At 72.8% G+C, this 57268-nt stretch carries 52 protein-coding genes (1 of these 52 running past the window's edge); 45 read left to right on the forward strand and 7 right to left on the reverse strand.

Annotated elements, in window-relative coordinates; translation table 11 throughout:
• Positions 1-1107, forward strand: a 1107-nt coding sequence (locus ACFF45_RS09975; protein ID WP_512701184.1) for a fatty acid kinase subunit FakA-related protein, incomplete at its 5' end; no start/stop codon positions are given.
• A gap of 79 nt (positions 1108-1186) precedes the next feature.
• Here ACFF45_RS09975 and ACFF45_RS09980 read toward each other — a convergent pair.
• Both ACFF45_RS09980 and ACFF45_RS09985 read right to left on the reverse strand, forming a co-directional pair.
• On the reverse strand, positions 1187-4141 hold the full coding sequence (locus ACFF45_RS09980) for a tetratricopeptide repeat protein (RefSeq protein ID WP_381344755.1): 2955 nt from the start codon (positions 4139-4141) through the stop codon (positions 1187-1189).
• Entirely contained in the window at positions 4138-5982 is a 1845-nt protein-coding gene (locus ACFF45_RS09985; protein WP_381344757.1) for an HSP90 family protein, read from the reverse strand. Before ACFF45_RS09985 ends, ACFF45_RS09980 begins: the two co-directional genes overlap by 4 nt.
• A 189-nt stretch (positions 5983-6171) precedes the next feature.
• On the opposite strand from ACFF45_RS09985, the gene recG reads away from it, so the two are divergent.
• The 8 genes from recG to mutM all read left to right on the forward strand — a co-directional run bounded on the left by recG (position 6172) and on the right by mutM (position 13619).
• Complete coding sequence (recG, locus tag ACFF45_RS09990) at positions 6172-8376, forward strand: ATP-dependent DNA helicase RecG (RefSeq protein ID WP_381344760.1); 2205 nt, start codon at positions 6172-6174, stop codon at positions 8374-8376.
• A gap of 133 nt (positions 8377-8509) precedes the next feature.
• Positions 8510-9097 (forward strand): 16S rRNA (guanine(966)-N(2))-methyltransferase RsmD, encoded by a 588-nt coding sequence (gene rsmD, locus ACFF45_RS09995; protein ID WP_381344762.1) that lies wholly within the window; start codon positions 8510-8512, stop codon positions 9095-9097.
• A 26-nt stretch (positions 9098-9123) separates the two neighbouring features.
• The gene (gene coaD / locus ACFF45_RS10000) at positions 9124-9621 is read left to right on the forward strand and encodes a pantetheine-phosphate adenylyltransferase (protein WP_381344765.1); all 498 of its coding nucleotides are present in this window, start codon (positions 9124-9126) and stop codon (positions 9619-9621) included.
• Positions 9622-9712: 91 nt separating this feature from the next.
• A complete protein-coding gene (locus tag ACFF45_RS10005; protein ID WP_381344768.1) occupies positions 9713-10747 on the forward strand; it encodes a F0F1 ATP synthase subunit B in 1035 nt (344 codons plus the stop codon).
• Between the two features lie 126 nt (positions 10748-10873).
• Positions 10874-11527, forward strand: a complete 654-nt coding sequence (locus ACFF45_RS10010; protein ID WP_381344770.1) for a YceD family protein — start codon at positions 10874-10876, stop codon at positions 11525-11527.
• A 2-nt stretch (positions 11528-11529) separates the two neighbouring features.
• Positions 11530-11703, forward strand: a complete 174-nt coding sequence (gene rpmF / locus ACFF45_RS10015; protein ID WP_003951102.1) for a 50S ribosomal protein L32 — start codon at positions 11530-11532, stop codon at positions 11701-11703.
• Between the two features lie 7 nt (positions 11704-11710).
• Entirely contained in the window at positions 11711-12649 is a 939-nt protein-coding gene (rnc, locus tag ACFF45_RS10020) for a ribonuclease III (protein WP_381344772.1), read from the forward strand.
• A gap of 109 nt (positions 12650-12758) precedes the next feature.
• Entirely contained in the window at positions 12759-13619 is an 861-nt protein-coding gene (mutM, locus tag ACFF45_RS10025; RefSeq protein ID WP_381344775.1) for a bifunctional DNA-formamidopyrimidine glycosylase/DNA-(apurinic or apyrimidinic site) lyase, read from the forward strand.
• On the opposite strand, the gene ACFF45_RS10030 is transcribed toward mutM, so the two are convergent.
• On the reverse strand, positions 13592-13987 hold the full coding sequence (locus ACFF45_RS10030; RefSeq protein WP_381344778.1) for a winged helix-turn-helix transcriptional regulator: 396 nt from the start codon (positions 13985-13987) through the stop codon (positions 13592-13594). The two genes, mutM and ACFF45_RS10030, sit on opposite strands and share 28 nt — an antisense overlap.
• A gap of 704 nt (positions 13988-14691) precedes the next feature.
• The gene (locus ACFF45_RS10035; RefSeq protein ID WP_381344781.1) at positions 14692-15918 is read right to left on the reverse strand and encodes a CAP domain-containing protein; all 1227 of its coding nucleotides are present in this window, start codon (positions 15916-15918) and stop codon (positions 14692-14694) included.
• A 160-nt stretch (positions 15919-16078) separates the two neighbouring features.
• Here ACFF45_RS10035 and ACFF45_RS10040 point away from each other — a divergent pair, with 160 nt between their 5' ends.
• The 5 genes from ACFF45_RS10040 (at position 16079) to ftsY (ending at position 23832) form a co-directional block, all read left to right on the forward strand.
• Positions 16079-16360 carry an acylphosphatase gene (locus ACFF45_RS10040; RefSeq protein ID WP_381344783.1) on the forward strand — a complete coding sequence of 94 codons (282 nt, stop codon included), beginning with the start codon at positions 16079-16081 and terminating at the stop codon, positions 16358-16360.
• Between the two features lie 378 nt (positions 16361-16738).
• Entirely contained in the window at positions 16739-16945 is a 207-nt protein-coding gene (locus ACFF45_RS10045) for a hypothetical protein (RefSeq protein WP_189700833.1), read from the forward strand.
• A 224-nt stretch (positions 16946-17169) separates the two neighbouring features.
• Positions 17170-20769 carry a chromosome segregation protein SMC gene (gene smc / locus ACFF45_RS10050; RefSeq protein ID WP_381344786.1) on the forward strand — a complete coding sequence of 1200 codons (3600 nt, stop codon included), beginning with the start codon at positions 17170-17172 and terminating at the stop codon, positions 20767-20769.
• A gap of 226 nt (positions 20770-20995) precedes the next feature.
• Complete coding sequence (locus ACFF45_RS10055; RefSeq protein ID WP_381344788.1) at positions 20996-22414, forward strand: sugar porter family MFS transporter; 1419 nt, start codon at positions 20996-20998, stop codon at positions 22412-22414.
• Positions 22415-22626: 212 nt separating this feature from the next.
• Complete coding sequence (ftsY, locus tag ACFF45_RS10060) at positions 22627-23832, forward strand: signal recognition particle-docking protein FtsY (RefSeq protein ID WP_381344791.1); 1206 nt, start codon at positions 22627-22629, stop codon at positions 23830-23832.
• Between the two features lie 311 nt (positions 23833-24143).
• Here ftsY and ACFF45_RS10065 read toward each other — a convergent pair whose 3' ends face one another.
• Positions 24144-24806, reverse strand: a complete 663-nt coding sequence (locus ACFF45_RS10065) for a bifunctional DNA primase/polymerase (protein WP_381344794.1) — start codon at positions 24804-24806, stop codon at positions 24144-24146.
• A 444-nt stretch (positions 24807-25250) separates the two neighbouring features.
• On the opposite strand from ACFF45_RS10065, the gene nsdA reads away from it, so the two are divergent.
• The 6 genes from nsdA to ftsH all read left to right on the forward strand — a co-directional run bounded on the left by nsdA (position 25251) and on the right by ftsH (position 34925).
• On the forward strand, positions 25251-26726 hold the full coding sequence (nsdA, locus tag ACFF45_RS10070; RefSeq protein WP_381344797.1) for a transcriptional repressor NsdA: 1476 nt from the start codon (positions 25251-25253) through the stop codon (positions 26724-26726).
• Positions 26727-27088: 362 nt separating this feature from the next.
• Complete coding sequence (locus ACFF45_RS10075) at positions 27089-28429, forward strand: ammonium transporter (protein ID WP_381344800.1); 1341 nt, start codon at positions 27089-27091, stop codon at positions 28427-28429.
• Positions 28426-28764 (forward strand): P-II family nitrogen regulator, encoded by a 339-nt coding sequence (locus ACFF45_RS10080; RefSeq protein ID WP_003997576.1) that lies wholly within the window; start codon positions 28426-28428, stop codon positions 28762-28764. The genes ACFF45_RS10075 and ACFF45_RS10080 overlap by 4 nt, the downstream gene beginning before the upstream one ends.
• A gap of 25 nt (positions 28765-28789) precedes the next feature.
• Entirely contained in the window at positions 28790-31234 is a 2445-nt protein-coding gene (locus ACFF45_RS10085; protein WP_381344803.1) for a [protein-PII] uridylyltransferase, read from the forward strand.
• An 82-nt stretch (positions 31235-31316) separates the two neighbouring features.
• Entirely contained in the window at positions 31317-32867 is a 1551-nt protein-coding gene (ffh, locus tag ACFF45_RS10090; RefSeq protein ID WP_381344806.1) for a signal recognition particle protein, read from the forward strand.
• Between the two features lie 96 nt (positions 32868-32963).
• The gene (gene ftsH / locus ACFF45_RS10095; RefSeq protein WP_381344809.1) at positions 32964-34925 is read left to right on the forward strand and encodes an ATP-dependent zinc metalloprotease FtsH; all 1962 of its coding nucleotides are present in this window, start codon (positions 32964-32966) and stop codon (positions 34923-34925) included.
• A gap of 66 nt (positions 34926-34991) precedes the next feature.
• On the opposite strand, the gene ACFF45_RS10100 is transcribed toward ftsH, so the two are convergent.
• Entirely contained in the window at positions 34992-35873 is an 882-nt protein-coding gene (locus tag ACFF45_RS10100) for an SAM-dependent methyltransferase (protein ID WP_381344812.1), read from the reverse strand.
• A gap of 604 nt (positions 35874-36477) precedes the next feature.
• Between ACFF45_RS10100 and ACFF45_RS10105 the strand changes: the two genes are divergently transcribed.
• From ACFF45_RS10105 to ACFF45_RS10185, 17 genes are all read left to right on the forward strand, one after another.
• Positions 36478-37074 (forward strand): hypothetical protein, encoded by a 597-nt coding sequence (locus ACFF45_RS10105; RefSeq protein WP_381344815.1) that lies wholly within the window; start codon positions 36478-36480, stop codon positions 37072-37074.
• Between the two features lie 276 nt (positions 37075-37350).
• Positions 37351-37776 carry a 30S ribosomal protein S16 gene (gene rpsP / locus ACFF45_RS10110; protein ID WP_381344817.1) on the forward strand — a complete coding sequence of 142 codons (426 nt, stop codon included), beginning with the start codon at positions 37351-37353 and terminating at the stop codon, positions 37774-37776.
• A gap of 2 nt (positions 37777-37778) precedes the next feature.
• Positions 37779-38018, forward strand: a complete 240-nt coding sequence (locus ACFF45_RS10115; RefSeq protein WP_381344820.1) for an RNA-binding protein — start codon at positions 37779-37781, stop codon at positions 38016-38018.
• Between the two features lie 84 nt (positions 38019-38102).
• Positions 38103-38645, forward strand: coding sequence for a ribosome maturation factor RimM (rimM, locus tag ACFF45_RS10120; RefSeq protein WP_381344823.1), 543 nt, complete (start codon positions 38103-38105; stop codon positions 38643-38645).
• Positions 38645-39478, forward strand: a complete 834-nt coding sequence (gene trmD, locus ACFF45_RS10125; protein WP_381344825.1) for a tRNA (guanosine(37)-N1)-methyltransferase TrmD — start codon at positions 38645-38647, stop codon at positions 39476-39478. Before rimM ends, trmD begins: the two co-directional genes overlap by 1 nt.
• A gap of 136 nt (positions 39479-39614) precedes the next feature.
• A complete protein-coding gene (gene rplS / locus ACFF45_RS10130; protein ID WP_345583563.1) occupies positions 39615-39965 on the forward strand; it encodes a 50S ribosomal protein L19 in 351 nt (116 codons plus the stop codon).
• A gap of 45 nt (positions 39966-40010) precedes the next feature.
• Positions 40011-40727 (forward strand): signal peptidase I, encoded by a 717-nt coding sequence (lepB, locus tag ACFF45_RS10135; protein WP_381344828.1) that lies wholly within the window; start codon positions 40011-40013, stop codon positions 40725-40727.
• On the forward strand, positions 40720-41814 hold the full coding sequence (lepB, locus tag ACFF45_RS10140) for a signal peptidase I (RefSeq protein WP_381344830.1): 1095 nt from the start codon (positions 40720-40722) through the stop codon (positions 41812-41814). Before lepB (ACFF45_RS10135) ends, lepB (ACFF45_RS10140) begins: the two co-directional genes overlap by 8 nt.
• Entirely contained in the window at positions 41702-42673 is a 972-nt protein-coding gene (gene lepB / locus ACFF45_RS10145) for a signal peptidase I (RefSeq protein ID WP_381344833.1), read from the forward strand. Before lepB (ACFF45_RS10140) ends, lepB (ACFF45_RS10145) begins: the two co-directional genes overlap by 113 nt.
• A gap of 106 nt (positions 42674-42779) precedes the next feature.
• Positions 42780-43547, forward strand: coding sequence for a signal peptidase I (gene lepB / locus ACFF45_RS10150; RefSeq protein WP_381344835.1), 768 nt, complete (start codon positions 42780-42782; stop codon positions 43545-43547).
• Positions 43537-44058, forward strand: a complete 522-nt coding sequence (locus ACFF45_RS10155) for an NUDIX hydrolase (protein ID WP_381344838.1) — start codon at positions 43537-43539, stop codon at positions 44056-44058. The genes lepB (ACFF45_RS10150) and ACFF45_RS10155 overlap by 11 nt, the downstream gene beginning before the upstream one ends.
• Positions 44059-44114: 56 nt before the next feature.
• Positions 44115-44423: a DUF2469 domain-containing protein gene (locus tag ACFF45_RS10160; RefSeq protein WP_003993268.1), complete on the forward strand. Its 309-nt coding sequence runs from the start codon at positions 44115-44117 to the stop codon at positions 44421-44423.
• A gap of 148 nt (positions 44424-44571) precedes the next feature.
• On the forward strand, positions 44572-44934 hold the full coding sequence (locus ACFF45_RS10165) for a YraN family protein (RefSeq protein WP_381344841.1): 363 nt from the start codon (positions 44572-44574) through the stop codon (positions 44932-44934).
• A gap of 1 nt (position 44935) precedes the next feature.
• Positions 44936-46561: a YifB family Mg chelatase-like AAA ATPase gene (locus ACFF45_RS10170; RefSeq protein WP_381344844.1), complete on the forward strand. Its 1626-nt coding sequence runs from the start codon at positions 44936-44938 to the stop codon at positions 46559-46561.
• 143 nt (positions 46562-46704) lie between these two features.
• Positions 46705-47940: a DNA-processing protein DprA gene (dprA, locus tag ACFF45_RS10175; protein ID WP_381344905.1), complete on the forward strand. Its 1236-nt coding sequence runs from the start codon at positions 46705-46707 to the stop codon at positions 47938-47940.
• Positions 47941-48210: 270 nt separating this feature from the next.
• Entirely contained in the window at positions 48211-49053 is an 843-nt protein-coding gene (gene whiG / locus ACFF45_RS10180) for an RNA polymerase sigma factor WhiG (RefSeq protein WP_381344846.1), read from the forward strand.
• Between the two features lie 94 nt (positions 49054-49147).
• Complete coding sequence (locus ACFF45_RS10185; protein ID WP_381344908.1) at positions 49148-49702, forward strand: TetR/AcrR family transcriptional regulator; 555 nt, start codon at positions 49148-49150, stop codon at positions 49700-49702.
• A gap of 205 nt (positions 49703-49907) precedes the next feature.
• Here ACFF45_RS10185 and ACFF45_RS10190 read toward each other — a convergent pair whose 3' ends face one another.
• Complete coding sequence (locus ACFF45_RS10190; RefSeq protein ID WP_381344848.1) at positions 49908-50504, reverse strand: M23 family metallopeptidase; 597 nt, start codon at positions 50502-50504, stop codon at positions 49908-49910.
• Positions 50505-50776: 272 nt separating this feature from the next.
• Here ACFF45_RS10190 and rpsB point away from each other — a divergent pair, with 272 nt between their 5' ends.
• From rpsB to ACFF45_RS10230, 8 genes are all read left to right on the forward strand, one after another.
• Entirely contained in the window at positions 50777-51673 is an 897-nt protein-coding gene (rpsB, locus tag ACFF45_RS10195) for a 30S ribosomal protein S2 (protein ID WP_381344851.1), read from the forward strand.
• Positions 51674-51831: 158 nt separating this feature from the next.
• The gene (gene tsf / locus ACFF45_RS10200) at positions 51832-52668 is read left to right on the forward strand and encodes a translation elongation factor Ts (RefSeq protein ID WP_381344854.1); all 837 of its coding nucleotides are present in this window, start codon (positions 51832-51834) and stop codon (positions 52666-52668) included.
• 212 nt (positions 52669-52880) lie between these two features.
• Complete coding sequence (gene pyrH, locus ACFF45_RS10205) at positions 52881-53639, forward strand: UMP kinase (RefSeq protein ID WP_381344856.1); 759 nt, start codon at positions 52881-52883, stop codon at positions 53637-53639.
• Positions 53640-53822: 183 nt separating this feature from the next.
• Positions 53823-54380, forward strand: a complete 558-nt coding sequence (frr, locus tag ACFF45_RS10210) for a ribosome recycling factor (RefSeq protein ID WP_044388432.1) — start codon at positions 53823-53825, stop codon at positions 54378-54380.
• Positions 54380-55513 carry a phosphatidate cytidylyltransferase gene (locus ACFF45_RS10215; RefSeq protein WP_381344858.1) on the forward strand — a complete coding sequence of 378 codons (1134 nt, stop codon included), beginning with the start codon at positions 54380-54382 and terminating at the stop codon, positions 55511-55513. The genes frr and ACFF45_RS10215 overlap by 1 nt, the downstream gene beginning before the upstream one ends.
• Before the next feature lie 628 nt (positions 55514-56141).
• Positions 56142-56405: a hypothetical protein gene (locus ACFF45_RS10220; protein ID WP_381344861.1), complete on the forward strand. Its 264-nt coding sequence runs from the start codon at positions 56142-56144 to the stop codon at positions 56403-56405.
• 76 nt (positions 56406-56481) lie between these two features.
• Complete coding sequence (locus tag ACFF45_RS10225; RefSeq protein WP_381344864.1) at positions 56482-56823, forward strand: hypothetical protein; 342 nt, start codon at positions 56482-56484, stop codon at positions 56821-56823.
• 170 nt (positions 56824-56993) lie between these two features.
• Positions 56994-57268, forward strand: partial view of a hypothetical protein gene (locus ACFF45_RS10230; RefSeq protein ID WP_381344867.1) — the 5' portion only. It continues 22 nt past the right edge of the window; 275 of the gene's 297 nt are visible here — the first part of the coding sequence; the start codon lies at positions 56994-56996; its stop codon lies off the right edge, out of view.

Here is a 57268-nt window from a genome sequence, read left to right on the forward strand (position 1 = left end):
GACGGCGGCCGGGACGGCGGGGGCCGAGCGACGGGGGGTGCGGACGGCGGCCGGGACGGCGGGGGCCGAGCGACGGGGGGTGCGGACGGCGGCCGGGACGGCGGCGGCCGAGCGGCCCGGGGCGAGGGCGTCGGCGAGAGCGCCGGCGGCGTGACCGAGTGCGCGGACGGTGCCGGCGAGCGGGGGCCGGCGTACGAGGTGATCTACCTCCTGGAGGCCGGCGACGCCGCCGTGGACCGGCTGCGGGAGCGGCTCGACGCCCTGGGCGACTCGCTGGTGGTGGTCGGCGGCGACGGCCTGTGGAACGTCCACGTGCACGTGGACGACGCGGGCGCCGCCGTGGAGGCGGGCGTGGAGGCCGGGCGCCCGCACCGGATCAGGATCACGCACTTCGGCGCCGGCGACGCGCACACGGTACGGGCCGAAGGGCGCCCTCGGGAGCGCGTGCAGCGGGCCGTGGTGGCCGTCGTGCCCGGCGAGGGCCTGGCCGGGCTGTACGCCGAGGCGGGGGCCACGACCGTACTGGCGCGTCCCGGGGAGCCGCCCGCCAGCGGCGAGCTCGTGGAGGCCCTGCGGCGGGCCCACGCGCGCGAGGTCGTGCTGCTGCCCAACGACCCGGAGCTGCGCCACACCGCCGCCGCGGCGGTCGAGCAGGTCCGGGCGGAGGGCGTCCGCGTGTCCCTCATCCCCACCCGCTCCGCGGTGCAGGGCATCGCGGCGCTCGCGGTGCACGAGCCGGAGCGCCGCTTCGACGAGGACGTGGTGTCCATGACCTCGGCGGCGGGCGCCACCCGCCACGGCGAGGTCGTCGTGGCGGAGCGGCAGGCCTGGACCATGGCGGGCATCTGCCAGGCCGGCGACGTCCTGGGGCTCGTCGACGGGGACGTGGCCGTGATCGGGGCGGACGTCGCGACCGTCGCCGGGACCGTGCTGGACCGGATGCTCGCGGCCGGCGGGGAACTGGTCACCCTGGTGCTCGGCGACGAGGCCCCGCAGTCCGTCGCCGAGCACCTGCGGGCCCGGGTGCGGGAGGCCTACCTCGCCGTGGACACGGTGGTGTACCGGGGCGGGCGGCAGGGGGCGCTGCTGCTGATCGGGGTGGAGTGAGCAAGCGGGGAGCGGTTGTTCGACGATCCTCCCCGTCCTTCCCCTCTCGTGCCGGTCACCGGCGCCCGATCGCGCGCCCCTACTCCTCCCGCACCTCCGGTACCTCCAGCACCACCCGCAGCATCTGCTCCGCCTCCGCCCGCCGCTCCCGCGCCGCCTCGTCGTCCTCGGCCGCGTCGGCGTAGGCCTCCAGCACCGCATGCGCGCGTGCGGCGGCCTCGGTGCCGCGGCCCAGGTCGGCCGCCAGCCACCCCGCGGCGAGTTCCGCGCCGGTGCGGGCGTGCCGGGCGTCGGCCCCGAGGGCGGCGAACACCGAGACGGCCTCCTCCATCTCGGTCAGGGCCTCCTCGAACGCGGCCTGGATCGAGCCGTCCTCGGCGTCCTCGGCGGACGAGCGGGCGAGCAGGTCGCCGAACTGGCGGTGGGTGTGCCCGAGTTCGCCGGTGAGCCGCTGCCGCGACTCCTCGTCGGCCGCGGTGGACAGCGCGCTCTCGCACTCGTGGACGGCGGCCGCCATCAACTCCCGTGCGGCCTCGGTGCCGTCGTCCGTGCGCAGCGCCAGCCACGCGCGGGCGCGCAGGGAGCGGACGAGGCCGTGGACGTTGTCCAGCGAGCGCCACAGCTCGCCCGCACGCGCGTAGGCCCGGTCCGCCTCGGCGGGCAGCCCGGCATGGCCCAGGGACTCGGCGGCGAGGTGGGCCAGGGTGGCGTGGTCGTGCTGCTCGGGCCAGTGCCGGGCGATCTCGGCGGCCTGCAGGCGGCGCTCGGCGGCCGCCCGGTGCTCGCCGAGTTCGCTGAGGCAGTCACCGAGCCACCACTGCGTCTGGACGATCGCGCCGTCGCCGTGCGTCTCGGCGCTCAGGTCGGGCAGCGCCGACTCCAGCACCTCCGCGGCCTCGGCCCACCGCTCCTGGCGCAGCAGGAACCCGCCCAGCAGATGCCGCGCCCAGACGCCGAAGGTGGGCCCCTCGCCCGCCTCGTCGGCCCAGTGTGCCGCCTCCAGGGCGTGTTCGGCGGCCTCCGCGGACCGCCCCCGGCCGCCGAGGACCTCGGCCAGCTGGAGGTGCAGCTGGGCCCGTCCGGTGGCCTCCAGGTGCGGTCCGCCGTGCGCCAGGGCCGCCCTCAGCGCCCGCTCGGCCTCCGCGGTGTCCCCGAGGTGCTGGGCGAGACCGGCCAGCCGGGCCTCGTACTCCACCGCGAACCACGGCAGCCCCGCGCCGACGTACGCCGCGGCGGCCCCCGCGAACAGCTCGGCGGCCTGCTCGACGTCCCCGTGGTGCACGGCCAGCTCGGCGAGCATCGCCCGTGCCTCGGCCGCCCGGGAGGCGAGCCGGACGTCGTCCCCGGTGCGGCCCCCGACGAGCGCCTGCACCTCCCGCACGGCCGCCTCGGCCTCCGCCAGGACGGTCTCGCGCGCGACGGGGCCGTCGCCCTCGTGCACCCGCCGCATCATGATCCGGGCCCGTCCCATCAGCACGGACGCGGTCTGCCGTACGCCGGTGCCGTCCTCGGCGTACAGGGCGAGAACCTCGTCGTAGGGGGCGGCGACCGCCGCGACGGCCTCGTCGACGTGACCGGTGAGCGCGCGGACGTACGCCGCACGCGCGCGTGCCGCCAGGGCCTCGCCGGGGTCGCCCGCCTCGGCGTACAGCTCGGCGGCGCGCTCGAAGAGCGCCGCGCCCTCGGGGCCCCGTTCCATCGCCTCGTGGTCGGCGATCTCCGCCCGGTCCCGGGCGTCCAGACCGGTTCCCCGCGCGGCCCGCGCGACCGCGGCCCAGGCCTCGACGGCGTTCGGCTGCAAGGTGTCCGACAGCCGCCGCGCCTCGGCCAGCAGCGCGGCCAGGTCCGGCTCGGCTCCGGTCGCGGCGGCCGCCGGCGGCCCGGCGGCCGGGGCGGCCGGGCGCACCGGGTGTGCCAGCCGCTCCGAACGCAGCCCGAGGGCGAGCCGCTCCACCAGCGGACGCCGGTCCATCCGCGCGCGGACCCGCTCGCCGACGGCCGGGGTGCCGTTGCGCCGGTCGAACCGGTCGGCCAGCGCGAGTGCCTCCCCACGCGCGTGGGCGGCGAGTTCGCGCGCGGTCCACGCCCGGCCCGCCGGGCCCGGCACCCGCTGGTCGCCGAGGCCCAGCCCGGTCAGCCGGTCCATGAGCAGCACCACCACGCTCAGGAAGTCCATCAGGCTGCGCGGGTGCCCGGTGTCGGTGAAGTACGCCGGCCGCTCCGCCAGCAGCTCCAGGCCGCGCGCCTCGTTGCCGGTCAGCGCGCAGAACTCCACGTGGTCCGCGTAGGCGCCGCGCATGCTCTCCATGCCCCGCACCAGCCGGAAGCCCCGCAGGTGGTGGGCGCGGGCCTCGTCGAGGCGGCCCAGCCGCAGCAGGGGCGCCAGCGAGGACGCCAGGACGGTGTGCGGCTCGTGGGCGCAGGTGAACTCGCCGTCCAGCACCGGCGCCCACAGCCGCAGGGCCTCGGCGTCCCGGCCGCGCTGCGCCTGCCACGCGCCCTGCCCGTGCAGCTCGCACGCGTGGCAGTCGGCCATGGCGTCCCGGTCCGCGGCCAGCCACGCCGCGTACGCCCGCTCCGCCCGGTCCAGGTCCCCGACGTGCGCGGCGACGCTGAACTCCGCGCTGCGCACGGCCCGCTCCGAGTGCCCGGCCAGCCGGTAGCGGTGCTCCATCTCGCCGAGCCACTTCTCGACGGAGGCCAGCGGGACGTGCGGCTGGCCGAGCATCCCGGCCGACATCCACTTGAAGACCCAGTGCAGCGAGTGGGTCTCGTACTCGTCGAAGTCCTCGGGGCGCTCGTCCCACATGCGCAGCAGACGCGCGAACGGGACGAACATCTTGTCCTTCTCGGAGCTGTAGTTGTAGACCTTCAGCTGGTGTCCGAGCGCCTCGATCACGGCGAGCGGGACGTTCAGCCGCTCGGCCTCGGCGAGCAGCTGCTCCGCGCGCGCGTTGCGTGCGGGGCCCTCCGGCTGCTCGGAGTTCTCCGCCATCGCCCGGCGCAGCGCGTCGAAGTCCGTGATCTCACTCATCGGTGACCGTCCCCCGGGGAGTCGCTGTCGCTGTGGGTGGCCCACTCCAGCAGGCCGATGAACGCCCGGTTGAGCAGCGCGGAGTCGGCGGGCCGCAGCGGGCGCTGCGCCATCAGCAGGGCCTGGCCGTACAGCGACTCGGTGGCGGTGCCGACGAGTTCCGGATCGTTCAGTGAACCGATCCTGCGGATCAACGGATTGCGGTGGTTCATCACCAGCCGCGCGCGGGGGGCGCTGCCGCGCAGCGAGCCCAGGATGCCCGCCCACAGGCCGTCGGCCTGCTCCTCGGCCGCCGCCCGGGCGTGCTCGTGCCGGGCCGCCCGGTCGTCCAGGTGCAGCGCGGGCACGGAGAGCGGGTGGAAGGCGCGCAGGACCACGTCGCAGCCCAGCGGGTCCAGCGTGGCCCGCGCGGCCGCCAGGAAGCCCGCCAGGGCCAGCTCCTCGGCCGGATCGACGGCGTCCAGGTGGGCGGTCACGGTGTCCGCGTCCAGTTCGGCGACGACCGTGCCCGGCCGCACCGACGGCAGCGCCTCGACCAGCTCGCTGTCGTAGGTGTAGCCGCCGTTGACGACCCCGACGCCCTGCGCGGACGCGATCGGGGCGACCTGCCGGTACTCCTCGACCGTGCGCGTGAAGTGCACCACCGGGTGGCGCAGCGCGAACTCCTCCAGCGACAGCTGCCCGTCCGTGGTCTCGAACGGCAGCCACGGCAGCATCGTGCGCAGCATCTCCTTGTCGTGCCGCGCCAGGGACTTCACGCCCAGGTGGTGCACCGAGAGGAAGGCCGCCAGGCGCTCCGGGTCACCGGCCGCCAGACCGGTCAGCCAGGACCGTATCCTGCCGCCCAGCGCCTCCCGCACGGCGGCCAGGGTCTCGTCCTCGTACAGCGACTCGCGCGACGCCGTGGGCCGCAGGCTGTCGGTGTCGAGCACGCAGCGCACGAAGAACGCCCAGTCGGGCAGCAGCTGCTCGGCCCGCTCGGTGAGCAGCATGCCCTTGAGGTGGACGCGGTGCCGCGCGCGCTGGGCCGGGCTGACCGCGGAGGGCAGCACGTACGCCACCCCGCGGATCCCCGCGAGCGGCACGGTCAGCTCGATCGCGTCCAGCGGCGTGAAGCCGAACAGCTCGTGGCAGTGCCGGGCCAGCGCCACCCGCCGGTTGGCGGGGGAGGGGTAGGGCCGGTCCCAGGGCGCCGGCAGGTCGGTGACCCCCTCGTCGCCCACCCGCACGTCGTACGGGAGCAGTGAGCCGAAGTCCCGTGCCAGCGCCAGCACCCGCTCCTCGGCGAGCCATTCCCCGGCTCCGGCCCGCGCCTCCAGGTACACGGTGGTGCCGGGCTCGGGCCGCGCCGCGTCCGGCAGGGTCCGTACGGTGTACGAGCCGTCGTCCGTCGCCGTCCACTCCACGGGGCGGGCGTCCGGCGTACGGGCGCTGCGGCTGACGACCCGGATCCGCTCGGCCACCACGAAGCAGGCCAGCAGGCCGATGCCGAACTGGCCGAGGAACTCGGAGCGGGCCTCCTGGATTCCCTCGGGCCGCTTCGAGCTGCGCCCGATGGTGGCCAGCAGGCCGTGCACGTCGGACTCGGTGAGCCCGACGCCGGAGTCCTCCACCCGCAGGCCGCCGTCCACGGCGTGCAGCCGCACCCGCGCCGGGGCGTCGGGCTGCTCGGCGCGGCGGGCGGTGATGGCGTCGACCGCGTTCTGCAGCAGCTCGCGCAGGTAGACCTTGGGACTGGAGTAGAGGTGATGGGAGAGCAGGTCCACCAGGCCGCGCAGGTCGACCTGGAAGGTATGGGGTGAGGAGGGTGCCTGTGATGCCGGTGAGGTCTGGGAGTCCATCGTCACAGCGCCGGTGGGGGGAGCGCGTCGGCGCGGGGTCGGGCGGTCCCGGTGAGGCGGTGACCGCGGAAAGGATGGCCGGAGCGCGTCATCCTAGAGCCCGAGCGAGCCGCCTGACCAGGGGTTTCCCGAGACGTAAACGGAGCTTCGGCCGGGACGCCCGCGCCGTTGTCAGTGCCGTGGTGTGGAATGGATCTCGTGCCCGCACTGGACGAACCACTCAAGAAGGTGCTCGGCCCCGCCACCGCCAAGGTGATGGCCGAGCACCTCGGCCTGCACACCGTCGGCGACCTCCTGCACCACTACCCGCGCCGCTACGAGGAGCGCGGCCGGCTCACCCACCTGGCCGACCTCCCCATGGACGAGCACGTCACGGTGGTCGCCCAGGTCGCCGACGCCCGCCTGCACGCCTTCGCCTCCGCCAAGGCGCCCCGCGGCAAGGGCCAGCGCCTGGAGGTGACGATCACCGACGGCAGTGGCCGGCTCCAACTGGTCTTCTTCGGCAACGGCGTGCACAAGCCCCACAAGGAACTGCTGCCGGGCACCCGCGCGATGTTCGCCGGCAAGGTCTCCCTCTTCAACCGCCGGCTGCAACTGGCCCACCCGGCCTACGAGTTGCTGAGGGGTGAGACCGAAGAGGCGGTCGACACCTGGGCGGGCGCGCTCATCCCGATCTACCCGGCCACCGCCAAGCTGGAGTCCTGGAAGATCGGCAAGGCGGTCCAGACGGTCCTGCCCAGCGCCGGGGAAGCCGTCGACCCGCTCCCGGACCCGCTCCGCGAGGGCCGCGGCATGGTCTCCCTGCCCGAGGCCCTGCTGAAGATCCACCGCCCGCAGACCAAGGCGGACGTCGCCGACGCCCGCGACCGGCTGAAGTGGGACGAGGCCTTCGTCCTCCAGGTCGCCCTCGCCCGCCGCCGGCACGCCGACGCCCAGCTCCCGGCGGTGCCCCGCAGGCCCGCCCCGGACGGCCTGCTCGCCGCCTTCGACGACCGGCTGCCCTTCACCCTCACCGAGGGCCAGCGCAAGGTCTCCCGGGAGATCTTCGACGACCTGGCCACCGACCACCCGATGCACCGGCTGCTCCAGGGCGAGGTCGGCTCGGGAAAGACGATGGTGGCCCTGCGCGCCATGCTCGCCGTGGTCGACGCGGGCGGGCAGGCCGCCATGCTCGCGCCCACCGAGGTGCTCGCCCAGCAGCACCACCGCTCGGTGGTGGAGATGATGGGCGAGCTGGCCGAGGGAGGGATGCTCGGCGGCACCGAGCACGCCACCAAGGTGGTGCTGCTCACCGGGTCGATGGGCGCGGCCGCCCGCCGCCGGGCGCTGCTCGACCTGGTCACCGGGGAGGCCGGGATCGTGATCGGCACGCACGCGCTGATCGAGGACCGGGTGCAGTTCCACGACCTCGGCCTGGTCGTCGTCGACGAGCAGCACCGCTTCGGCGTCGAGCAGCGCGACGCCCTGCGCGGCAAGGGCAAGCAGCCGCCCCACCTGCTGGTCATGACCGCCACGCCGATCCCGCGCACGGTCGCCATGACCGTCTTCGGCGACCTGGAGACCTCGGTCCTCGACCAGCTCCCGGCCGGCCGTTCCCCGATCGCCAGCCATGTCGTCCCCGCCGCCGACAAGCCGCACTTCCTCGCCCGGGCCTGGGAGCGGGTGCGCGAGGAGGTCTCCCAGGGGCATCAGGCGTACGTCGTCTGCCCGCGCATCGGCGACGAGGAGGACGACCCCGGGGCGGCGAGGAAGAAGCCCGCCGGGGACGAGGCCGACAAGCGCCCCCCGCTGGCCGTCCTGGACGTGGCCGGCCAACTGGCCGAGGGCCCGCTCCGGGGACTGGGGATCGAGGTCCTGCACGGCCGGATGCAGCCCGACGACAAGGACGCCGTCATGCGCCGGTTCGCCGCCGGGGAGACGGACGTGCTGGTGGCCACCACGGTCATCGAGGTCGGTGTGAACGTGCCGAACGCCACCGCGATGGTGATCATGGACGCCGACCGCTTCGGCGTGTCCCAGCTGCACCAGCTGCGCGGCCGGGTCGGCCGCGGCTCGGCGCCCGGACTGTGCCTGCTGGTCACCGAGATGCCCGAGGCCAGTGCGGCCCGCCAGCGGCTGAACGCGGTGGCGGCCACGCTCGACGGCTTCGAGCTGTCCCGCATCGACCTCGAACAGCGGCGCGAGGGCGACGTCCTCGGCCAGGCCCAGTCCGGCGCCCGCACCAGCCTGCGGGTGCTCGCCGTCATCGAGGACGAGGAGATCATCGCCGAGGCCCGCGAGGAGGCCGCCAAGGTGGTCGCCGCCGACCCGGAGCTGACCGCCCTGCCGGGCCTGCGCACGGCCCTGGACGCCCTGCTGGACGAGGAGCGGGAGCAGTACCTGGAAAAGGGCTGAGGGGCGGCGCCGCCAGGGGCGCGGCGACCCGCGCGACCGGCCACGGCGAACCCGCACCCGCCGGCGGCGACGCACCCCTGCCTGCCGCCTGCCACACTGAAGCCCTGAGCACGCCCACGACCGAGGACCCCAGATGACCCGCGTGATCGCCGGCAAGGCCGGCGGACGTCGCCTAGCCGTCCCGCACGGCGACCGCACCCGCCCCACCTCCGACCGCGCGCGTGAGGGGCTCTTCTCCACCTGGCAGTCCCTGCTCGGCGGCCCCCTGGACGGCGAGCGGGTCCTCGACCTGTACGCCGGCTCCGGCGCCGTCGGCCTGGAGGCGCTGTCGCGCGGCGCGGGCCACACCCTGCTGGTCGAGGCCGACGACCGGGCGGTGCGCACCGTACGGGACAACGTCAGGAGCCTGGGCCTGCCCGGCGCCGAGGTCAGGGCGGGCAAAGCGGAACAGATCATCCGCGCCGGCCGCCCCGACCAGCCGTACGACCTCGTCTTCCTCGATCCGCCCTACCGCGTCACAGATCACGATCTCCGCGAGATTCTGCTCACACTCCGCTCGGAGGGGTGGCTCGCGGTGGACGCCCTCGTCACCGTGGAGCGCAGCACCAGAGGCGGGGAATTCGTATGGCCGGCCGGCTTCGAGCCGCTCCGGGCGCGTCGCTACGGCGAGGGCACGTTTTGGTACGGTCGCGCCGCCTTCTCGTGCGAAGACGCACCATGACCGGACCTGAGAGCGAGGGATCTCACGTGCGCCGAGCCGTCTGTCCCGGGTCGTTCGACCCGATCACCAACGGACACCTGGACATCATCGCCCGCGCCTCCCGTCTCTACGACGAGGTCTACGTCGCGGTGATGATCAACAAGGCCAAGAAGGGCCTGTTCGAGATCGACGAGCGGATCGAGCTGATCCGCGAGGTCACCGCCGAGTACGGCAACGTAAGGGTCGAGGCCTTCCACGGCCTTCTCGTCGACTTCTGCAAGCAGCGCGACATCCCCGCCATCGTCAAGGGCCTGCGCGCGGTCAGCGACTTCGACTACGAACTCCAGATGGCCCAGATGAACAACGGCCTGTCGGGCGTGGAGACCCTCTTCGTGCCCACCAACCCCACCTACAGCTTCCTGTCGTCCTCCCTGGTCAAGGAGGTCGCGGCCTGGGGCGGCGACGTCTCCCACCTGGTGCCCGCGGCGGTCCTGGCCAGGCTCGGCGAGCGCCTGCGCAGGGCCGGCTCCACCGACCGCGACTGACGCCTCCTCACCCGGTGTCGCCCGGGGACCCCGTGGCCGTACAGTCGTCCCGTCCGTCTCCAACACAGCTGTAGAGAGTGGCGAGCAAGCGGTGGACGTACAGAAGAAGCTCGACGAGATCGTCGCGGCGGTCTCCGGTGCCCGGGGCATGCCCATGTCGGCCTCGTGCGTGGTCAACCGCGCCGAGCTGCTCGCCCTGCTGGAGGAGGTGCGCGCCGCGCTGCCCGACTCCCTCGCCGAGGCCCAGCAGCTGATCGGCGGCCGCGAGCAGATGGTCGAGCAGGCCCGGCAGGAGGCCGAGCGGATCATCCAGGGCGCGCACGCCGAGCGCGGCTCGCTGATCTCCGACACCGAGGTCGCCCGCCGTTCCCGGGCCGAGGCCGACCGGATCCTCGCCGAGGCCCGCAAGGAGGCCGAGGAGATCCGCGCCGAGGCCGACGACTACGTCGACTCCAAGCTCGCCAACTTCGAGGTCGTCCTCACCAAGACCCTCGGCTCGGTCGGCCGCGGCCGCGAGAAGCTGCTCGGCACCGGCCCGGGCCTCGACGAGCAGGGTTACGAGGACGCGGACGCCCCCGAGCGCAGCCACGACCCGGAGACCCTGCGCCGCACCGCCGACGAGTACGTCGACGTCAAGCTCGGCGCCTTCGAGGCGGTGCTCGCCAAGACCCTGGAGGCGGTGGGCCGCGGCCGGCAGAAGCTGCACGGCCGGATCGCCACCGACGACCTCGGCTCCCTGGACACCACCACCGTCCAGCACAGCAGCGACGCCGACTACCTCGCCGACCTCGCCGCGATGGCCGACACCCCGGCCGAGCCGGCGCAGCCCCCCGCGGCGCCCTCCCAGCCGTCGTACGCCCCGCAGGACGCCTACGCCTACCAGCAGCAGCCGGAGCGGGACCCGTACGGCTACTCGCAGCAGTACGCCCCGCAGGACCCGTACGGCTACCAGCAGGCCGACCCGTACGCGGCGTACCCGCAGCAGCCCGCCTACGACCCCCAGCCGGACCAGCAGCACGCCGGCTACCAGCAGCCCCAGGCGCTCGACGAGACCAGCCTCTTCGACACCAGCATGATCAGCGCGGAGCAGCTGCGCGCCTACGAGCAGGGCCGCGGCACCGGCTGACACCGCCGATTGGGCCGTCGGCGAAAGGTCCAGTATCCTGGCTGTTCGGTCGCGCGTACGTCCGCGATCAGCGCTGCCCGGGAACACCGAAGGGCGGCGTCCCGAGCTCACAGACCGAAAGCAGGAATGGCCCTGAACGCCCGCCTCGACCACCGCAACCCTCTCGTGTTCGACACGCACGAGCTGGGTCGGCGGCCTGGTGCGCTGCAGCGCCTGACCCGCACGGTCGACGCCCCCAGGGACCTCGGTCTGCAGGACGTCATCGGCGTGCCGGAAGGCGCCCCGGTGGAGCTCGAGCTCCGTCTGGAGTCCGTCATGGAGGGTGTGCTGGTCACCGGCACCGCCCGTGCGCGGGCCGAGGGGGAGTGCGTAAGGTGTCTGGAGCCGGTCGGGCTGGAGCTCGAAGCCGACTTCCAGGAGATGTTCTCGTACCCTGACGCCGACGACCGGGGCCGTGTGAAAGCGGAACCGGCCGACGACGCCGAGGAAGACGAGGACAGGCTCTTTCTCGAGGACGGCCTGTTCGACCTCGAACCCGTGCTGCGGGACGCGGTGGTGCTCGCACTGCCGATGCAGCCGGTGTGCCAGGACGACTGCCCCGGCCTGTGCTCCGAGTGCGGAGCACGGCTCGCGGACGACCCGGACCACCACCATGACGCCGTCGACATCCGTTGGGCGGCATTGCAGGAACTCGCCGGTCCACTCGGAGACGGCGAGAAGGACGAGATGAGCGGCGGCGCGCTTCCTTCAGCACGCGCCGACGAGAAGCAGGAGAAGTAGCCGTGGCTGTTCCGAAGCGGAAGATGTCGCGCAGCAACACGCGCCACCGCCGGTCGCAGTGGAAGGCTGCGGTCCCCACCCTGGTTGCGTGCGAGCGCTGCCACGAGCCCAAGCAGCAGCACATCGCGTGCCCGTCTTGCGGCACCTACAACAAGCGCCAGGTCCTCGAGGTCTGAGCGGCTGGTGAGAGGCACTGTGTCCACGCCGAAGAAGCAGTCTTCCCGCGCGAGCGGGAGTGGACCGGACAACCAGGCCTCGTCCCACACGCTTCTGGAAGGGCGGCTCGGCTACCAGGTCGAGTCCGCCCTTCTGGTGCGAGCGCTGACCCACCGTTCCTACGCGTACGAGAACGGCGGTCTGCCGACGAACGAGCGGCTGGAGTTCCTCGGGGACTCCGTGCTCGGCCTCGTCGTCACCGACACGCTGTACCGCACCCACCCCGACCTGCCCGAGGGCCAGCTGGCCAAGCTGCGGGCCGCGGTGGTGAACTCGCGTGCGCTGGCGGACGTGGGACGGACGCTCGAACTCGGCTCCTTCATCCGGCTCGGCCGCGGTGAAGAGGGCACGGGTGGCCGGGACAAGGCATCCATCCTCGCCGACACCCTGGAAGCGGTGATCGGCGCGGTCTATCTCGACCAGGGCCTGGACTCGGCGGCGGAGCTGGTGCACCGCCTGTTCGACCCGCTGATCGAGAAGTCCTCGAACCTCGGAGCCGGCCTGGACTGGAAGACGTCCCTCCAGGAGCTCACCGCGACCGAGGGGCTCGGTGTCCCCGAGTACCTGGTCACGGAGACCGGCCCCGACCACGAGAAGACCTTCACTGCTGCCGCCCGCGTCGGAGGCGTCTCGTACGGCACCGGCACCGGCCGCAGCAAGAAGGAGGCGGAGCAGCAGGCCGCCGAGTCCGCCTGGCGGTCCATCCGCGCGGCGGCGGACGAACGCGCCGAGGCCGCCGCGGCCGCGGGTACGGCACCGGCCGTCGACGCGGTCCCGCTGCGGGACGGCTCCGTACGCGCCGAGGCCACGGCCGTGGAGGCCGCCAGAGCGGCGTCCGCGGCCCGGGCCCCCGAGGCGCCGGCCGCCGAGGGCGGCGGCGCGGACGCCGCGCCGACGGCGGGCTGACCGGCCCGGCGCGCACGGACGGACCGCGGAACAGATCACGTCCGAGCGCCCGCCCCAGCCCCAGGGGCGGGCGCTCGGCCCGTACGACGGGGTGGGACGGGGAGCCACGATGCCCGAGTTGCCCGAGGTGGAGGTCGTCCGGCGCGGACTGGAGCGGTGGGTCGCCCACCGCACCGTCGCCGACGTCGAGGTGCTCCACCCGCGTGCCGTACGCCGGCACCTCGCCGGCGCGGACGACTTCGCGCACCGGCTGAAGGGCCACCGCGTCGGCACGCCGAGCCGGCGCGGCAAGTACCTGTGGCTGCCGCTGGCGGACACCGGTCAGGCGGTCCTGGCCCACCTCGGCATGAGCGGCCAGCTCCTGGTCCAGCCGCACGCGGCGCCGGACGAGAAGCACCTGCGCGTCCGGGTCCGGTTCGCCGACGCCCTCGGCACGGAGCTGCGCTTCGTCGACCAGCGCACCTTCGGCGGCCTGTCGCTGCACGACACCACCCCTGACGGGCTGCCCGGCGTCATCGCGCACATCGCCCGCGACCCCCTCGACCCGCTCTTCGACGACGAGGCGTTCCACCAGGCGCTGCGCCGCAAGCGCACCACCATCAAACGGGCCCTGCTGGACCAGTCGCTGATCAGCGGCGTCGGCAACATCTACGCCGACGAGGCGCTCTGGCGCACACGTCTGCACTACGACCGCCCGACGTCCACCTTCACCCGCCCCCGCACGGCCGAACTCCTCGGCCACGTCCGGGACGTCCTGAACGCGGCCCTGTCGGTCGGCGGCACCAGCTTCGACAGCCTCTACGTCAACGTGAACGGCGAGTCGGGCTACTTCGACCGCTCACTGGACGCGTACGGACGCGAGGGGCTGCCGTGCCGCAGGTGCGGTACGGCGATGCGCCGGCGCCCGTGGATGAACCGGTCCAGCTCCTACTGCCCGCAGTGTCAGCGGCCGCCGCGCATCTCGTCGTAGCGCTGCCGGGCGGCGAGCACGTCGTCCATCCGCCCCTCCAGATGGTGGATGAGCGCCAGCAGGCGCTCGGCGACCTCGTGGCCGAGGGGCGTCAGCTCGTAGTCCACGCGCGGCGGGTTGGTCGGCTGGGCCTCGCGGTGCACCAGGCCGTCGCGCTCCAGCGCGTGCAGGGTCTGGGAGAGCATCTTCTCGCTCACCCCGTCGACCCGGCGGCGCAGCTCGTTGAAGCGCAGCGAGCCCTCGCACAGCGCCCCCAGGGTGAGCGCGCCCCAGCGCCCGGTGACATGCTCCAGCGTGCCCCGGGAGGGGCAGGCCTTGGAGAACACGTCAAACGGAAGCTCCTGCTCCGGACTCTGCGCGACGGTCATGCCTCCAGCGTACGCAGCCGCAGCGCTGCCCGACAGATGGCGCTCACTGGGGGAAAGCGGAGCCGCCTGAGGCAGGCGCCCGACCGCCCGGCTCCGCTCCGTCCCCAGGGCGGCCTCCGTACACCCTGGCAGCGGCCCTGGCCGTGCCCCGCACGCGGACATGGGCGGCCGCCCTCGGGACAGCGTCCGTGCTGGTGGCCGGCCCCGCCGGCCCCGCCGGGCCGCCTGGGCGGCGACGCGACCGCCGGCACTCGACCAGTGGCTCACCGCGACCGGTGTCGGCCGTGCCCTGCCGCGCGTCGGGGAACCACCCGCCGGCCACGCCCTGCGCGTCGCCGGCGCGAGCCGGGACGGCTTCAGCGCGGGATCCGAGCGCCCCAAAGCGGCGGAACCGAGCCGGACCGTGAAACGCGTCGGCCTCGCCACCCGGCGTCAGGACGCGCGGGGCTGCCCCGTTCCCCTCGGGGAGACGTTCTGCTGCACGGACGGCGGCGGCGGCCGTCTGTCGCTGACGGACGAGGGAGACCACGGACGGCGGGAGCTGCGGCTGCACCACGACGGCCTGGTCCGCCGTCACCGCGGTGGCAGGCCGCGTCGACCTGTCCGCCGCGGCGCGTCCCGTCGGCGCTCGGACCCGCCACCGACGCCGAACTCGCCGCTCGGGTCACCCCGCCCCCGCGGCGACAGACGTTCGGGTGGCTGTCTCAGGAGCCGAAGTCCTGCGTCCACCACGGGCCGCCCGACCCGTAGTGCACGCCGACGCCCAGGGTCGTGAAGTCGCAGTTCAGGATGTTGGCCCGGTGGCCGGGGCTGTTCATCCAGGACTCCATGACGGCCGCCGCGTCGGCCTGGCCCCGGGCGATGTTCTCGCCGCCGAGGCCGCTGATGCCGGCCTCCTGCGCGCGGTCCCAGGGCGTGTTGCCACTGGGGTCGGTGTGGCCGAAGAAACCCTGCTCGGCCATGGCCTCGCTGTAGTCGCCCGCCAGCTCCGCCAGCGCGCTGTTCGCGGCCAGCGGGCTGCACCCGGCACGGGCGCGCTCCTCGTTGACGAGCTTGAGGACCTCGGCCTCGGCGGCGGTCTCCGGGGAGATCGTCACCGGCGGGGCGGTCGGCTGCGCCGGCACCGAGGACGTACGGGACGGGCTCGGCGTCGGCTGCCGCGCGGACGGGGTGGTCGTCGGCTCGCTGGACGGAGGCTTCGGGGCGGGCGCCTTGGTGGTCGGCGCCGTGGGCGCGGGTGCCTCGGTGGCCGCGGCCCTGGTGGCCGGTGCCTTGGGGGCGCTCGGGGCCGTGGTGGTCGCCGGGGCCTTGGGGGCGGGGGTGGCCCGGGAGGCCGCGGGGGACGCCGAAGGTGAGGCGGTGCGCTCGGTGCCGCGGCCGGCCGAAGGGCTGCTGCCGGTGCCGGGCGCGGCGGTGCCGGACGTGCCGCCCTGCTGGGACGCGGTGTTGCTGGGGGTGCCGGCGGGGCGCGCCGGGGCGGTGCCGCTCTCGCCCAGCGTGTAGGTGTCGCCGCCGGGCAGGACGCCGGTGACCACCGCGACCACGCCGACCGCGACCGCCGCGGTGACCCCGAGCAGACCCTGGCGGACGGGCATCACGCCCCGCTTACCGCGACGGCGCCCGTGGCCGCCCCGGGTACCGTCGGGGCCGGAGCCGCCGCCCGCCGGGAGGGCCGCGGTGTCGCAGGGCGAGCCGTCGTCGGCGGCCCGGGGGCGGGCGTCGTCCGGGGCGAAGAGGTAGGCGTCACTCCTGGAGACCGCCTCGGCGTACGCCTGCGGGTCCGCGTACGGACCGATGCCCGGTGCGGGCGGGCCGTGCGGATACGAGTGCTGCGGGTGCGCGCCGCCCACGGCGGAACCGGGCGTCTCGTTGCCCCCCGCGGCGCGGCCCGTGGCGGCGCGGCCGGCGGCGGAGCGTCGGTGGCGTCCCATGCGGTGGCCTTCCTCGTCCTGGCGGTCGACTCGTCCCGTCCGGTCGACCAAACCCACTCGATCGGGCGAGTTTCATATGAGATGCATCGGGGCTGGACGGTACCCCATGGCGCTGGACGGGGAAGTGTTCCACGTGACACCGGCCGGTTAGGTTGCACCCATGAGCGACGACGTACGACTGGTCGCCTGGGTGCGCGGACGCGTCCAGGGTGTGGGTTTCCGCTGGTTCACGCGGGCCAAGGCGCTGGAGATCGGCGGCTTGAGTGGTTTTGCTCTCAATCTGGACGACGGCCGGGTCCAGGTCGTCGCGGAGGGCTCGCGCGAGGGCTGCGAGGGACTGCTGGAGTGGCTCCAGGGACACGACACGCCCGGGCGCGTGGACGGCGTCACCGAGATCTGGGACACACCGCGCGGCGGCTACGACGGCTTCGCCGTCCGCTGAGCGCACTCGGTCACCGGGCCCCGGGAGGGGGCCCGGAGCCTCCGGAGCCGGCCGCCCGGAACGGAAACAAGCAGGTTATTGCCAAGAACCGCTTGCCGTGGCAGGCTCCAGGCGCAAGGATGATCGCCACGCCCTGAGGGTCCCGCGTCAGTCGCCGCGCCGCCGTGTCCGGCCGCGCGCCGGCGGGTTGCCCCCAATGCAGGGCGTGATCGTGTTGACCGTCAAACTTTTTGGTGAGACGCTGAAAGCCCCGCGCACCTTAGCTGTTTGGCATGGAAGAACGGCAGCATCACCCCACGGTGCCAAGCGGCTGCGGGTGCGAATCCCTCACGACCCACACCGCTTCGGTCGGTCACTCATTGTGGAGGACCATCCATCATGGCAAAGGCGCTTCTCGGTTACGTCGGCGGCTCCGACCCTCGACTCCTCGCCGAGATGCGACGGCTCCAGCAGCGCGTACAGGACCTGGAATCCGAGCTGGTCCGGATCCAGGCGGAGAACGAGGCGCTGACGGCTGCCGCTTCTCACCACGACAGGATCATGGAGAGCGTCGACGCACACCAGGCGGAGCCTGCGCTCACCTGATCACTGCATCGCACCACGACACGCAGTGGTTGGGCTGCCCGTATCAACCGCTAAGTTGTCAGAAGTTGCAAGGGACGCTTCGGCGTCCCTTCTTTCTTGCCCCCGCTCTTTCTTGCCCCCGCGCATCCTTTCAGAGTCTTTAACGTTGGGTGTGCCCTGCGGGTTCGGGGGCGAAACCGCGGGTTCATGGAGTGAGACAACCCCGGCAGGTAGAGTCCGGCGGCGTGCACCTCAAGGCCCTGACCCTCCGCGGGTTCAAGTCGTTCGCCTCGGCGACCACACTCCGGTTCGAGCCGGGCATCACGTGTGTCGTCGGACCGAACGGCTCGGGCAAGTCCAACGTCGTGGACGCCCTGAGCTGGGTCATGGGTGAGCAGGGCGCCAAGTCGCTGCGCGGCGGCAAGATGGAGGACGTCATCTTCGCCGGCACCACCGGGCGGCCCCCGCTCGGCCGGGCCGAGGTGTCGCTGACCATCGACAACTCCGACGGGGCGCTGCCCATCGAGTACGCCGAGGTCACCATTACGCGGATCATGTTCCGCAACGGGGGCAGCGAGTACCAGATCAACGGCGACACCTGCCGGCTGCTCGACATCCAGGAACTGCTCTCCGACTCCGGCATCGGCCGCGAGATGCACGTCATCGTCGGCCAGGGCCAGCTCGACTCCGTGCTGCACGCCGACCCCATGGGCCGCCGGGCCTTCATCGAGGAGGCCGCGGGCGTCCTGAAGCACCGCAAGCGCAAGGAGAAGGCGCTGCGCAAGCTCGACGCGATGCAGGCCAACCTCGCGCGCGTGCAGGACCTGACCGACGAACTGCGCCGCCAGCTCAAGCCGCTGGGCCGGCAGGCCGCCGTCGCCCGCCGGGCCGCCGTCATCCAGGCGGACCTGCGCGACGCCCGGCTCCGCCTGCTCGCCGACGACCTCGTACGGCTGCGGGAGGCGCTCCGGGCCGAGGTGGCCGACGAGGCCGCGCTGAAGGAGCGCAAGGAGGCCGCCGAGCAGGAGCTGCGCCGCGCACTCCAGCGGGAGGCGCACCTGGAGGACGAGGTCCGCCGCCTGACTCCGCGTCTGCAGCGGGCCCAGCAGACCTGGTACGAGCTGTCCCAGCTGGCCGAACGGGTGCGCGGCACGATCTCGCTGGCCGAGGCCCGGGTGAAGAGCGCGACCTCCGCTCCGCCGGAGGAGCGGCGCGGCCGGGACCCCGAGGACATGGAGCGCGAGGCCCACCGCGTCCGCGAGCAGGAGGCGGAGCTGGAGGCCGCCCTGGAGGCGGCCCAGCGCGCCCTGGACGACACGGTCGCCCACCGCGCCGAACTGGAGCGCGCACTGGCGGCCGAGGAACGCCGTCTGAAGGACGCGGCCCGCGCCATCGCCGACCGCCGCGAGGGCCTGGCCCGGCTGAACGGCCAGGTCGGCGCGGCCCGTTCACGCGCGGCTTCCGCCCAGGCGGAGATCGACCGGCTGGCCGCCGCCCGGGACGAGGCCCAGCAGCGCGCGGTCGCCGCCCAGGAGGAGTACGAGACGCTCCAGGCCGAGGTCGACGGCCTGGACGCCGGGGACGCCGAACTCGCCGAGCGGCACGAGGCCGCCAGGCGGCGGCTGGCCGAGGCGGACGCCGCCCTCGCCGCGGCCCGGGAGGCGGCGACGGAGGCCGAACGCGGGCGCGCCGCGACCCGGGCCCGGCACGACGCGCTCGCCCTGGGCCTGCGCCGCAAGGACGGGTCGGGCGCGCTGCTCGGGGCGAGGGACCGGCTGGACGGACTGCTGGGCCCGGCGGCGGAGCTGCTGTCGGTGACCCCGGGATACGAGGTCCCGCTCGCCGCCGCCTTCGGCGCGGCGGCGGACGCCATCGCCGTCACCGGCCCCGCGGCGGCAGCCGAGGCGATCAGGCTCCTGCGCAAGCGGGACGGCGGCCGGGCCGCACTGCTCCTGGCGGACGCGCCGACGGCGACGCCGGAGCAGGCCGCGGGGAACCGCGCGACCGGCCCCGACGAACCCGCGGACGGCCGGCGGCCCGCCCCGGTGCCTTCCGCCGCGCGGTTCGTCCACGGTCCCACCGACCTGATGCCCGCCGTGCGCCGCCTGCTGCGCGACATCGTCGTGGTCGACACCCTGGAGGCGGCCGAGGACCTGGTGTACGCGCATCCGCACCTCACCGCGGTCACCGCCGAGGGCGACCTGCTCGCAGCCCACTTCGCGCAGGGCGGGTCCGCCGGGGCGCCGAGCCTGCTGGAGGTGCGGGCCGCCGTGGACGAGGCCGCGGCCGAGCTGGAGGAGCTGGCCGTGCGGTGCGAGGAACTCGCCGGGGCGCAGCGGGCGGCCGGCGAGCGCCGCAGGGAGGCCGCCGCGCTGGTCGAGGAGCTGGGGGAGCGGCGGCGGGCCGCCGACCGGGAGAAGTCGGGCGTGGCGCAGCAGCTCGGCCGGCTCGCCGGGCAGGCCCGCGCCGCCGCCGGGGAGGCCGAGCGGAGCGTCGCCGCGGCCGCGCGGGCGCAGGAGGCGCTCGACAGAGCCCTGATGGACGTGGAGGAACTCGCCGAACGGCTCGCCGTCGCCGAGGAGATGCCGGTCGAGGAGGAGCCGGACACCTCCGTACGGGACCGGCTCGCCGCCGACGGGGCCAACGCCCGGCAGACCGAGATGGAGGCCCGCCTCCAGGTCCGTACCCACGAGGAGCGGGTCAAGGGGCTCGCCGGACGGGCCGACGCGCTGGACCGCGCCGCCCGTGCCGAGCGCGAGGCACGCGCGCGTGCCGAGCAGCGGCGGGCACGCCTGCGCCACGAGGCGGCCGTCGCGGACGCCGTGGCCTCCGGCGCCCGCCAGCTCCTCGCGCACGTCGAGGTCTCTCTCGCCCGCGCCGAGCGGGAGCGCACCGCCGCCGAGGCCGCCAAGGCGTTCAGCGAGCGGGAACTGGCGGCCGCCCGCACCGAGGGCCGGGACCTGAAGGCCGAACTGGACAAGCTCACCGACTCCGTGCACCGCGGTGAGGTGCTCGGCGCCGAGAAGCGGCTGCGGATCGAGCAGCTGGAGACCAGGGCGCTGGAGGAACTGGGCGTCGAGCCGGCGGGCCTGGTAGCGGAGTACGGCCCGCACCAGCCCGTGCCGCCCTCCCCGCCCGCCGGCGGCGAGGAGCTGCCGGAGGACCCCGGGCACCCGCGCAACCGGCCGAGGCCCTTCGTGCGGGCCGAGCAGGAGAAGCGGCTGAAGTCGGCCGAGCGGGCCTTCCAGCAGCTGGGCAAGGTGAACCCGCTCGCCCTGGAGGAGTTCGCGGCGCTGGAGGAGCGGCACAAGTTCCTCAGCGAGCAGCTGGAGGACCTGAAGAAGACCCGCGCCGACCTGCTCCAGGTCGTCAAGGAGGTCGACCAGCGGGTCGAGCAGGTGTTCACGGAGGCCTACCGGGACACCGCCCGGGAGTTCGAGGGCGTCTTCGGCCGGCTCTTCCCGGGCGGCGAGGGCCGGCTGGTGCTCACCGACCCAAGCAACATGCTCACCACGGGTGTCGACGTCGAGGCCCGGCCGCCGGGCAAGAAGGTCAAGCGGCTCAGCCTGCTCTCCGGCGGCGAGCGGTCGCTGACCGCGGTCGCCCTGCTGGTGTCGATCTTCAAGGCCCGGCCCAGCCCGTTCTACGTCATGGACGAGGTCGAGGCCGCGCTCGACGACACCAACCTCCAGCGGCTGATCCGGATCATGCAGGAGCTGCAGGAGGCCTCGCAGCTCATCGTCATCACGCACCAGAAGCGGACCATGGAGGTCGCCGACGCGCTGTACGGCGTCTCCATGCAGGGCGACGGTGTGTCGAAGGTCATCAGCCAGCGGCTTCGCTAGGCCCCGCGGCCGCGGTCGTACCCGCTCCGACCTGGCTCGACTGGTCTGCTCATTCAAGTAGTGAATGCTAGTCCGACACCCCTACCTCAAAAATTCTTCACATCACCCTATTGACTTCGAAACTTGAAGACATAGTCTCTGCAACGTTGCTTTTACCTTCAGGTTTCGCCACCTGCGAGGGCTACACCCCACTCCGGCAGCGTTGCCGGTGGCCCGAGGAGTACACGTGACCAGCACAGCGCAGGCACCCCAGTCAGGAGCCAAGTCGGCTCAGCCCGAACATCTCGGGCACGTCATCTTCATCGCGGCGGCCGCCGCGATGGGCGGTTTCCTCTTCGGCTACGACAGCTCCGTGATCAACGGCGCCGTCGAGGCCGTCCGGGACCGCTACGACATCGGCTCCGCGGCGCTGGCGCAGGTCATCGCCGTCGCCCTGATCGGGTGCGCCATCGGCGCCGCGACGGCGGGCCGGATCGCCGACCGCATCGGCCGCATCCGGTGCATGCAGATCGCCGCCGTCCTGTTCACCGTGAGCGCCGTCGGGTCCGCCCTGCCGTTCTCCCTGTACGACCTCGCCTTCTGGCGCGTCATCGGCGGTTTCGCCATCGGCATGGCCTCGGTGATCGGCCCGGCCTACATCGCCGAGGTCGCCCCGCCGGCGTACCGCGGCCGTCTCGGTTCCTTCCAGCAGGCCGCGATCGTGGTCGGCATCGCCGTCTCCCAGCTGGTCAACTGGGGCATCCTGAACGCCGCCGACGGCGACCAGCGCGGTGAACTGCTCGGCCTGGAGGCCTGGCAGCTGATGCTCGGCGTCATGGTCGTCCCGGCCGTCCTCTACGGCCTGCTCTCCTTCGCCATCCCCGAGTCCCCGCGCTACCTGCTCTCCGTCGGCAAGCGTGACCGCGCCCGCGAGATCCTCGCCGAGGTCGAGGGCCGCGACATCGACCTCGACGCCCGTGTCGCCGAGATCGAGCACGGCATGAAGAGCGAGCACACGTCGTCCTTCAAGGACCTGCTCGGCGGCAGCTTCTTCTTCAAGCCGATCGTCTGGATCGGTATCGGCCTGTCGGTCTTCCAGCAGTTCGTCGGCATCAACGTGGCGTTCTACTACTCCTCCACGCTGTGGCAGTCGGTCGGCGTCGACCCGGCGGACTCGTTCTTCTACTCCTTCACCACGTCGATCATCAACATCGTCGGCACCGTCATCGCGATGATCTTCGTCGACCGCATCGGCCGCCGGCCGCTCGCGATCATCGGCTCGGTCGGCATGGTGATCGGCCTCGCGCTGGAGGCCTGGGCGTTCTCCTTCGACCTGGTCGACGGCCGGCTCCCGGAGACCCAGGGCTGGATCGCCCTGATCGCCGCCCACGTGTTCGTCCTCTTCTTCGCCCTGTCGTGGGGTGTGGTCGTCTGGGTCATGCTCGGCGAGATGTTCCCGAACCGGATCCGCGCCGCCGCCCTGGGCGTGGCCGCCGCCGCGCAGTGGATCGCCAACTGGGCCATCACCGCGAGCTTCCCGTCGCTGGCCGACTGGAACCTCTCCGCGACCTACGTGATCTACACCGTCTTCGCCGCGCTCTCCATCCCCTTCGTGCTCAAGTTCGTGCAGGAGACGAAGGGCAAGTCGCTGGAGGAGATGGGCTGAGCCTCGTACCGAGGCCCCTGGTCCCGAGGAGACGGGCCAAGTCCCCGCTGCCCCTCTCCTCGTCCCTGTGAAGAAGCGTGCTGCCCCGGCCCGGTCACCGGGCCGGGGCAGCACGCTTTCCCGCAGCGGGGACCCGGTCACCGTCACGGGAGCCACTCGGGCGAACGCACGGGCTGGGTCGCCGGAGCCCCATGGCCGATACTGGACGGGTTATGGACATCGTCATCCTTGCTGTAGTCATCGCCGTGGTCGTGCTCGGCACGCTCGGCGGGCTCATCGTCGGCAGTCGGCGCAGGAAGCCGCTGCCCCCGCCGCCCGCCGCGCCCGACATCACCGCCCCTCCGGCCGAGCCGCACGTCGGCGACGAGGCCGAGACGCCGCGGGAGGAACCGCGCCGCACGATCGAGGAGGTGGACCTCCCGGACGGCTCGGCCCCGGTCGCCGTCGAGGAACCTCCCGTCGTCGAGCTCCCGCCGACCGAGATCGAGATCCCGGAGCCCACCGAGGGGCGGCTGGTCCGCCTCCGCGCCCGTCTCTCCCGCTCCCAGAACGCCCTCGGCAAGGGGCTGCTCACGCTGCTCTCGCGCGAGCACCTCGACGAGGAGACCTGGGAGGAGATCGAGGACACCCTGCTCACCGCGGACGTCGGTGTGCAGCCCACCCAGGAGCTGGTCGAACGGCTGCGCGAGCGTGTGCGGGTGCTCGGCACCCGGACCCCCGAGGAGCTGCGCGGCCTGCTGCGCGAGGAGCTGCTCGCCCTGATCGGCACCGACGCCGACCGCACCGTGAGGACCGAGCCCGAGACCAGCAAGCCCGGCATCGTGATGGTCGTCGGCGTCAACGGCACCGGCAAGACCACCACCACCGGCAAGCTGGCCCGGGTCCTGGTGGCCGACGGCCGCAGCGTCGTCCTCGGCGCCGCCGACACCTTCCGGGCCGCCGCCGCAGACCAGCTCCAGACCTGGGGCGAGCGGGTCGGCGCGTACACCGTGCGCGGCCCGGAGGCCGGCGACCCGGCCTCCGTCGCGTTCGACGCCGTCAAGGAGGGCAAGGAGATGGGCGCCGACGTGGTGCTCATCGACACCGCGGGACGGCTGCACACCAAGACCGGCCTCATGGACGAGCTCGGCAAGGTCAAGCGCGTCGTCGAGAAGCACGCCCCGCTGGACGAGGTGCTGCTCGTGCTGGACGCCACCACCGGCCAGAACGGTCTCGTGCAGGCCCGGGTCTTCGCCGAGGTCGTCGACATCACCGGCATCGTCCTGACCAAGCTGGACGGCACCGCCAAGGGCGGCATCGTCGTCGCCGTGCAGCGGGAGCTGGGCGTCCCGGTCAAGCTGGTCGGGCTCGGCGAGGGCGCGGACGACCTGGCGCCGTTCGAGCCGGAGGCGTTCGTGGATGCGCTTATCGGAGAGTGAGCACGCACAGACACCCGTACGCCGCAGAGCGCCCGCCCCCACAATCCGTGGGGGCGGGCGCTTCGCTGTGCGGGCAGTCACCGGACGCTCGCGTACGGCCCGTACGGACGCAAAGGGACGGCCGGACGGAAGGAGGGAGCGTGCGAAGGGAGCGGCCGGCCGGATGGGACCGGACGGGCGGGCGGAGGCACCGGGTGGGGCGGCCGGGCGGGCGGAGGCACCGGGTGGGGCGGCGGGGCGGGCGGAAGCGGCCGCTGGTACGGCGGGAAAGGCGGACGGCCGGACAGGCGGCGGGGGTGGCCGGGCGGACCTCAGGCCCGTGACCGGTGCGCCACGTACGCCAGCGTGCCCAGCAGCAACCGTGCCGCCGGCGGCCTGCGCGCAGCGTCCAGGTCCGGCGGGCGCAGCCAGCGCACCGGGCCGAGGCCGGCGCGGTCGGAGGGCGGTGCCGTGATGTACGAGCCCGGGCCGAGACCGCGCAGGTCGAGGCGGGGGTCGTCCCAGCCCATGCGGTACAGCAGCGCGGGCAGCCCGGCCGCGGAGCCGGGGGCGACGAGGAAGTGGGCGCGGCCGTCGGGGGTGGCGGTGACGGGTCCGAGGGGGAGGCCCATGCGCTCCAGCCGGACCAGGGCGCACCGCCCGGCCGGCTCGGCCACCTCGATCACGTCGAACGTCCGCCCGACCGGCAGCATCACCGCCGCGCCCGGGAACTCCGCCCAGGACGTCGTCACCTCGTCCAGCGTCGCCCCGGCCGGCACCTTTGGCGCGAAGTCCAGCGGATGCGCGCCCGGCGCCCGGCACCCCGCGCGGCCGCAGGAACAGACGCCACCGGCGGCCCGGGCGCCGGGGACGACGTCCCAGCCCCACAGCCCGGTGTACTCCGCCACCGCCGTGCACTCCGACGAGCGGCCGCGGCGCCGCGAGCCGGACCGGATGTCGCGGATCCCCCGACTGCTGCCGATCGTGAAGCCCATGCCCCCTCCAACGGGTCCGACGCACCAGTGGTTACGTGCCGGAATCAGTACGTGACTCTCCGTTTCCGACTTCCCGCTGCCGCGCGGTCCAGACGGCTCCCGAAAGCACCTCGGGTGGCGCGTCCGGCGGTGCGCGCCCCCGCATGCACCCGTCCGCCCGCTGGCGTCCACCTGGTGTCAAGTGAATCGCGCGGTGGTGACCGGTAGTTCATTCGAAGGGGTGGCGAATGGTGGCGTTTCCTGGATCGCCGCGACTGGGCGGGTGATCGTAGGATTACCGTGTGTGCACGGCGGCCGCGGCACCTGCTCCGGTGGGTATGCCGGAGGCAACCGGGTCCGCCCTGCGAAGACGGGGAACCGCCGGACGGGGGACCGGGGCGACGGGCATTCCGACAGGGCTTGGCGCACCTGGGGACAGGCGATCTGAGGGATGGGGGCGTTCACGTGGGCGGGAGCGGCGGAGGCGGGGTGAACGCTGAGAAGCGCCCGAACGAGCTGTTGGGCTCGTGGTTCGCGCGCAGCGGCTGGTCGAAGGGCGAGCTGGCGCGTCAAGTGAACCGCCGCGCACGCCAGGTGGGCGCCAGCCACGTCTCCACCGACACCTCGCGGGTGCGTCGCTGGCTGGACGGCGAGAACCCGCGCGAGCCGATCCCCAAGATCCTTTCGGAGCTGTTCTCGGAGCGGTTCGGCTGCGTGGTCTCCATCGAGGACCTGGGCCTGCGCGCCGCCCGCCAGTCGCCCTCCGCCACCGGCGTCGACCTGCCCTGGACGGGCCCGCAGACGGTCGCCCTGCTCGGCGAGTTCTCGCGCAGCGACCTGATGCTGGCCCGCCGCGGCTTCCTCGGCACCTCACTGGCCCTGTCCGCCGGCCCGGCCCTGATCGAGCCCATGCAGCGCTGGCTGGTCCCCGCGCCGCCCGCGCCCCGGCCCGAGCCCGCGTCCGTGCCGTCCACCCGTTCCCGGGGGCGGCTGTCCAGGCCGGAGCTGGAGCTGCTGGAGTCCACCACGGTGATGTTCCGCCAGTGGGACGCCCAGTGCGGCGGCGGCCTGCGCCGCAAGGCGGTCGTCGGCCAGCTGCACGAGGTGACCGACCTGCTCCAGGAGCCCCAGCCCGAGACCACCACCCGCAAGCTGTTCAAGGTCGCCGCCGAACTGGCCGAGCTGGCCGGCTGGATGTCGTACGACGTGGGGCTCCAGCCCACCGCGCAGAAGTACTTCGTGCTCGCGCTGCACGCCGCCAAGGAGGCCGGCGACCGGCCGCTCGGCTCGTACGTCCTGTCCAGCATGAGCCGCCAGATGATCCACCTCGGCCGCCCCGACGACGCCCTGGAGCTGATCCACCTCGCGCAGTACGGCAGCCGGGACTGCGCGAGCCCGCGCACCCAGTCGATGCTGTATGCGATGGAGGCCCGCGCCTACGCCAACATGGGCCGGCCCGGCAAGTGCAAGCGGGCCGTGCGGATGGCGGAGGACACCTTCGCCGAGGCCGAGGACTGGGACGAGCCCGACCCCGACTGGATCCGCTTCTTCTCCGAGGCCGAGCTGTACGCCGAGAACAGCCACTCCTTCCGCGACCTGGCCTACGTGGCCGGCCGCAGCCCCGCCTACGCCTCCCTGGCCGATCCCCTGATGCGCCGGGCGGTGGAGCTGTTCGCGCAGGACCCCGAGCACCAGCGGTCGTACGCGCTGAACCTGATCGGCATGGCCAGCGTGCATCTGCTCCAGCGTGAGCCCGAGCAGGGCGCCGCCTTCGCCGGCCGGGCCATGACGGTCGCCAAGAACGTCCGTTCCGAGCGCGTCAACACTCGTATCCGAAAGACCGTCGACACCGCCGCCCGCGACTTCGGCGACATCACCGAGGTGGTGGACCTCACCGACAAGCTCGCCGTCGAGCTGCCGGAGGCCGCCGAGGCGGTCTGAGCCGCGCACCCGGACCCCTGGCCCCGGCCGCGGCCGGCCCTCCCTAACTGCCCGACTCGGCTCCCCCGTGCCAGGTCATCGGAAGGCCGCCCGCGGCCGGTCCGCGCCGTCCGCACGCCGTCCCGCGACGGTCGTCACGGGAGGGTCCAGGGAAGGTTGCGCCACGATAACGATCGCGCGGCGCGGCAGCAGGCAGTTCATCGACGCGTAACACGTCCGGCGCCTTCGTCACCGCCGCGAAACAACGAGGGGCCTCCACCGAAACGGCGCTGCGCCAATCTCATGGCGCATAACCGGCCCACCCCTCACGCCGCTCAAGGCTTCGCCCGCACGGGGCCGTATCCAACGACGAGGAGACGCCGATGGCTCCAGCCATCACGCTTGCCGCAGAGACGGAGCTCTCTGCCGCCAACACAGGCTTCATGCTCATCTGTTCCGCCCTGGTGATGCTCATGACCCCGGGCCTGGCCTTCTTCTACGGAGGCATGGTCCGCGTCAAGAGCACCCTGAACATGCTGATGATGAGCTTCATCAGCCTGGGGATCGTCACCATCCTGTGGGTGCTGTACGGCTTCTCCATGGCGTTCGGCACGGACTCCGGCAGCATCATCGGCTGGAGCTCCGACTACGTCGGCTTCACCGGCATCGGCACCGCCGACCTCTGGGACGGCTACACCATCCCGGTCTACGTCTTCGCCGTCTTCCAGCTGATGTTCGCGATCATCACGCCCGCCCTGATCAGCGGCGCCCTCGCGGACCGCGTGAAGTTCACGGCCTGGGCGCTGTTCACCGCGCTGTGGGCCACGGTCGTGTACTTCCCGGTCGCCCACTGGGTCTGGGGCGCGGGCGGCTGGGCCTTCGAGCTGGGCGTGATCGACTTCGCCGGTGGTACGGCGGTGCACATCAACGCCGGTGCCGCGGCGCTCGGCGTGATCCTGGTGATCGGCAAGCGCATCGGCTTCAAGAAGGACCCGATGCGTCCGCACAGCCTGCCCCTGGTGATGCTCGGCGCCGGCCTGCTGTGGTTCGGCTGGTTCGGCTTCAACGCCGGATCCTGGCTGGGCAACGACGACGGCGTCGGCGCGCTGATGTTCGTCAACACCCAGATCGCCACCGCCGCCGCCATGCTGGCCTGGCTGATCTACGAGAAGATCCGCCACGGCGCGTTCACCACGCTGGGCGCCGCCTCCGGTGCCGTCGCCGGTCTGGTCGCCATCACCCCGGCCGGCGGCGCGGTCGACCCGCTCGGCGCGATCGCGGTCGGCGCCGTCGCCGGTCTGCTGTGCGCCATGGCCGTCGGCCTGAAGTACCGGTTCGGCTACGACGACTCCCTCGACGTCATCGGCGTCCACCTGGTCGGCGGTGTCCTCGGCTCGCTGCTGATCGGCCTCTTCGCCAGCGGCAAGGGCCAGTCCGAGGTCAAGGGCCTGTTCTACGGCGGCGGTCTGGACCAGTTCTGGAAGCAGTGCGCCGGTGTCTTCGCCGTCCTCGCCTACTCCCTGGTCGTCTCGGCGATCCTCGCCTTCCTGCTCGACAAGACGATCGGAATGCGGGTATCGGAGGACGACGAGGTGGCCGGCATCGACCAGGCCGAGCACGCCGAGACCGCATACGACTTCAGCGGCGCCGGCGGTGGTGCAGCCCGCACCGCCCCCGCCACCGCCCCGGTCGCCGCAGCTGCTAGCAAGAAGGTGGACGCATGAAGCTCATCACCGCCGTCGTCAAGCCGCACCGGCTCGACGAGATCAAGGAAGCCCTCCAGGCGTTCGGAGTGCACGGCCTGACGGTCACCGAGGCGAGCGGCTACGGTCGTCAGCGGGGGCACACCGAGGTCTACCGCGGTGCCGAGTACACGGTCGACCTGGTCCCCAAGATCCGTATCGAGGTGCTGGCCGAGGACGACGACGCCGAGCAGCTGATCGACGTCATCGTGAAGGCGGCCCGCACCGGCAAGATCGGTGACGGCAAGGTCTGGTCCCTTCCGGTCGAGACCGCCGTCCGCGTCCGCACCGGCGAGCGCGGACCGGACGCTCTCTGACCCACAGAAGAACAGGAGTCGCTGGGTGACGAGTACGGGCGTACGTACGGAAGCAGAGGACTCGGGACCCAGCGGCTACGCGGCGGCCCGGCTGCACCTCCTGACCGAGGGGGTGCGGTCCGGGCCGCCGCGCCGTGCCGCGCTGGCCGGGCTGACGGACGACTGGCTGGCGGGGCTGTTCGGCGCGGGGGCCGGAGGACTCCGCGGGGTGGCGCTGGTGGCGGTCGGCGGCTACGGCCGCGGTGAGCTGTCCCCGCGCAGCGACCTGGACCTGCTCCTGCTGCACGACGGCGGCGACGCCGCCGCGATCGCCGCCCTGGCCGACCGCATCTGGTACCCGGTCTGGGACCTGGGCCTGGCCCTGGACCACTCCGTCCGCACCCCCGCCGAGGCCCGCAGGACGGCCGGGGAGGACCTGAAGGTCCAGCTCGGGCTGCTCGACGCCCGGCACATCGCGGGCGACCTCGGCCTGACCGCGGGACTGCGGACGGCGGTCCTCGCCGACTGGCGCAACCAGGCCCCCAGACGCCTCCCGGAACTGCAGGAGCTCTGCGCCGAACGCGCCCGGCGCCAGGGCGAGTTGCAGTACCTGCTGGAACCGGACCTCAAGGAGGCCCGGGGCGGCCTGCGGGACGCCACCGCCCTGCGCGCCGTCGCCGCCTCCTGGCTGGCCGACGCCCCGCGCGAGGGCCTCGACGACGCCCGCCGCCGGCTGCTCGACGTCCGCGACGCCCTGCACCTCGCCACCGGGCGCGCCACCGACCGGCTCGCCCTGCAGGAGCAGGACCAGGTCGCGGCCGAGCTGGGCCTGCTCGACGCCGACACCCTGCTGCGGCAGGTGTACGAGGCGGCCCGGGTCGTCTCCTACGCCAGTGACGTCACCTGGCGGGAAGTGGGGCGCGTGCTGCGCTCGCGGGCCGTGCGGCCCCGGCTGCGGTCCATGCTGGGCGGGGGGAAGCAGGCCGCCGAGCGGTCGCCGCTCGCCGAGGGCGTGGTGGAGCAGGACGGCGAGGTGGTGCTCGCCCGGGCCGCACGCCCCGACCGTGACCCCGTGCTCCCGCTGCGCGCCGCGGCCGCCGCCGCTCAGGCCGGACTGCCGCTCTCCCTGCACGCCGTCCGGCGCATGGCGACCGGCGTGCGCCCCCTGCCCACGCCCTGGCCGGCCGAGGCCCGCGAACAGCTGGTGACGCTGCTGGGCTCCGGCCGCCCGACCGTCGAGGTCTGGGAGGCCCTGGAGGCCGAGGGCCTGATCAGCCGGCTCATCCCGGACTGGGAGCGGGTGCGCTGCCGGCCGCAGCGCAACGCCGTGCACGTCTGGACCGTCGACCGGCACCTCATCGAGACCGCCGTGCGCGCCTCCGAGTTCACCCGCCGGGTCAGCCGCCCCGACCTGCTGCTGGTCGCCGCGCTGCTGCACGACATCGGCAAGGGCTGGCCCGGCGACCACTCGGTGGCCGGCGAGATCATCGCGCGCGACGTGGCGAGCCGGATCGGCTTCGACCGCGCGGACGCGGCCGTCCTCGCCACGCTGGTACGCCACCACCTGCTGCTCATCGAGACCGCCACCCGGCGCGACCTGGACGACCCCGCCACCGTGCGTTCGGTCGCCGAGGCCGTCGGCTCGCAGGGCACGCTGGAACTGCTGCACGCGCTCACCGAGGCCGACGCGCTGGCCACCGGGCCGGCCGCCTGGTCGTCCTGGCGGGGCTCCCTCGTCGCCGACCTGGTGCGGCGGGTCTCGGCCGTGCTCGCCGGGGACGCCCCCGCCGACCCGGAGACCGCCGCGCCCACCGCCGAGCAGGAGCGGCTCGCCATCGAGGCGATCGCCACGGGCAGCCCCGTCCTGGCCCTGCGGGCCCAGACCGAGGCGCCGGCCGAGGAGCCGTCCGGCGAGCCCGAGCCGCTCGGCGTGGAGCTGCTGATCGCCGTACCGGACCAGCCCGGCGTGCTGCCCGCGGTGTCCGGTGTGCTCGCCGTGCACCGCCTGACCGTGCGCACCGCCGAGCTGCGGTCGCTGCGGCTGCCGGACGGTGTGGAGGGCTCGGTGCTGCTGCTGGACTGGCGGGTCGCCGCCGAGTACGGCTCGCTGCCCCAGGCCGCCCGGCTCCGCGCCGACCTGGTGCGCGCGCTGGACGGCACCCTGGACATCGCCGGCCGGCTCGCCGAACGCGACGCCGCCTACCCGCGCCGCCGGGGCGTCGTCGCGCCCCCGCCGCGGGTGACGGTCGCCTCGGCCGGGTCCCGTCGGGCCACGGTGATCGAGGTGCGCGCACAGGACGCGCCGGGGCTGCTCTTCCGGATCGGGCGGGCCCTGGAGGACGCGGCGGTGCGGGTGCGCAGCGCCCATGTGTCGACGCTGGGCGCGAACGCCGTCGACGCGTTCTACGTCACAGGGCCGGAGGGGGCGCCGCTGCCCGCCGACGAGGCCGTGGCGGTGGCGCGGAAGCTGGAGGAGACATTGCGCGGCTGACCCGTGACCCGCTCCGGTGGAGCCGGGATACCCTGGAGGGCGATTCATCCGCCAGCCACCGACCCTGAGGACCGCGAGCGCCGTGTTCGATACTCTCTCCGATCGCCTCTCAGCGACTTTCAAGAACCTGCGCGGCAAGGGACGGCTCTCCGAGGCGGACATCGACGCCACCGCGCGCGAGATCCGCATCGCGCTCCTCGAGGCGGACGTGGCGCTGCCGGTCGTCCGGAGCTTCATCAAGAACGTCAAGGAGCGGGCCCTCGGCGCCGAGGTCTCCCGGGCGCTGAACCCGGCCCAGCAGGTGCTGAAGATCGTCAACGACGAGCTCGTGACGATCCTCGGCGGGGAGACCCGGCGGCTGCGTTTCGCCAAGCAGCCGCCCACGGTGATCATGCTGGCGGGTCTGCAGGGTGCCGGCAAGACCACCCTCGCGGGCAAGCTCGGCCGGTGGCTCAAGGAGCAGGGCCACTCGCCGCTGCTGGTCGCGGCCGACCTCCAGCGACCGAACGCGGTCAACCAGCTGAGCGTCGTCGCCGAGCGGGCCGGGGTCGCCGTCTTCGCGCCGGAGCCGGGCAACGGCGTCGGCGACCCGGTCAAGGTCGCCAAGGACTCCATCGACTTCGCGAAGTCCAAGGTCCACGACATCGTGATCGTGGACACCGCCGGCCGCCTGGGCATCGACCAGGACATGATGCAGCAGGCCGCGGACATCCGGGACGCGGTCTCGCCGGACGAGATCCTGTTCGTGGTCGACGCGATGATCGGCCAGGACGCGGTCAACACCGCCGAGGCCTTCCGCGACGGCGTCGGCTTCGACGGTGTGGTGCTCTCCAAGCTCGACGGCGACGCCCGCGGCGGTGCCGCGCTGTCGATCCGCCAGATCACCGGCAAGCCGATCATGTTCGCGTCGAACGGTGAGAAGCTCGACGACTTCGACGCCTTCCACCCGGACCGGATGGCCTCCCGCATCCTCGACATGGGTGACCTGCTCACCCTGATCGAGCAGGCGGAGAAGACCTTCGACCAGGCCGAAGCCCAGAAGATGGCCGAGAAGCTGGCCTCCAAGAAGGGCCAGGACTTCACCCTCGACGACTTCCTGGCCCAGATGGAGCAGGTCAGGAAGATGGGCTCCATCTCCAAGCTGCTCGGCATGCTGCCCGGCATGGGCCAGATCAAGGACCAGATCCAGAACCTCGACGAGCGGGACGTCGACCGCACCGCCGCCATCATCAAGTCGATGACGCCGGGCGAGCGCCAGGACCCGACGATCATCAACGGCTCGCGCCGCGCCCGTATCGCCCGCGGTTCCGGCGTCGACGTCAGCGCGGTGAAGAACCTGGTCGAGCGGTTCTTCGAGGCACGCAAGATGATGTCCCGCATGGCCCAGGGCGGCGGGATGCCCGGTATGCCCGGCATCCCGGGCATGGGCGGCGGCCCCGGCCGGGCCAAGAAGAAGCCGAAGCAGGCCAAGGGCAAGCAGCGCTCCGGCAACCCGATGAAGCGCAAGCAGCAGGAGCAGGAGGCCGCCGACCGCCGCGCGGCCGCCGCCCAGAGCGGCAACGCCTTCGGGGTGCCGCAGCAGGGCGGGCAGGACTTCGAACTGCCCGACGAGTTCAAGAAGTTCATGGGCTGAGCGAGCCCGATCAGCACGTTCCCGCGGGCGTCCCCGAGCGGTGGGGGGACGCCCGCTGCGCGTGCCGAAGTCAGCCTCCTGCCGTAACGTCCAGGTATGAGCGATGCCGCGCCACCACGCAAGGCTCCCGACCGGCCGTGGCGCACCGAGGGCACCCCGGACGAACCACCCGGGCGGCCCGGCGGCCGACGCCCGCGAGGCCGCTGGTGGGGCCTGCTCCTCACCGCGGTGATCGTGTTCCTGCTGGCCTACGTGGGCCTGAACTACCTGGGCCGGGGCGACGAGCCGACCATCTCGTACACCGAGTTCAGCCGGCAGGTCGACGCCGGCAACGTCGCGCGGATCTACTCCAAGGGCGACGCGATCCAGGGTGAGCTCAGAAGCGCCCGGGACAGCCCCGAGGGCGGCGGCGACTACACCAAGTTCATGACCCAGCGGCCCGCCTTCGCGGACGACGATCTCTGGCAGCAGCTGAGCAGCCGCGACGTCACGGTGACCGCGCAGCCGGTCGTGGTGCAGCGCAGCCTCCTCACCAACCTGCTGATCTCGCTGGCGCCGATCGTGATCATCGTCGCGGTGTGGATCTTCGTCGCCCGGCGGTCCGGCCCGGGCCGGGGCGGTGCGGGCGGGCTGTTCGGGCGCAAGGCGCCGCCCCGACCGGTCGAGCTGACACCGGGCAGGCATCGCACGACCTTCGCCGACGTGGCCGGCATCGACGAGGTCAAGGGCGAGCTGGACGACGTGGTCGACTTCCTGGAGCACCCCGAGGCCTACCGCGAGATGGGCGCGAAGATGCCGCGCGGTGTGCTGCTCGCGGGCTCGCCCGGCACCGGCAAGACCCTGCTGGCGCGTGCGGTGGCGGGCGAGGCGGGCGTGCCGTTCTTCTCCGCCTCCGCCTCGGAGTTCATCGAGATGATCGTCGGTGTCGGCGCCTCCCGGGTCCGGGAACTGTTCGCCGAGGCCCGCAAAGTGGCACCGTCGATCATCTTCATCGACGAGATCGACACCATCGGACGGATGCGCGGTGGCGGCGCGTCGGTCAGCGGCCACGACGAGCGGGAGCAGACGCTGAACCAGATCCTCACCGAGATGGACGGCTTTTCCGGCTCGGAGGGCGTGATCGTCATAGCGGCGACGAACCGCGCCGACATCCTGGACCCCGCACTGACCCGGCCGGGACGCTTCGACCGGGTGGTCAACGTCTCCCCGCCGGACCGGGCCGGACGCGAGGCGATCCTGCGCATCCACACCCGCGAGATCCCGCTCGCCGACGACGTGGACCTGGCCCGGCTGGCCCGCACCACCCCGGGCATGACGGGCGCCGACCTGGCCAACCTCGCCAACGAGGGCGCACTGCTCGCGGTCAAGCGGGGACAGCGGCAGGTGACGGCCGCGGACCTGTCCGAGGCCCTGGAGAAGGTGCACCTGGGAGCGGAACGCACCCTGGTGATGCCCGAGGAGGACCGCCGCCGCACCGCGTACCACGAGAGCGGGCACGCCCTGCTCGGCATGTTGCAGCCGGGCGCCGACCCCGTCCGCAAGATCACCATCGTGCCGCGCGGCCGGGCGCTGGGGGTGACGATGTCGACCCCCGAGGTGGAGCGGTACGCGCACTCGGAGGAGTACCTGCGCGGCCGCATCATCGGCGCCCTGGGCGGCATGGCGGCGGAGGAAGTGGTCTACGGAGTGGTCACCACGGGCGCGGAGAACGACCTGGAACAGGTCACCGCCATCGCCCGCGGGATGGTGGCCCGCTGGGGCATGAGCGAGCGGGTCGGCCGGCTGTCCGCCCTGCCGAGCGACGCCCAGCAGGCGTACGGGCTCTCGGCCGCCCCGCAGACCCTCGACGTGATCGACGCCGAGATGCGCCGGATCGTCGACGCCTGCTACGAGGAGGCCTGCCACAAGCTGCGCGAGCACCGCGGCCGGCTGGACGCGCTGGCGGAGGCGTTGCTGGAGCGGGAGACGCTGGACGAGGCGGACGCCTACCGGGTCGCGGGGATCACGCGCCTGAGCAGCAAGGACGACGTGCAGGCCCAGGGCGTCCGGCCTGATTGACGGGACACCCCCGGGGCCGGCCGGGCTCCCCCGACCGGCGGGCCCCGCGCGCCTCGGGGCGTGTCCTCAGGGGATGCGGGCGATCAGGTAGCGGAAGACGTTCGGCATCCACACCGTGCCGTCCGGCCGCCGGTGCGGATGCAGCGCCTCGGTCAGTTCCTTGTCCACCTGTTCCTGGTCGGTCGCCCCGACCGCCGCGTCGAACAGACCCGTCGACAGCAGCCCCCGCACCGCGCTGTCCACGTCGGCGTACCCGAACGGGCAGGCGACCCGGCCCGAACCGTCCGGCCGGAGCCCCGCCCTCTGGGCGACCACCTCCAGGTCGTCGCGGAGCGCCGGGCGCCACGTGCCGCCGCCGCGCAGCGGATCCTGCGCCAGCTTGGCGGCGACCCGCAGCACCGACGACGTGGCACAGCGCTCCGGCGGCCCCCAGCCGGCCAGCACCACCGGCGCGCCCCGCTCGGCCAGCGGCGCCGCCGCTGCCAGCAGCCCGCCGAGCCCTTCGGCGTCCCCCGCCGGACACCCGACCGGGTCCATGGCGGTGACCAGGGTGTACGCCGCGTCGTGCGGGCCGGCCGCGTCCCGGGGGACGGCGTCGTCCGAAGAGCCCTCGACGAGCCGGGCCTTCGCGGGCGCGCGCGTGCCGGGTGCCGCCGCCGCGGGTCGCAGGCGCTCGCGCGCGAAGGCCAGTCTCTCGGGGGAGGAGGACTCGACACCGGTGACGGCGGCGCCCCGGGCGGCCGCCATCAGCAGGGCGAGTCCCGAACCGCAGCCCAGACCGAGCAGCCGGGTGCCGGCTCCCACGTCCAGTCGCTCGTAGACGGCCTCGTAGAGCGGTACGAGCATCCGCTCCTGGATCTCCGACCAGTCACGCGCGCGTGCCTCCAGGTCCACGCGGGGTGCGGATCCCGCGACAGGCCGGTGCCGGCGCACGAGCGTAGGTGTCATCGAAAGCGCCCCAATCCGCGGAGAGTTGCCGCTGTACTCGTTGCTCGTTGTCGTCGCCCCCGTCGCGTACGCCCACCCGCATCCCCCGTATGCCAGGTAACTCCGAGCCCGCGGCGGCGTCCAGAGGTCGCGGCGGCCTGCTTGTGAGGAGCCCCCGTGCGTGGCGAGAATTCACATTCCGGCAACGCCCCCGTCCCGCCGTCGGACGGAATCTGGCAGTCCGCGGGCGGCTGAGTGGCGTGTTCATGCTGGAGGCGGCGACCCGGTTCCGGCCCGCGGCGGGGCGGTGCCGGACCCCGGGATCCGACCAGGTAGGGTCACGGTCGTGCCGCGCCCAGGGCGCGGTCAGGACGGTCGGTGCCCGGGCTCGGCCGAAACACTTCTTGCGCGCCCGCGGGCCGCGCTCTCCCGCCCCGCGGTCACCCGCCCCGCGCCGGGCCGTACGTCGGGCTACGCACCAGCTTGGTAGGAGCTGGGTGGCTCCTCCGCAGATCAGCGCACCCGCCCTCCTCAGGACGCATCAGCGGCAACTGACGGGTACGTGCAAATTATTTGGGATGCCCCGGAATAGGAACACAGCGGGACTCAGGCTCGTTGTCATTACGTGAGCACGACACCACCTGTTCTCGCCGCAGAGCTGGCGCAGGCGTGGGCCGACATTCAGCGGTACCACTCCGAGCTGCCGGACCTTGCCGCGCCCGAGTCCCTGATCGGGGAGTCGTCGTCCGCCTGCGGGCACGAACTCTCCTTCGAGCGGCTGCTCCATGAGGCAGTCCACGGCATCGCCGCCGCGCGCGGAATCCGCGACACCTCCCGCGCCGGCCGCTACCACAACCGCAGATTCCTCGCGATCGCCGAGGAGCTGGGCCTGGACCACCCCGAGGAGCCGCACCCCAGCAGCGGCTTCTCGCTGGTCACGCTCAACCCCGAGGCGAAGCGGCGCTACCGCCCGACGATGGAGCGCCTCCAGCGCGCCCTGAAGGCGCACACCGCCGCCACCACCGCCGACACCGGCCGCGCCTTCCGCGGTCCGGCCGCCCGCCACGGCTCCTCCGGCGGCGGCGTCCGGGTCAAGGCGGTGTGCGACTGCGGCCGCAACGTACGGGTCGTCCCGTCCGTGCTGGCCCAGGCGCCGATCGTGTGCGGCGGGTGCGGCAAGCCGTTCCGGATCCCCGACGTGGTGGGCGCGGGCGCGAGGTGAGCGCACGGCTGCTCGTGGCAGCCGTGCGGCACCGCGTGCCGCGGGTCGCGCATCCGGCGTCGGTCGCGGGGGCGCCGGGTGCCGCTGCGGCATGCCCCGGCGCACCCTCGGTCGGAAGCGGCCCGCCGGGTGTGGCAGAATGGCCAGTTGTACTCGACAGCCGCACAGGACCCCTCTCTCCTCCGGCTGACGCGTCCGTCGGGCACTCGGGTACCGCAGCCCCACGCGGCCTTCTCGCCGTGCCCAACCACGTCAAATCCAGGAGAACCCACTCCCGTGGCAGTCAAGATCAAGCTGAAGCGTCTGGGCAAGATCCGTTCGCCTCACTACCGCATCGTCGTCGCCGACTCCCGCACCCGCCGTGACGGCCGTGCGATCGAGGAGATCGGCAAGTACCACCCGACGTACCACCCGTCGGTGATCGAGGTCGACGCCGAGCGCGCGGCGTACTGGCTCGGCGTCGGCGCCCAGCCGACCGAGCCCGTGCTCGCCATCCTGAAGAAGACCGGCGACTGGCAGAAGTTCAAGGGCGAGCCCGCCCCGGCGCCGCTGCTGACCGCCGAGCCGAAGAAGGCACGCCCGTCGTTCGAGGCCCTCGGCGGCGACGACGAGGGCAAGGGTGAGGCCATCACCCAGAAGAAGAAGGCCGAGAAGAAGGACGAGGCCCCGGCCGAGTCCGCGGCTGAGTCGACCGAGGCCTGAGCATGCTCGAGGAGGCTCTCGAGCACCTCGTCAAAGGCATCGTCGACAATCCGGACGATGTGCAGGTCGCCTCGCGCAACCTGCGCCGCGGACGTGTGCTGGAGGTCCGGGTCCACCCCGACGACCTCGGCAAGGTGATCGGCCGCAACGGCCGCACCGCACGCGCTCTGCGCACCGTCGTGGGCGCCATCGGCGGCCGCGGCGTCCGCGTCGACCTCGTCGACGCGGACCACGTCCGCTGACGCCAATCGCAGCACCGGCTCGGGCCGGGGAGGGCCACTGGGCCGTCCCCGGCCCGTAGTCGTACGACAGGGAGAACAAGCACAGTGCAGCTCGTAGTCGCACGGATCGGCCGCGCCCACGGCATCAAGGGCGAGGTCACCGTGGAGGTCCGCACCGACGAGCCCGAACTGCGGCTCGCCCCCGGCGCCGTACTCGCCACCGATCCGGCCGCTGCCGGGCCCCTCACCATCGCCGCGGGCCGGGTGCACAGCGGCCGCCTGCTGCTGCGCTTCGAGGGCGTCGGCGACCGCGACGCCGCCCAGGCGCTGCGCAACACCCTCCTGATCGCCGAGATCGACCCGGAGGAACTGCCCGAGGGCGAGGACGAGTACTACGACCACCAGCTGATCGACCTCGACGTCGTCACCGAGGACGGGGTGGCGGTCGGCCGGATCACCGAGATCTCGCACCTGCCCACGCAGGACCTGTTCATCGTGGAGCGCCCGGACGGCAGCGAGGTCATGATCCCGTTCGTGCAGGAGATCGTCACCGGGATCGACCTGGAGGAGCAGCGGGCCGTCATCGACCCGCCGCCCGGGCTGATCGACGACCGCGCTGACATCGCCTCGCCCAGGGACGAGTCCTGATGCGGCTCGACGTCGTCACGATCTTCCCCGAGTACCTCGACCCGCTGAACGTCTCCCTGGTCGGCAAGGCACGCGCGCGCGGGCAGCTGCTGGTGCACGTGCACGATCTGCGCTCCTGGACCCACGACCGCCACAACACGGTCGACGACACGCCCTACGGCGGCGGTCCCGGCATGGTGATGAAGACCGACCCGTGGGGCGACGCCCTCGACTCCGTCCTCGCCGACGGCTACGAGACGGGCGCGCACGGCCCGGCCCTGATCGTCCCCACGCCCAGCGGCCGCCCCTTCACCCAGGAAGTCGCCGTGGAGCTCTCCGAGCGCCCGTGGCTGATCTTCACCCCGGCCCGCTACGAGGGCATCGACCGGCGGGTCGTCGACGAGTACGCGACCCGGATGCCGGTGTACGAGGTGTCCATCGGCGACTACGTCCTGGCCGGCGGCGAGGCGGCCGTCCTGGTCGTCACCGAGGCCGTGGCGCGGCTGCTGCCCGGCGTCCTCGGCAACGCCGAGTCGCACCGCGACGACTCCTTCGCGCCCGGCGCCATGGCCAACCTGCTGGAAGGGCCCGTCTACACCAAGCCGCCCCGGTGGCGGGAGCGCGAGATCCCGGACGTGCTGCTCAGCGGGCACCACGGGAAGATCGCCCGGTGGCGGCGCGACGAGGCGCTGCGGCGCACGACGGCCAACCGTCCCGACCTGATCGAGCGCTGCGATCCCAAGGCCTTCGACAAGAAGGACCGCGAGATGCTCTCCGTCCTGGGCTGGGAACCGGACCCCGCGGGGGAGCCGTACGGCCGATTTTGGCGCAGGACCGGGGGCATGGAAGAATAGGCCGCTGTTGTGCGTCCGTCCGGTTGCGCGCCCCTGCCACAGGGGGAGACGACGTCCGCCCCGACCCGCACGACTCTCGTACCAGAAACCTAGTTTCCGTTGATGACCTGTGGCATCAGCGAAGAAAGCAGACGAAATGTCGCACCTGCTCGACTCCGTCGACTCCGCGTCGCTGCGCAGCGACGTCCCGGCGTTCCGCCCGGGTGACACCGTCAACGTCCACGTCCGTGTCATCGAGGGCAACCGCTCCCGTGTGCAGCAGTTCAAGGGCGTGGTGATCCGCCGCCAGGGCTCCGGCGTGCGCGAGACCTTCACGGTCCGCAAGGTCTCCTTCTCCGTCGGCGTCGAGCGCACCTTCCCGGTGCACACCCCGATCGTGGAGAAGATCGAGCTGGTCACCAAGGGCGACGTCCGCCGCGCCAAGCTGTACTACCTGCGCGAGCTGCGCGGCAAGGCGGCGAAGATCAAGGAGAAGCGCGAGAACTGAGCGCCTCCCGGGGTTCACAGCGGAGCCGGATAGCATCGGGCTCCGATGGACACCGAAGCACAGCCGACGGAGCGCGACCGCTCCTCCCGCCCCTGTGATGCCGAGGAGATCTCGGACACAGCGGGGCCGGAGGGCCGGTCGCGTTCCGCGTTGACGGCGCGGGCCGCCGCGTGGGTCCCGGGCGGGCGGATCACCCTGACCGTGCTGGTCTGCCTGGTCTTCGCGCTGCTGCTCAACACGTTCGTGGTGCAGCCGTTCCGCATTCCGAGCGGATCGATGGAGCCGGCGTTGAGGATCGGCGACCGCGTGCTCGTAAACAAGTTGGCGTACCGTTTCGGTGCTCAGCCGCGGCGCGGGGACGTGGTCGTGTTCGACGGCACCGGAAGCTTCGGTCCCGCCGACTACGTCAAACGGGTCGTGGGTGTGGGCGGGGACCGCGTGGTCTGCTGCGACAGGGAAGGGAGACTCCAGGTGAACGGCCGGTCCGTCGACGAGTCGACGTTCCTGTATCCCGGCGACGGCGCGTCCGCGGTGCCCTTCGACGTGGTCGTGCCCGCGGGCACCCTGTTCGTGCTCGGCGACCACCGCAGCTCCTCCAGCGACTCCCGCGACCACCTCGGCTCACCCGGCGGCGGCATGGTCCCCGTCGACGACGTGATCGGCCGGGCCGCCTGGGTCGTCTGGCCCGCGGGCCACCTCACCGGCCTGGACGGAACCGGCGCCTACGCGCGCGTGCCCGCGGCGGACGGTGCCCATGGGTAACCGCGGCAAGCCACGCGGCACGCCCGCCGGCCCCGCCGAGGACCTGCTGCCCACCGGCACCCGGCGGGCCACCGCCCCGGCCGGTTCCGGGCGCACCCGCGCCGAGCGGCGCAAGCTCCAGCGCAAGGTCAAACGGCGCCGGCGCCGCTCGGCCGTCAAGGAGATACCGCTCCTCGTCGGCGTGGCGGTGCTGATAGCCCTCGTGCTGAAGACGTTCCTGGTCCAGGCGTTCGTGATCCCGTCCGGCTCCATGGAGCAGACGATCCAGATCGGCGACCGGGTCCTGGTGGACAAGCTCACCCCCTGGTTCGGCGCCGAGCCGGAACGCGGCGACGTCGTGGTCTTCAAGGACCCCGGCGGCTGGCTCCAGGACGAGCAGCCCACCCAGCAGAAGGCCGACCCCGTCGTCGTCCGGCAGGCCAAGGAGGCGCTCACCTTCATCGGCCTGCTGCCGTCCGACAACGAGAAGGACCTCATCAAGCGGGTCGTCGGCGTCGGCGGTGACCGGGTGCAGTGCTGCGACGCGCAAGGGCGGGTCACGGTCAACGGCGTGCCGCTGGACGAGGGCTACCTGTACCCGGGCGACAGGCCGTCCGCGGCCGAGTTCGACATCACCGTGCCGCCGGGCAGGCTGTGGGTGATGGGCGACCACCGGTCCAACTCCGCGGACTCCCGCTCCCACCAGGACACCGACTACGGCGGCACCGTCTCCGACGACCAGGTGGTCGGCCGGGCCGTCGTCATCGCCTGGCCGCTGGGCCACTGGTCGACGCTGGACGAACCGGAAACCTACGCTTCCGTCTCCGACTCGGCAGCCGCGTCGACCGCGGCCGCCCGGCCGTCGCATAGGGTTGCCCCCGACGTGACGAACGGAACGATCCGACTCCCGAGCCCTGCGGAACTCCCGCTCGTTATGGGAGTAGTGGGCCTGCGCCGTGCGTGGGGCAGGCGGCGGCACAGAGTAAGGAGTTGGCGTGGGGGATGTGGCGGTTGGCGCACGGTCCGGACACGACGGCGAGGAGCCCCGCGGACACCCCGTGGAAGCGGCCCCTCAGGCCGCGGACAGCGCAGCGAGCTCCGGCGATGAAGGCCTGCGGGCCGAGGACGGCACGGTGACGGACGAGCAGAGTCAGAGCGGGGACGAGGGGCCGTCGGGCTCCGGCGCCCGGCAGCCGGGGAAGCAGCGCTCCTTCTGGAAGGAGCTGCCGATCCTGATCGGCATCGCACTGGTACTGGCGCTGCTGATCAAGACCTTCCTGGTGCAGGCGTTCTCCATCCCCTCCGACTCGATGCAGAACACCCTCCAGGAGGGTGACCGCGTCCTCGTCGACAAGCTCACCCCGTGGTTCGGTTCGGAGCCCGAGCGCGGCGAGGTCGTCGTCTTCCACGACCCCGACAACTGGCTGGCGGGCGAGCCGACGCCGGACCCCAACGCCCTGCAGACGCTGCTCAGCTGGATCGGCCTGATGCCGTCCGCCGAGGAGAAGGACCTCATCAAGCGCGTGATCGGCGTCGGCGGCGACACGGTCGAGTGCAACGGCACCGGCCCGCTGAGGGTGAACGGCAAGGCGCTGGACGAGCCGTACGTCTACCCCGGCAACACGCCGTGCAGCCAGGACGACCAGGGCGGCCAGTTCAAGGTGACGGTCCCCGAGGGCTACCTCTGGGTGATGGGCGACCACCGCCAGAACTCCCGGGACTCGCGGTACAACCAGGGCGACGCCAACAAGGGCATGGTCCCCGTCGGCGAGGTCGTCGGACGCGCCATCGTCAAGGCCTGGCCGATCAACCGCTGGGGCACCCTCCCGGTGTCGGACACCTTCGACCAGCCCGGCCTGAACGACCGGCCGGCCGTGTCGGCGGCCCTCACCGCAGCCCCGAACGCGCTGGCCCTCGCGGGGGTCGTGCCGGTGGCACTGTGGCGCCGCCGCCGGCCGGGCGCCTGACCGCCGTCGCGGGTCCCCGGGGCCCGCGTGAAGTCCTCGTGGAGCTGCCGGACCGGGCGCAGGACAGGGCTGACGGGTCCGGTACCGCCGGGTAGGGTGCGGATCCATGGGCGGTGAGAGCACCACACGTACGGCCCCGCACAGCGGGGGGACGAGCAAGGGCCCGGCGGGCGGCCGGACCGGGCAGCGGTTGTCCGGACTGGCGGTCGCGCTGGGCCTCGTGCTGTTCCTGGTCGGCTTCGGCTGGGCGGCGGTGACCTACCTGCCGTACACCGTGCCCAGCCGCTCCATGACGCCGACGATCGACGCGGGCGACCGGGTGCTGGCCCAGCGGGTCGACGGTGCCGAGGTGCGCCGGGGCGACGTCGTCGTGTTCCAGGACCCCACCTGGGGCGACGCGCCGCTGATCAAGCGGGTGGTGGCCGTCGGCGGCGACCGGGTCGCCTGCTGCCGCGACGGCAGGCTCACCGTCAACGGCACGGAGATCGAGGAACCGTACCTGGCCGAGGGGCAGCAGGCCGCGGGCACGAACTTCGGCGACGTCACCGTGCCCGAGGGGCGGCTGTTCCTGCTCGGTGACGAGCGGCAGGGCTCCCTGGACTCCACCGCCCACCTCACCGACGCCGTGAGCGGCACCGTGGCGCGCGACGCCGTCTCGGGCCGGGTGGACGCCGTCGTCTGGCCCATGAACGGCATGCTGGCCCGCCCCACGGGCTTCGAGACCCTCGGCGCCCTGTCCACGCCGGGACCGCTGCCGGCGATCGGCGCCATGATCGTCGCGGGCGCGGTGCTGGTGCTCGGCGGTGCCGCCTGTGCACCGGTCGCCAGCCGCCTGGGTTCCCGGGCGAGGACGGAGCCCGCCGGTGCCCGCTGAGGCGACGCAGGGGTACGAACTCGCCGGCGACCGCGTGCGCAAGGTGGCCCGGGTGGTGCTGCTCGACCCGGAGGACCGGATCCTGCTCCTGCACGGCCACGAGCCGGACGACCCGGCGGACGACTGGTGGTTCACGCCGGGCGGCGGACTGGAGGGCGAGGAGACCCGTGAGGAGGCCGCGCTGCGGGAACTCGCGGAGGAGACGGGAATCACGGAGGTCCGGCTCGGCCCGGTGCTGTGGCGGCGGAGGTGCTCCTTCCCGTTCGCCGGGCGCCGCTGGGACCAGGACGAGTGGTACTACCTGGCCCGGACCACCCAGACGGCGACGCGGGCCGTCGCCCTCACCGAGCTGGAGCGACGCAGTGTCGTGGGAGCCCGGTGGTGGACCTGTGAGGAACTGGCCCTGGCTCGTGAGACGGTGTATCCGACCAGACTCGCCGGGCTGCTGCGCAGGCTGCTCGACGAAGGTCCCCCCGCCAGGCCCGAGACCCTTGACACGGAAATCGTCTAGGGGCCCACGGGACTGGCGCACAATGGTGGGATCGCACGGCTGAAGGGGAACATGCCATGAGCGCCGAGGACCTCGAGAAGTACGAGACCGAGATGGAGCTGAAGCTCTACCGGGAGTACCGCGATGTCGTCGGTCTGTTCAAATACGTGATCGAGACCGAGCGCCGCTTCTACCTGACCAATGACTACGAGATGCAGGTGCACTCGGTTCAGGGTGAGGTGTTCTTCGAGGTGTCGATGGCGGACGCCTGGGTGTGGGACATGTACCGGCCGGCCCGTTTCGTGAAGCAGGTACGTGTCCTGACGTTCAAGGACGTGAACATCGAGGAGCTGAACAAGAGCGACCTCGAACTGCCGAGCGGGTGATGACGCCGCGCGTGGGCCGGATGCCGCACGCCGGGCCGGGCCTATCACTCGTGTGGGTGGCGGAGTTGTCCACAACCGCTGAGTAGCACACCAAGATCCACTCAAGGGTGGGCGATGCGTGACCGTGGGCACCGGAGGAGGTGCCGACATGAACGCACGAGACGCACTCGGCAGGTACGGCGAGGAACTGGCCGCCCGACGGCTGGCGGCGGCCGGTATGACGGTGCTGGCGCGCAACTGGCGCTGCGGCAGGACCGGTGAGATCGACATCGTGGCGCGGGACGGGGACGTCCTGGTCGTCTGCGAGGTGAAGACACGCCGGGCGGGCCGGTTCCAGCATCCGATGGCCGCGGTGCGGCAGGAGAAGGCCGAGCGCCTGCGCGGGCTCGCCGAACGCTGGATCCACGCCCACGGCGGGGCACCACCGGGAGGCGTCCGCATCGACCTGGTCGGCGTCGTCCTGCCCGAGCGGGGCGCGCCCGTGGTCGAGCACGCGCGGGGGGTGGCCTGAGATGGGCTTCGCGCGTACGTGCTCCGTCGCCCTGGTCGGGGTCGAGGGCGTGGTGGTGGAGGTCCAGGCCGACCTGGAACCGGGCGTCGCCGCGTTCACGCTGGTGGGGCTGCCGGACAAGAGTCTGACCGAGAGCCGGGACCGGGTCCGGGCGGCCGTGGTGAACTCGGGCACCGCCTGGCCCCAGAAGAAGCTCACCGTCGGGCTCAGCCCGGCGTCCGTGCCGAAGGCCGGCAGCGGCTTCGACCTGGCCGTCGCCTGCGCGGTGCTGGGGGCCGGCGAGCGGATCGACCCCCGGGTGCTCGCCGACATCGTGATGATCGGGGAACTCGGCCTGGACGGACGGGTGCGGCCGGTGCGCGGCATCCTGCCGGCGGTGCTGGCGGCGGCCGACGCCGGTTACGAGCAGGTGGTGGTGCCCGAGTGCGCGGCCGCCGAGGCGACGCTGGTCCCGGGCGTGTCGGTACTGGGCGTCCGCAGCCTGCGTCAGCTGATCGCCGTCCTGGCGGACGAGGCCGTGCCGGAGGAGGAGCCCGACGCGCCCGGACGCCCGGATCCGCTGCTGGCGGGGCTGCGGATGCCCGGCGCCGGTTCGGCCGCGGGCATGCACACCGTCGGAGCCGCCCAGCACGACCACGGGCACGACCTGGCCGATGTCGTGGGCCAGCTCTCGGCGCGCACGGCGGTGGAGATCGCCGCGGCCGGCGGTCATCACCTGTTCCTGGAGGGCCCGCCCGGCGCGGGCAAGACGATGCTCGCGGAGCGGCTGCCGGGCATCCTGCCCCGGCTCACCCGGCAGGAGTCGCTGGAGGTCACGGCGGTGCACTCGGTGGCCGGGCTGCTGCCGGCCGGCAAGCCCCTGATCGACACCGCCCCCTACTGCGCCCCGCACCACTCGGCCACCATGCAGGCGCTCGTCGGCGGCGGCGCCGGCATCGCCCGGCCGGGCGCCGTGTCGCTCGCGCACCGGGGGGTGCTGTTCCTCGACGAGACGCCGGAGTTCGGCAGCCAGGCCCTCGACGCCCTGCGGCAGCCCCTGGAGGCGGGGCACGTCGTGATCGCCCGCAGCACGGGGGTGGTGCGGTTCCCGGCGAGGTTCCTGATGGCGCTGGCCGCCAACCCCTGCCCGTGCGGGCGGTTCTCCCAGCGGGACGACGTGTGCGAGTGCCCGCCCTCGGTGATCCGCCGGTACCAGGCCCGGCTCTCGGGACCGCTGCTGGACCGGGTCGACCTGCGGGTCGAGGTGGACCGGGTCACGCGGGCCGAGCTGACCGACCGCGGGGCGCGCGGCGAGTCCACCGCGGCCGTCGCCGAACGGGTCCGCGCGGCCCGGGAGCGGGCGGCCGCCCGTCTCGCGGGCACACCGTGGCGGACCAACAGCGAGGTGCCCGGCCGGGAACTGCGCGGCCGCTGGTACGCCGCGGCCGGTGCGATGGACGAGGCCGAGCGCGGCCTGGAGCGGGGTGTGCTCACGGCGCGCGGTCTCGACCGGGTGCTGCGGGTCGCCTGGACCGTGGCCGACCTCACCGGCCACGACCGGCCCGACGCCACCGACGTCGCCCTGGCGCTGCAACTGCGCACCGGCGTCCCACGGGGGGTGCCCATGGCCATCGGGGCGCTGACATGACCGGTGCTGAGGTGAGTGGCGCAGGTGTGACCGGTGCGGGGGTGACCGGCGTTGACCTGAGCGGCACTGAGATGACCGGTGCTGAGGGGACCGGCGCTGACGTGAGCAGCACTCAGGTGACCGCAGCTGCTGTGAGCGCTGACGTGAGCCGCGCCGGTGTGACCGGCTCCGCCCCGACCGGCTCCGCCCCGACCGGTGCGGCCCTGACCGGTGCCGGCCTCACCGGTGCCGGTGGTCCGGACGGTGAGCTGCTCGGGCGGGTCTTCCTCACCCGGGTGCTGGAGCCCGGGGACGGGACCGCCGGGCGGTGGGTGCGGGAGTGGGGGGTCGGCGAGATGGTGCGGCGGTTGCGCGGCGGCGGGACGGCACCGGCGGGGGTGAGCGGGCAGCGGTGGGCCGGGCTGCTGGCGCGGGCCCGCCAGGCCGAGCCGGAGCGGGATCTGGAGGTGGCGCGGGCGGCCGGGGCGCGGTTCGTGTGCCCGGGGGACGCGGAGTGGCCCGGGCAGCTCGACGGCCTCGGGGACGGCCGGCCGCTGGGGCTCTGGGTGCGGGGGCGGGCCGGCCTGCGGATGTGGGCGCTCCGGTCCGTCGCCGTCGTGGGGGCCCGGGCCTGCACCGAGTACGGCGCCCACATGGCCGTCACCCTCGCCGCCGGGCTCGCCGAGCGCGGCTGGGTGGTCGTCTCCGGCGGCGCCTACGGCATCGACGGCGCCGCCCACCGCGGAGCCCTCGGCGCCGGCGGTGCCACCGTCGCCGTCCTGGCCTGCGGTGTCGACCGGCCCTATCCCCGGGGGCACACCCAGCTGATCAACAGGATCGCGGAGCAGGGCCTGGTGGTGGGCGAGCTGCCACCGGGGGACCATCCGACGCCCAGCCGGTTCATCGTGCGCAACCGGGTGATCGCCGCGCTGACCAGGGGGACCGTGGTCGTCGAGGCGGCCCTGCGCAGCGGTTCGCTCGTGACCGCGCGGGCGGCGCAGCGGCTGGGGCGGCACACCATGGGCGTGCCCGGGCCGGCCACCAGCGCGCAGTCCGCCGGGGTGCACGAGCTGCTGCGCGGGGAGGCGACGCTGGTCACCGACGCGGCCGAGGTGGTCGAGCTGGTCGGCGACATGGGCGACCTGGCCCCCGTCCGGCGCGGACCGGTGCTGCCGCGCGACCTGCTGGCGCCCGGCGCCCGGCAGGTCCTGGCCGCGCTGCCCGGGCGCGAGTGCGCCACCGCACGGGAGATCGCGCGGGGCGTGCCGACGACCGAGGACGACGCGATCGCGAGGCTGTACGAACTCGGAGCACTTGGCTACGTCGAACGACACGGCGACGGCTGGAAGTTGACACGCCAGGCGATGACGTCCGTTCGCGGTGGACGGGATGTGTGTTGACCGAGCGTGTTCGGCCGTCCGGGGGAATCCCGATGTCCTTGGGAAATCCGGCAGTTGGCGAGCCGTGACGGTCACACTGAGCGACCGCGATGCCCCGGTGGAGCGCCGTGTGGAACGTTTCTGCGCACGGTGTCCGCCCCGTCCTTCGCACGCTGCGACTCGTCAGTCACGCTACGCTCACGAGGATCCCGACACAGACCGCCAACTCGACACCGAAGCGACAGCTCACCCACGTACCACCCTTCACGGCAGAACGGCACAAGGCGACGAATGCCCCAGCACACCTCCGGGTCCGACCGGGCGGCGATCCCCCCAGCCGCCCGCGACGGTGGCAGCGATCGGCCGCCCGCTCCCTCGACGCTCGACGAGCTGTGGCGGTCGTACAAGGAAACGGGGGACGAGCGGCTGCGGGAGCAGCTGATTCTGCACTACTCGCCGCTGGTGAAGTACGTGGCCGGGCGGGTGAGCGTGGGGCTGCCGCCCAACGTCGAGCAGGCGGACTTCGTGTCCTCCGGGGTGTTCGGGCTGATCGACGCGATCGAGAAGTTCGACATCGACCGGGAGATCAAGTTCGAGACGTACGCGATCACGCGGATCCGGGGTGCGATGATCGACGAGCTGCGGGCACTGGACTGGATCCCGCGGTCGGTGCGGCAGAAGGCGCGCAACGTGGAGCGGGCGTACGCGACGCTGGAGGCGCGGCTGCGGCGGACGCCGAGCGAGCCGGAGGTGGCCGCCGAGCTGGGCATCCCGGTGGACGAACTGCATGCTGTTTTCAGCCAGTTGTCGTTGGCCAACGTGGTGGCGCTGGAGGAACTGCTGCACGTCGGGGGCGAGGGCGGCGACCGGCTGAGCCTGATGGACACGCTGGAGGACACCGCCGCGGACGATCCGGTGGAGGTGGTCGAGGACCGGGAGCTGCGGCGGTTCCTGGCGCGGGCGATCAACACGCTGCCCGAGCGGGAGAAGACCGTGGTCACGCTGTACTACTACGAGGGGCTCACGCTCGCCGAGATCGGCAACGTGCTGGGGGTGACCGAGAGCCGGGTGAGCCAGATCCACACCAAGTCCGTGCTCCAGTTGCGGGCGAAACTGGCCGGCTTCGGTCGTTGACCTGGCCGGACGTCGACGGGGCGGTGTGCTGCACTCCCGTTGGGGGTGGCGCGTCCGTAAAGTGGTCGGCGTGCCTAGGATTCGAGCGGCCTCCGTGGCCGAGCACCGGTCGATGCAGCGAGCCGCCCTGCTGGACGCGGCTCGTTCCCTGCTGTCCGAGGGCGGGACGGAGGCGCTGACCTTCCCGGCCCTCGCCGAGCGGACGGGTCTCGCCCGGTCGTCCGTCTACGAGTACTTCCGGTCCCGGGCCGCCGTGGTCGAGGAGCTGTGCGAGGTCGACTTCCCGCTGTGGGCGGCCGAGGTCGAGGCGGCGATGGCCGCGGTGGACGGGGCGGGGGCCAAGGTCGAGGCGTATGTGCGGGCCCAGCTCGTGCTGGTGGGGGACCGGCGGCACCGGGCGGTCGTGGCGATCTCCGCGAGTGAGCTGGACGCCGGCGCCCGGGAGAAGATCCGGGCGGCCCACGGCGGGCTGGTGGCGATGATCGTCGAGGCGCTGCGCGAGATGGGGCACGCCGAGCCCCGGCTGGCGGCGATGCTCGTGCAGGGGGTCGTGGACTCGGCCGTGCGGCGGATCGAGCTCGGGGCGGAGGAGCCGGCGGTGGTGGCTGAGGCCGCGGTGGCGATGGTGCTGCGGGGGGTGCGCGGCTGAGGCCGCGGTGGTGATGGTGCTGCGGTGTGTGTGGCTGTGGCCGCGGTGGTGATGATGCTGTGGTGTGTGTGGCTGTGGCCGCGGTGGTGATGGTGCTGCGGGGGTGCGCGGCTGAGGCCGGGCGGGGCGGGCCGCGCGGGTCCGACGCCGCCGGGGTGCAGCCCGCAGGCACCCGGCACCCACGGTTCCGCACTCGTCAGGTCGGTCAGGCCGGGAGCGGTACCCCCAGGACCGGCAGCAGGCGGGACGGGCCGGTGCGCAGCAGTCGCGGGGGCAGCAGGGACAGCGGGTCCAGATAGGTGCCGGCGCGGCGCAGGCCCCAGTGGAGGCAGGGGGCCGTGCAGTGGGAGCCGCCCGGTTCCACATGGCCGATCACCTGTCCGGCCGCCACCTCGTCGCCCGCGCGCACCGCGGCCCGCACCGGCTCGTACGTCGTCCGCAGCGGTGGGGTGCCCGTCCCCGTCAGCTCCACCGACACCACGCCCTTTCCGGCCACCCGTCCGGCGTACGAGACCCGGCCGGACGCGACGGCCCGGACGGGGGTTCCGGACGGGGCCGCCAGGTCGACGCCCCGGTGGCCGCGGCCGTAGCGCGTGGCCGGGGGCTGCCAGCCCCGCAGGACCGGCGGACGGGTGCCCACGGGCCAGGCGCGGCCGATCACCGGCACCGGGAGGTCCGGCCCCCACGGGGCAGGGGCAGGGACGGGGACAGGGCCCGCCGCGTCGGCCGCCGGGGCCGGGGCGGCCGCCGCCAGGGCCAGCAGCAGCGCCCCCGTCGCTCGTGCGCATCGCTTCGCTCGCATGCGTCGAACCGTGCCCTGCCAGCCGTGATCCGGCCCGGGCCTGTGGACGACCGCCGGGTTGTGGACAGCGGCGTCACCCCGGGGGTCGACGGTCCCGTACACTTCTCGTGGCGATCCGGGTCACCGGGTCGACTTCGCACGCCCCGATACCAGGGCCGGCAACGGTCTGGATCAGCGCCCCTCGGTCCCTTAGCGGCACGGCGCAGGTGGGCGTCAGGCGCGGGAGCCGGCCGGCCCCCGCGGCACAACCGAGAAACACGAGGAGTACGGCCATGGCCGTCGTCACGATGCGGGAGCTGCTGGAGAGCGGCGTCCACTTCGGTCACCAGACCCGTCGCTGGAACCCGAAGATGAAGCGCTTCATCTTCACCGAGCGCAACGGTATCTACATCATCGACCTGCTCCAGTCGCTGTCGTACATCGACCGCGCCTACGAGTTCGTCAAGGAGACCGTCGCCCACGGCGGCACGGTCATGTTCGTCGGTACGAAGAAGCAGGCGCAGGAGGCCATCGCCGAGCAGGCCACCCGCGTCGGCATGCCCTACGTCAATCAGCGCTGGCTGGGCGGCATGCTCACCAACTTCTCGACCGTCTACAAGCGTCTGCAGCGCCTCAAGGAGCTCGAGCAGATCGACTTCGAGGACGTCGCCTCCTCCGGTCTGACCAAGAAGGAGCTTCTCGTGCTCTCGCGCGAGAAGGCCAAGCTGGAGAAGACCCTCGGTGGTATCCGCGAGATGCAGAAGGTGCCCAGCGCCGTCTGGATCGTGGACACCAAGAAGGAGCACATCGCGGTCGGCGAGGCCCGGAAGCTGAACATCCCGGTCGTCGCCATCCTCGACACCAACTGCGACCCCGACGAGGTCGACTACAAGATCCCGGGCAACGACGACGCGATCCGCTCCGTCACCCTGCTCACCCGCGTGATCGCCGACGCCGTCGCCGAGGGCCTGATCGCCCGCTCCGGTGGTGCCGGTGAGGGCAAGGGCGAGAAGACCGAGGGCGAGCCGCTCGCCGAGTGGGAGCGCGACCTGCTCGAGGGTGAGAAGAAGGCCGACGAGGCTCCGGCCGCCGAGGCTCCGGCCGCGGAGGCTCCGGCCGCGGAGGCCGCTCCCGCCGAGGGCGAGCAGGCCGCCGAGGGTGAGCAGGCCGCCGAGGGCGAGCAGGCCTGACCGTCCCGTCAGCGTTGACGGCGGGAGCGGTGACATGAAGACCGCTCCCGCCGTTCACCCGTAGGTCAGCGGCGTGTCGTAGATCTGCAGAGGCATGCGGATCCACAAAACCCCGCAGATCTTCGACCTTCCAGACTTCGAGAAAGATTCACAGACTCATGGCGAACTACACCGCCGCCGACGTCAAGAAGCTCCGTGAGCTCACCGGCGCCGGCATGATGGACTGCAAGAAGGCGCTGGACGAGGCCGAGGGCAACGTCGAGAAGGCCGTCGAGGCGCTGCGCATCAAGGGCCAGAAGGGCGTCGCCAAGCGTGAGGGCCGCTCCGCCGAGAACGGCGCCGTGGTCTCCATCATCGCCGACGACAACTCCTCCGGCGTCCTGGTCGAGCTGAAGTGCGAGACGGACTTCGTCGCCAAGGGCGACAAGTTCCAGGCCGCGGCCCAGGCCATCGCCGAGCACGTCGCCAAGACCTCCCCGGCCGACCTCGACGCCCTGCTCGCCTCCGAGATCGAGGCCGGCAAGACCGTCCAGGCGTTCGTGGACGAGGCCAACGCCAACCTCGGCGAGAAGATCGTCCTGGACCGCTTCGCGCAGTTCTCGGACGGCTTCGTGCTCGCCTACATGCACCGCACGATGCCCGACCTGCCGCCGCAGATCGGTGTCCTCGTCGAGTTCGACAAGCCGAACGCCGAGATCGCCAAGGGCGTCGCGCAGCACATCGCCGCCTTCGCACCGAAGTACCTCTCCAAGGACGAGGTGCCGGCCGAGGTCGTCGAGACCGAGCGCCGCATCGCCGAGGAGACCACCCGCGCCGAGGGCAAGCCCGAGGCCGCGATCGCCAAGATCGTCGAGGGTCGCCTGAACGGCTTCTTCAAGGACGCCACGCTGCTCGGCCAGCCGTACGCGCTCGACAACAAGAAGTCGGTCCAGAAGGTCCTGGACGAGGCCGGTGTCACCCTGAAGCGCTTCACGCGCATCAAGGTCGGCATCTGAGTCCGTACCGCGATCGAACGCGCGGCCCAGGGCGGAATGCCGCTAGGGTCGACCGCAGTCGTCCGCGTCGCCCGCGTGGGCCGGCGCGCACGCGCGAGGGACGGACGACAGCAGATCTGACGAGGAGGCCATTGCCGCGTAGGGGATGAGAAAACCCACCACCGGCAATGGCCTCCTTCGTATGTGCAACCCGTAAAAGAGGCGAGAACCCCATGACCACCAAGGCCCAGAAGAGCGACGACGGCAAAGTACGCGGCCGGTTTCTGCTGAAGCTGTCCGGAGAGGCCTTCTCCGGCGGCGGGGGCCTGGGCGTCGACCCGGACGTGGTGCACGCCATGGCGCGCGAGATCGCGGCCGTCGTCCGTGACGGCGCGCAGATCGCCGTCGTGATCGGCGGCGGGAACTTCTTCCGCGGTGCCGAACTCCAGCAGCGCGGCATGGACCGCGCCCGCTCCGACTACATGGGCATGCTCGGCACCGTGATGAACTGCCTCGCCCTCCAGGACTTCCTGGAGAAGGAGGGCATCCAGTGCCGCGTGCAGACCGCCATCACCATGGGGCAGGTCGCCGAGCCGTACATCCCGCTGCGCGCCGTACGGCACCTGGAGAAGGGCCGCGTGGTCATCTTCGGCGCCGGCATGGGCATGCCGTACTTCTCCACCGACACCACCGCCGCCCAGCGCGCCCTGGAGATCGACGCCGAGGCGCTGCTGATGGGCAAGAACGGAGTGGACGGGGTCTACGACTCCGACCCGAAGACCAACCCGGACGCGGTCAAGTTCGACTCGCTCGGCTACGGCGAGGTCATCACCCGCGACCTGAAGGTCGCCGACGCCACCGCCATCACGCTGTGCCGCGACAACAAGCTGCCGATCGTGGTCTTCGAACTCCTGAAGGAGGGCAATATCGCCCGCGCCGTCAAGGGTGAGAAGATCGGCACGCTGGTGGGCGACGAGGGCAGCCGGGACTGACCCGGTTTCAGCCACGCTGTCCGCCGGACGCCAGCTGTCCGGGGGACGGACGGGACGGACCCTGGCCGGGGGATGGACAATGTCCTGCCGGTCGGGAACCGTGCAGGAAGAAGACGCGACGCAGCCGGCCGCCGCCGCCAAGGAACCGCAGCCGGGCCTACTCAAGACACGCAGGAGCAAGTGGTGATCGAAGAGACCCTCCTCGAGGCCGAGGAGAAGATGGAGAAGGCCGTCGTAGTCGCCAAGGAGGACTTCGCCGCGATCCGCACCGGCCGTGCGCACCCGGCGATGTTCAACAAGATCGTGGCCGACTACTACGGCGCGCCGACGCCGATCAACCAGTTGGCTTCGTTCTCCGTGCCGGAGCCGCGCATGGCGGTCGTCACCCCGTTCGACAAGAGCGCGCTGCGCAACATCGAGCAGGCGATCCGCGACTCCGACCTGGGCGTCAACCCGAGCAACGACGGCAACATCATCCGGGTGGTGTTCCCCGAGCTGACCGAGGAGCGCCGGCGCGAGTACATCAAGGTCGCCAAGGGCAAGGGCGAGGACGCCAAGGTGTCCATCCGCTCCGTCCGCCGCAAGGCCAAGGACGCGATCGACAAGCTCGTCAAGGACGGCGAGGTCGGTGAGGACGAGGGCCGCCGCGCGGAGAAGGAGCTCGATGACACCACGGCGAAGTACGTCGCCCAGGTGGACGAGCTGCTCAAGCACAAGGAAGCCGAGCTGCTCGAGGTCTGATGAACGACTCTCCCTGGGGGGCGCCGCCCCACGCCGGGTACTGGGGGCCGTCCGACCGGGGGCCCGCCCAGGGGGCCGCCCCGGCGGGTCCCACGTACGATGCGCTTGACGCGCAGCAGACTCGCCCCATGCCCATCGTGCCCGACGTATCCGCACATGGCGGAAACCAGGATGACGACCGGGGGGCCGCTCGGCTGAGCGGCCCCTTGTTCCGCGACTTCCGCGACGAGAGCCCGTCGGCGCCGCCCCACGGCGCGGTGCCGCAGAATCCGGAGCCCATGCACGACGCCCCCCAGCCGGCGCCCGCACCGCAGAAGAAGAGTGCGGGCCGTGACCTGGGCGCGGCGATAGGGGTCGGGGTCGGGCTCGGTGCGGTGATCATCGCGTCCCTGTTCATCGTCAAGGCGGTGTTCGTCGGGGTCGTGGCGGTGGCCGTCGTGGTGGGCCTGTGGGAGCTGACCAAGCGGCTCCAGGAGCGCAAGGGCATTCACGCGCCGCTGGTGCCGCTCGCGGTCGGCGGTGCGGCGATGGTCGTCGCCGGGTATGTGCGGGGCGCCGAGGGCGCGTGGGTGGCGATGGCACTCACCGTGCTGGCGGTGCTGGTCTGGCGGATGACGGAACCGCCGGAGGACTATCTCAAGGACGTCACGGCCGGGGTCTTCGCGGCCTTCTACGTGCCGTTCCTGGCGACGTTCGTCGCGATGATGCTGACCGCGGAGGACGGGCCGCAGCGGGTGTTCGCGTTCCTGCTGCTCACCGTGGTCAGCGACACGGGCGCGTACGCCGTCGGCTGGCGCTTCGGGCGGCACAAGCTCGCCCCGCGCATCAGCCCCGGCAAGACCCGGGAGGGCCTGGTCGGCGCGGTCACCTTCGCGATGGCCGCCGGCGCGCTGTGCATGGAGTTCCTGATCGACGACGGGACCTGGTGGCAGGGCCTGCTCCTGGGCCTCGCGGTCGCCGCCAGCGCCACCCTGGGCGACCTCGGCGAGTCGATGATCAAGCGGGACCTGGGCATCAAGGACATGGGCACGCTGCTGCCGGGGCACGGCGGCATCATGGACCGGCTGGACTCGCTGCTGCCGACGGCGCCGGTGGTGTGGCTGCTGCTGGTGCTGTTCGTGGGTTCCGGCTGAGCGGTCGTCCGCGTCGGAGAGCCCTCGCCCGGTGATGGGCGGGGGCTTCCGCCGTTCCACGGCACCCTCCCGCGCCGGGCCCTGATCCCTGCCGCCCCCGTGACCTCCTGTCACGTGGAGCGGACGTCGGTGTGCGTCTCCGCCCAGCGCACGCTCCGTCCGGTCGTGCGAGGTCGCTGGATGATGGACGGCGATCCGGCCGGACAGGACAAGGAGCCCCAGTCGGCGACGGCCCGGATGACGGCATCGCGATCCTGCCCCCTGATCGCGCCGGGCTCCGCATCCGTTGGCTGAATCGTCGCTGTGCGGCGGTCGTCCCCGGCGCATCCGCCGGCGTGTGCTCGGTGGGGCAGCGGAGCCGGCACGTTCCCGTCGCAAGTCGACGTCGTTTCAGCGGCGTTGATGCGGGAGCCGAGTCGTCACCGATGCCTGTCCGCTTCACCCCACGACACTCGGTGAACGGCAATTCAGCTTCTTATAAGGCCTATTCGACCACTCGGTGTTGTTGTGAGCCAATGCCCCACGACAGGGATGTCCCGTGTGGAAAGCCACTTGTGGTTACTGATAGCGTTTTCTCCATCACGCTAGGCAATCAGCCTTGAAGTACGAGCGAAAAGCCGAGGGTTCCATGCGCAAGCTTCAGCAGGTCGTGATCGCAGCAGCCGCGGTGGCGGGCGGCCTGTCCGCCGTCGGTACCGGCACCGCTGCCGCCGACACCGCCGACAACGGTCAGAAGGTGTACGACCTCTACCGCCCCTACCAGGAGTGCAGTCCGCAGACGGTGGTCGAGAACGACATCCCGATCGGCGTGCTCGGCATCGCCGGCACTGTGGACACGGCCTGCGGCCAGTACAACAACGCCTTCACCTACAACAGCGCCTTCACTGGCTGACACCGGCGGCGTCATCCTGCCCGGCGCGCCCGTTGGCCGGGTGGACCGGGCACCCCAACGAAGGAAAGCGCAACTCATGTCCAGCAGCAAGAAGATCGCGGCTGCCCTGGTGTTCGCCGGCGGCCTCGTGGTGACCTGCACCGGCGTCACCAATGCGTTCGACGGAAGAAACCCGGGTGCCTGCAACCGCGACCTCCTGGGCAACTACAGCTGCAGTCAGCACATCAAGGGTGAGGTTCCCGAGGACGGTGTCATCCCGCACCACGAGACCTGTGTGCCCGTGCAGCCCTTGACGCTGCCCGCCGTCTGGGGCAGCGGGACGACGCAGCTGGGGCCGAAGGTGACCTGCTCCGCCACCACGACGGGAGCGGCCGACGAGGCCGACGGCGTACTGGAGACGGTCGGCCTGCCGCGCTGAGCCCGGATGGCCCCGGTCCTTTCCCCGGGCGCGGCGCCTCGCCGGGTGACGCGGCGAAAGAGCCGACACGACACCCGAGGTGTAGATCCGCAATTGTGACGAAAGGTGTGTATATCCTCACACCGAGTAGTCAAGCCGGGCAACGTGCCTGCACAAGAAAGGGTCATACCATGCGTAAGTTTCAGCGTGCCGCAGTCGTAGCGGTGGCGGTCGCGGGACTGTCCGCCTTCGGCGCCGGGGTCAGCTTCGCCGGCGATGAAGGCCCGGTGCCCGTCTCCGCCGTGGCCAACTCCTCGGCCACCGCGTTGGCTGTCGGGGGCGGTTACTACGCCCTGCCGCAGGAGGAGAAGAAGGCCGGGCCGGAGGAGCGCCAGCAGGCCGAGCCCGAGAAGCACTACGGCCAGCACGGCGAGGAGCAGCACGGCGAGGAGCAGCACGGCGAGGA

The organism is Streptomyces cinereospinus, from assembly GCF_042430725.1.
Lineage (GTDB): Bacteria > Actinomycetota > Actinomycetes > Streptomycetales > Streptomycetaceae > Streptomyces > Streptomyces cinereospinus.

Coding starts and splice junctions, on each gene's coding strand:
- rplS (WP_345583563.1), top strand. CDS start 39,615: ATGTCGCACCTGCTCGACTCCGTCGACTCCGCGTCGCTGCGCAGCGAC.
- rsmD (WP_381344762.1), top strand. CDS start 8,510: ATGACCCGCGTGATCGCCGGCAAGGCCGGCGGACGTCGCCTAGCCGTC.
- pyrH (WP_381344856.1), top strand. CDS start 52,881: ATGACCACCAAGGCCCAGAAGAGCGACGACGGCAAAGTACGCGGCCGG.
- ACFF45_RS10115 (WP_381344820.1), top strand. CDS start 37,779: ATGCTCGAGGAGGCTCTCGAGCACCTCGTCAAAGGCATCGTCGACAAT.
- whiG (WP_381344846.1), top strand. CDS start 48,211: ATGCCCCAGCACACCTCCGGGTCCGACCGGGCGGCGATCCCCCCAGCC.
- ACFF45_RS10075 (WP_381344800.1), top strand. CDS start 27,089: ATGGCTCCAGCCATCACGCTTGCCGCAGAGACGGAGCTCTCTGCCGCC.
- ACFF45_RS10215 (WP_381344858.1), top strand. CDS start 54,380: ATGAACGACTCTCCCTGGGGGGCGCCGCCCCACGCCGGGTACTGGGGG.
- ftsY (WP_381344791.1), top strand. CDS start 22,627: ATGGACATCGTCATCCTTGCTGTAGTCATCGCCGTGGTCGTGCTCGGC.
- ACFF45_RS09980 (WP_381344755.1), bottom strand. CDS start 4,141: ATGAGTGAGATCACGGACTTCGACGCGCTGCGCCGGGCGATGGCGGAG.
- trmD (WP_381344825.1), top strand. CDS start 38,645: ATGCGGCTCGACGTCGTCACGATCTTCCCCGAGTACCTCGACCCGCTG.
- ACFF45_RS10190 (WP_381344848.1), bottom strand. CDS start 50,504: ATGCGAGCGAAGCGATGCGCACGAGCGACGGGGGCGCTGCTGCTGGCC.
- ACFF45_RS10160 (WP_003993268.1), top strand. CDS start 44,115: ATGAGCGCCGAGGACCTCGAGAAGTACGAGACCGAGATGGAGCTGAAG.
- lepB (WP_381344830.1), top strand. CDS start 40,720: ATGGGTAACCGCGGCAAGCCACGCGGCACGCCCGCCGGCCCCGCCGAG.
- ACFF45_RS10100 (WP_381344812.1), bottom strand. CDS start 35,873: ATGACACCTACGCTCGTGCGCCGGCACCGGCCTGTCGCGGGATCCGCA.
- lepB (WP_381344835.1), top strand. CDS start 42,780: ATGGGCGGTGAGAGCACCACACGTACGGCCCCGCACAGCGGGGGGACG.
- ACFF45_RS10030 (WP_381344778.1), bottom strand. CDS start 13,987: ATGACCGTCGCGCAGAGTCCGGAGCAGGAGCTTCCGTTTGACGTGTTC.
- tsf (WP_381344854.1), top strand. CDS start 51,832: ATGGCGAACTACACCGCCGCCGACGTCAAGAAGCTCCGTGAGCTCACC.
- mutM (WP_381344775.1), top strand. CDS start 12,759: ATGCCCGAGTTGCCCGAGGTGGAGGTCGTCCGGCGCGGACTGGAGCGG.
- ftsH (WP_381344809.1), top strand. CDS start 32,964: ATGAGCGATGCCGCGCCACCACGCAAGGCTCCCGACCGGCCGTGGCGC.
- ACFF45_RS10225 (WP_381344864.1), top strand. CDS start 56,482: ATGTCCAGCAGCAAGAAGATCGCGGCTGCCCTGGTGTTCGCCGGCGGC.
- rpsB (WP_381344851.1), top strand. CDS start 50,777: ATGGCCGTCGTCACGATGCGGGAGCTGCTGGAGAGCGGCGTCCACTTC.
- ACFF45_RS10040 (WP_381344783.1), top strand. CDS start 16,079: ATGAGCGACGACGTACGACTGGTCGCCTGGGTGCGCGGACGCGTCCAG.
- ACFF45_RS09985 (WP_381344757.1), bottom strand. CDS start 5,982: ATGGACTCCCAGACCTCACCGGCATCACAGGCACCCTCCTCACCCCAT.
- ACFF45_RS10220 (WP_381344861.1), top strand. CDS start 56,142: ATGCGCAAGCTTCAGCAGGTCGTGATCGCAGCAGCCGCGGTGGCGGGC.
- ACFF45_RS10170 (WP_381344844.1), top strand. CDS start 44,936: ATGGGCTTCGCGCGTACGTGCTCCGTCGCCCTGGTCGGGGTCGAGGGC.
- ACFF45_RS10045 (WP_189700833.1), top strand. CDS start 16,739: ATGGCAAAGGCGCTTCTCGGTTACGTCGGCGGCTCCGACCCTCGACTC.
- recG (WP_381344760.1), top strand. CDS start 6,172: ATGGATCTCGTGCCCGCACTGGACGAACCACTCAAGAAGGTGCTCGGC.
- ACFF45_RS10035 (WP_381344781.1), bottom strand. CDS start 15,918: ATGGGACGCCACCGACGCTCCGCCGCCGGCCGCGCCGCCACGGGCCGC.
- ACFF45_RS10010 (WP_381344770.1), top strand. CDS start 10,874: ATGGCCCTGAACGCCCGCCTCGACCACCGCAACCCTCTCGTGTTCGAC.
- ACFF45_RS10065 (WP_381344794.1), bottom strand. CDS start 24,806: ATGGGCTTCACGATCGGCAGCAGTCGGGGGATCCGCGACATCCGGTCC.
- lepB (WP_381344828.1), top strand. CDS start 40,011: ATGGACACCGAAGCACAGCCGACGGAGCGCGACCGCTCCTCCCGCCCC.
- ACFF45_RS10165 (WP_381344841.1), top strand. CDS start 44,572: ATGAACGCACGAGACGCACTCGGCAGGTACGGCGAGGAACTGGCCGCC.
- ACFF45_RS10080 (WP_003997576.1), top strand. CDS start 28,426: ATGAAGCTCATCACCGCCGTCGTCAAGCCGCACCGGCTCGACGAGATC.